Source organism: Mordavella massiliensis (assembly GCF_016901695.1).
In the GTDB taxonomy this organism is placed as follows: domain Bacteria; phylum Bacillota; class Clostridia; order Lachnospirales; family Lachnospiraceae; genus Claveliimonas; species Claveliimonas massiliensis_A.
In genome coordinates, this window is sequence record NZ_JACJKS010000006.1 from 114206 (window position 1) to 171876 (window position 57671).

The following is a 57671-nucleotide window of genomic DNA, read 5'->3' on the forward strand; positions in this document are numbered from 1 at the left end:
TTCATTCTTAGCATATTGTATCTTGCTGATCGCCAATTCTCCACGATACATAGCACTTATATAACCATGGGGATGCCCAGTCTGATAATTGGCAGTAACAATTCCTTGCTCCGTATCTTTGATTATTTGTTCCACCCGTTTTATATCACGTAAAATCAAGTCAACATGATACCCGTTTATAACTAACCATCCGCCGCCATTAATCCAATCACCCCACGCTCCGGGATGTACAACAAGGTCGTTTCTATTCTCATCATCCAACTCTGTAGCAATTTGGTTAATCGCTGTCAGGTCAAATGATTCTTGATTGTAATAAATTCCGATATCTATATCAGAATCCTCTGTATGGGTACCTCTTGCACGGGATCCCCCTAATACGATGCCTTCTATATAAGGCAAAGAGGATAATTTTTCTGTCACTGATTGAATAATATTATATATCATACGAACACACTCCTTTATTTTATTTTGCATCTAATTTTCTAATCTCAGTTATCATTGGGCAAACTATTGCAATGCAAATAATTAAAATACCTGATAGTAAAAACCAATGATTTACACCGATTCTATCAGCAAAGAATCCAGAAAGAATTAACCCAATTGGCATAGCAAGAGACATGATACTTCCAGTTAAAGAAAATACACGTCCTAAATATTCAGGCTTAATTTTCTCCTGAAAAAGAGCTGTTTGCACACCGCTGTAAAACGGAACCGAAAGCCCCATTATTGCACAGCAGACTACAAATATGAAAAATCCACTTTGGGGAAGTAATCCTGAAATGGTTAAGCTTATCCCCATCATAAAAATGGATGCCGTTATTAATAAGATTCGCTTTTGGTAATTCCCAAATAACCCTAATAATAGACCCCCTATCAACATCCCAGAGGCATAAGCAATCTCCGTAATAGAAATATGCATCGGTGTACCATTAAAATATTCCATAGTGATTAAAGGATATAAAGCATTTATGGGCATATAAACAAACATATATAATGTTCCAACGAGTAATAAAGCAAATAATCCTTTATTTTGCCGTAGTACAGCCATTCCTTCTTTCATTTCTCGTATGAAATTTGGTTTCAAACTTTGCACTTGATCACCCAGCTTAGGAATACGTACAATTGCTACCGTAATAGATGCAATCACAGCACCCAATACATCGATGGCAATAATAGCATTTAGTTCCCAAACGGAGTATAAGAGTGCTGCAACCGCCGGACTAACAATATAGCTTATAGACTGCAAAGACTGACTATAGCCTGCACATTTCGTAAGCTGTTCTTCTGGTACTAAAAGTGGCGTAACCGCATTGAGAGCCGGGGTGTGAAAAGCCGTTCCAATGCTACGGATAAACAATACTACCATAACCATCCAGATAGGTAGCTCCATATACAATGCAACAATAGCAAGCACTGCCCCAGCTGCTGCGATAATTAAATCAGCACCAATCATTATCTTCTTCCTATCATGACGATCCACTAATACACCAATAGCTGGTCCAAAGACCGCATAGGGTAAAAAACCTACTAGTGAAGCCATAGACAAGACCATCGCAGATCCTGTTTTCTCTGTAAGGTAAAAAATGATCGCCATTTGCAGGATGGCACTAGTGATTAATGATACTGCCTGCCCTGCCCATATTGTATAAAACTTAAGTTTCCAATTGTTGTATTTTTCCATTTATATTATCTCCTGCATATTATTTTGCTTGAATTTCTATTTTGAATAGCATTCTAGGCAATAAAAAATGCAGTCCTAAATCCACAATGTGGCTTTTGGTCTGCATACATACAATTTGGAAACATTCATATTAAAGACATAGTTAAATAAAGGTATAGTTAAATAACTTATATCTCACCGTAACTAATGAATGCTCAATATCGTATAAATAAGCACAACAAAAAAGCCTATCATCGGGGATAGATTCTGCTTTTTTATTGCCAGCTTATCTTAAACGCATTGAGGCTGTCATAGTTTCGGTTCCTCCTAAACTCTTATTTGTATCAGCATATATTTTAACACAATAAGTTGTTTTAAACAACGTTTAAAATTGAAAAAAGCCACGGACAGTACAACAAACATATACATCTCAGGAAGATAATATTGATTTAATTATAGATTACCTGAATATACCGATAAGCCATGCTTAATACAATAAACAAATAGTTTGCCACCGGTAGTTATAGGAAACCTACAAGTTGGACTTTGTTCTGGGTACAAGCGATTTAGAAATACTCTGTCACTTTTAACACAGGCCACAAAAGAAAGATAATGATCTTTGGTCATTGGATGGTCAAAAGTGACAAAGTAATCAGTATCTATTTCCTCTACCGTGATTTTTGGTGTAATAGTTGCAACAGTAGGCAAGATACGTTCTAACTTTCTTCCGCAGCAGAAGATAGAGGCACTTCCTGTGCTCACCAAAATATTTCCACAGGAAGGACAGACATAAAAACATACTTTATCAATATTTGAGTAATCTTATTCATCCCATGCAGGATAATATATTCCAGCCCTTTTATTGCGGCTTCCCGGATCAAAATTTTCCGTATTATCCTTGATTTCTAATGTTACCATTTTAACAGAATATAAGCCTTCCTTTTCTGGATCAATGGTGTTGCTTTCCCAATCATTAAAATAGAGAAAATATGTTTCTTCTGATGTTGTTATCTCATATTCACAATCAATTTCTCTGGCATGTTTTCCCGATTCATAATGGGTGTTACTTGAGTATCTTGTCCTTTTAATAGACTCAACCGTTCCGTGGTATTCTGAAAAAAGATAATCACATCCCTCGCTGAAATCGCTTGTTTCATGAAGAGCTGTTTCTGAAAAAAGTCCTTTTAATGCATCGGCGTCGTGATTTTCTATCGCCATTATTATTTGCTGGCATTTTTCATCATTTTTCTCTTCTTCAGTTTTGAATATGTTGTTTATATTACAGCCCGTCATACAAACAACAATTCCAAATAGAAGTAGAATACACAGTATGTTTCTTTTCATGGCGGTTACTCCCATATATTTCAACCTTTTATCTTTGTTTGCCCTCTCCTGACATTTCCTACCCTAATTATAATGAAGTGTAATACTTCATGCAATGAGACGGTTTGAAAAACATATCAACTCATAGGGAAAGCAAAAAGTCAACCGAAACAGAGGAAGAAATTCTTTATATAATTATTCTTGAATCCTTTTATAACATGTGTCCAGTCGTTGCTCAATCTCTTGCTGAGCCAAGTTTGCATCATCAAAAGAAAAAATCGCATTAGAAGCATTCTTACCTGCTTCACATCGGCACAAAAGCATTCCCCAGTTTGGGTAGGTATAATAATTTACTTCACCAGTTGAAAATCCTTGTTCTTCCGGCAATTTTACCTTTGGAACATTTACAGAATTTCCATTTTGTCAGCAAAAAGCCCTGGCAGTTTTACTATTAACTGTCAGGGCTTTCCGGACGTTTCCGCCCCTATTTCTCCTCGCACACCTGGAAGATATAAAACTTCAGATAGTACGAATCCCCGGCTCCCCACAGGATCGGATGATCCGGCGCCTGTGTGCGGAACTCCACCTGCCGCAGCCGCTTATGCACATTCTGCGCCGCCTGCCCGATGGTCTTGGCAAAGAGCTCCGGATCCATGAAATGTGAGCAGGAGCAGGTCGCCAGGTAACCGCCGTCTTTCACCAGCTTCATCCCACGCAGGTTGATCTCACGATAACCTTTTACCGCTTTCTTGATGGAGCTTCTGGACTTTGTAAAGGCCGGCGGGTCCAGGATGACCACGTCGAACTTCTCTCCCTGCTTCTCCAGCCGCGGGAGCAGCTCGAACACATCCTCGCAGAGAAATTCCACCCGGTCGGAAAGGCCGTTCAGTTCCGCGTTTTCTCTTGCCTGGGCCACGCCCAGCTCCGAGGCGTCCACGCCCAGCACATGCTCCGCCCCGGCCAGTCCCGCGTTGAGGGCGAAGGAGCCGGTGTGGGTAAAGCAGTCCAGCACCCGGGCGCCTCTGCACAGGTTCGCCGCTGCCCGGCGGTTGTATTTCTGATCCAGGAAGAATCCGGTCTTCTGCCCGTCTTTGACATCCACGTAGTAGCGCACGCCGTTCTCCAGGATCTCTACTTTCGTGTCGAAGGGTTCGCCGAGGAAACCCTTGATGCGCTCCATTCCTTCCTGTTCGCGCACCTTGGCGTCGCTCCGCTCATAGACGCCCCGGATGTGGATGCCGTCGGCCTCCATCAGTTCTTTCAGGATATCCACGATCATCCCCTTGAACCGGTCGATCCCCAGCGCCAGGGACTCCACCACCAGCACGTCGGCGAATTTATCGACCACCAGACCCGGCAGGAAGTCCGCTTCGCCGAAGATGACGCGGCAGCTGGAAATGTCGTCCATGACTTTCTTCCGGTACTCCCACGCATTCTGCACGCGCATCCGGATAAACGCCTCATCGATCTGTGCGTCCCGGTCTCTTGTCATCATGCGGACTGTCAGTTTGGAATGCCGGTTGATGAATCCTTTCCCCAGGGGATACCCGTCAAAATCATGGACGGCAACGATATCCCCGTCCGCGAAGCTCCCCATGATGCTCTCTATCTCATTATCATAGATCCAGGGACCGCCCTGCTTGAAGGTGCGCCCTGCGCCTTTCTTTAATGTAACCACTGCATTTGACATCGCTTTTCCTCCCGCTCTTTCTCCTGTTTTTTCTGTTTATTTCCTGTATAAATCATCCAGACTGAACGTCCTCACATCCTCAGGGGCCTCCTTCTCATACCATCCTGTAAATCCGCCTCTGGAAAACAGCAGGTACTGAACAATTCTGTAGTGTGATGGGATCGCTCTGCTCCTTCGCACCAGTGTTTCCAGCACGTCCCGGCCGGTCTTCTCATTCCTGAATTTACATTCTCCCACGATCATTGCCCTCTCAGATGGCGCCAGTCCGACTACATCCACATCTGCGCTCTGTATCTTTTTCTGACCTGCGTCATTTTCGATGATCTCCGTCCCCCACCAGGTCCCGACCTGCGTCACAAAACAGTTCAGGTTCCCGTCCAGTCCTTCCCGAAGTATATAATACCGGCACATTTCCTCAAATACGTTTCCCATGAAAGTATGAAGCTGCGGCCTGACAATTTTATTGTAATACACATCTCCCTTTCCTATCTCGACAGAGCTTGCCGCGGCAGGAACAAAGGCATACCAGAAACGGAACATCTGATCTTTCAGGATATATTGTGTTTTCTTCCGGTTCTTTTCTTCTGTAATACAATGTCTTTTTTCTACCAGTCCCACACTGATCAGTTTATTCAGTGAATAGAGAACCGTGGCTTCCTTTTCATGTATTTTATCTGCAATGATATTCAGCGCAGTTTCTCCTGATGCGATCTGCTCGATAATGTTATTTACGATCGCCGTATCCGAAAATTCCTGTGCGAGGAGATTCCGCGCCTCATCATACAGATATCCTGTTTTTGTAAAGAACTGTTCCGTGATATTTTCATCCAGGCTCCTGCTGTCATCCAGCATCGAAAGATATTTCGCCACTCCTCCTGTGATCCCGTAACAGACGGCCTTATCTTCATTCGAATATCCCGGGACGAACTCTGCCGACTCAAGATAGTCGAACGGCTCCAGCCGGATCTGTATCGTCCGCCGTCCAAACAACGGACTTTTTTCACTTAATACTTTATCTTCCATAAAGCTTAGCGAAGAACCGCATACTATAAACAACATATTTTTCTTTGCCCAGTCTCCGTCCGCATATTTCTGGAAAACAGAAAGTACACTTTCGTCTTTTTCAGCCCAATAAGGTATCTCATCAATAATAAACACGATCTTTTCGTCAGAGATCTGAGCGCTTACAAAAGAAAGAACGTCTTCCAGCTCATGAAATGACACTTGCGCCATAGCAGGTGCAAGAACAGCCATCACTTCTTTACTCAGAAGTTCTGTATTCCGCCTTGATCCGACTTTTGTCGCCACGTAATACACTGCCTTTTTATCCTGAATAAACTTCGTAAGCAGCGTAGATTTTCCAATCCGCCTTCTCCCGTAAATAACCGCCATATGAAATCCTTCTGTTTCATACAGTTCATTCAGTTTTTTCAACTCTTCTTTCCGCCCGATAAAGCGCTCCACAATATCCCTCCATTCACTGTTTCAGTTTCCCCGGAAATCGTTTTTATTAAAATACATTTTATTAAAATTAATTTTAACTAAATTATAACACATATTTCCGTTTTATAAAGAGTTTTTTTTGCATCTGTCAGCTTCATTAAAAAAAGGGACGACCGAAGTCGTCCCGCAAGATCCTTTTTACTGTGCCTGGCAGCTCACCGGCTCATATCCGGCGTCCTTCACCGCATCCAGGAGCACCTGGTCCGCCACGTCCTCTTTGAGGGAGACGGTGGCTGTCTTTGCCTCCAGGTCCACCTCGGCGCTCTCCACGCCCGCCACGCCCGCCAGGGCCTTCTCCACGTGCATCTTGCAGTGGTTGCACATCATACCTTCTACTGTCAGTACTTTCTTCATCGTTACCAGTCCTTTCCTGTTTTCATTTTCTTCTTTTCCATCCATCCCGTCCGGAGCCGCCCTGTTCTCTGTCCGTGCCTCCTCGTCCGCATCTGCTGTACCCGGAGCCTGAAAGAACCGCAGCCGCAGCGCGTTGGTCACCACGCACACGGAGGACAGGCTCATGGCTGCGGAGCCGATCATGGGGCTTAAGCGCAGACCGAAGGCCGGGAACAGGACGCCCGCCGCCACAGGGATGCCCAGGATGTTGTAGAAGAACGCCCAGAACAGGTTCATGTGGATGTTCCGGATGACAGCCCTGCTCAGCTCGATGGCCGTCACTACGTCCTGCAGGGAATCCTTCATGAGCACCACGTCCGCCGACTCGATGGCAATGTCCGTACCCGCCCCGATGGCGATGCCGATGTCGGCCCGGATGAGAGCCGGCGCGTCGTTGATGCCGTCCCCCACCATGGCCACCTTATGGCCTTTCTCCTGCCAGGAGCGGACGCAGGCCTCCTTCTGGGTGGGCAGCACGTCCGACACAGCCTCGGCGATGTCCAGCTCCTTCTGGATGGCCTCAGCCGTCACCTTGTTGTCGCCGGTCAGCATGACCACCGTAAGTCCCATTTCCTTCAATCTGCGTATGGCGTGCCGGCTCGTCTCCCGCACTGTGTCCGCCACGGCGATGATGCCCGCCGGGCGTCCGTCGCAGACGAAGAGGAGGGGGGTCTTTCCCTGGGAGGCGTACGTCCGCATGCGGGCGGCAACCCTCTCTTTCTCCGCCGCGTCTAGAAAGCCCTGCTCTTCCTCCACAAAGGCCAGGTTGCCGGCCAGCCAGTCACTTTCTTCCACCCGGGCCGTCACGCCCCGGCCGGGCCGGGCCTCAAAGAGACGGGCCTGCAGGTGCATGGCTCCGTCTTTCTTTGCCCGCTCTACCACGGCCTGGGCCAGGGGATGCTCGCTCCCCGCCTCCACAGCCGCACCGTGGGCGAGGAAGGACCGCTCGTCAAACCGCTCCCTGTCCAGGACCTCCAGATCCGTCACAGCGGGATGGCCCGTTGTGATGGTGCCCGTCTTATCCAGGATCACCGTGTCGATGGAGTGGAGATTCTCCAGGCTTTCGGCGGATTTGACAAGGATGCCCTGCTCCGCCGCGCGGCCGGTCCCCACCATGATGGCCACCGGGGTGGCAAGCCCCAGGGCGCAGGGGCAGGAGATCACGAGCACGGAGATGGCGTTGGAGAGGGCGAACTCAAAGGTCTGCCCTGCCAGGATCCACACGGCGGCCGTCACAATGGCAATGAGGATCACGACCGGGACGAAGACGCCGCTGACCCTGTCCGCCAGCCTGGCGATGGGCGCTTTGGAGTTGCCCGCCTCGTCCACGAGACGGATGATCTGGGAGAGGGTCGTGTCCTCCCCCACCCTGGACGCCCGGAACCGGAAGGAGCCGTTCCTGTTGATGGTCGCGGAGATCACGGTGTCTCCGGGAAGCTTCTCCACCGGGATGCTCTCCCCGGTGATGGCCGCCTGGTCCACGAAGCCGTTCCCCTCTGTCACGACGCCGTCCACCGGGATGCTCTCCCCGGGACGGATCACCACGATGTCCCCGGCTGCCACCTGCTCTGCAGGCACGGTCACTTCCTGCCCGTCCTTCAGGACGACCGCCGTTTTGGGCGCCAGATCCACCAGTTTGCCGAGGGCGTCGGACGTCTTTGCCTTAGACCTTGCCTCCAGATATTTCCCGACCGTCACAAGGGTCAGGATCATGGCCGACGACTCAAAGTACAGGGCGTGGGCGTACTCGTGCACCACCGCCATATCCTGGTGCCCGAACCCCCAGGCCATCCGGTACATGGCGAAGAGCCCGTATACAAGGGACGCCCCGGAGCCGATGGCCACCAGAGAATCCATGTTGGGAGCCCGGTGTGCCAGTGCCTTCAGCCCCACCTGATAGAACTTCCGGTTGAGCACCAGGACCGGCACCGTGAGGATGAGCTGTGTGAGGGCCGAGATCATGGCGTTCTCCATGCCGGTCAGGATGCCCGGGACGGGGAGGCCGAGCATGGCCCCCATGGCCACATACATAAGCGGGACAAGAAGAATGACCGATGAGATGAGACGCACCTTCATGCTGCGCCGCTCCTCATCAGCCCTGTCCTGGCGGGCCTGCCACTCGCTGCGGAAGCCCCCCTTTCTGCTCCCGGCCTCCGGGGCTTTGTCCGCCTCGGAAGCCCCGTAGCCGATGCCCTCCACTGCACGGATGATGGAGGCGGCGTCCAGCTTCGTCTCATCGTAGTCCACCGTCATCTGATTTGCCAGAAGGCTGACATTCACATCCGTCACGCCGTCCAGCTTCTGTACGCACCGGGTCACATTGGCCTGGCAGGCCGCGCAGGTCATGCCGGTCACGTTATATTTTTCTTTCTTCATATACCAGGGTCACCTTCCTTTTCTGCTCAGTTGTTTATACCCCCTGTTGGTATTTCAGTGCTATTATATACCCTGGCAGGGTGTTTTGCAATACCCTGGTCTGTTATTTTTGAAAATCATTTTCACTTCCGGAGACTTAAGACCCCGTCCGCCAGGATCTTTACATCGTCCAGAATGTAATCAAAGGCTCCCGCTTTGTACAGGTTTACAACAATGAGGCCGATGGGCACAGCCACGATCATGCCGAAGATGCCCTCCACCCGGTAGCCGGTGTAGAGGAGCACAAGGGTGAACAGAGGGGTCAGCCCGATGCTGTCCCCCACCAGCTTGGGCTGGATAAGCTGCCGCACAAGCTGGGTCACCCCGTAGAGGACGACGAGCGCCAGCACCCTCTTGTAGTCGCCGGTCAGGAACTCGTAGACCGCCCAGGGGATCAGGGCGGTCCCGGTGCCGAAGAAGGGCAGGAAGTCCAGGAACGCGATCGCCAGCGCCAGCAGGATGGAGAAGTGCACATCCAGGATCTCGAAGCCGACAAGGAGGATGAGGAACACCACGGCCATGATCTTGAACTGGGCCTTAAAATACCCGCCCACGGCATATTTTAAGTTGTCTGTCACCATGGTCATCCTGTGCACAATGGGATCCGGGAAGATCCGCTTGGCCCAGATGATGATGTTCTCCCTGTCCGCGATAAAAAAGTAGGCGGAAATGATCGTCACGATCACGGAGATCAGAATGGACGGGATCCGCTTCGCGATGCTGCCTGCCGCAGCCACCGTCGGCTCGCTGATGCTGCCGATGATGTCTGTCATCGTCTCATCCAGGTTGGCGATCACGGTGTCAAATCCCTCCTGCACGCCGTCCGGCAGAAGGGAGAAGATCTGTCCTGTGCTCTCCCCGATCTGCCGGAACCCGGCCTCCAGGTCCCGGTACATGGACGGGAAATCCCGGATCAGGGAACGCACCTCGATCCACAGCCTGCTTACCGCCAGATAAATGATCCCGACGCAGGCCGCCAGCACCAGGATGATGATGATGGCGGATCCGAGCTTTTTCACGATCTTAAGCCGCCTCTCCAGCCACACCACAAGAGGGCTGGCGATAAAAGACAGGAACCAGCCGATCACAAAGGGCATGAAGTAAAAGATGGCCTTTACTCCCACATAGATAAACAGGACCGTCCCCAGCAGGCTGAACGCCAGGCTGACGATCACTTTCCAGTACGGCCGCCCGTCCCGGACGCCTGCTCCTTCGTTTGTCTCCATCTGCTCCACCTCTTCCTACTGTTCTTCCTGCGCGGTATCCCTGTCCAGATACTCCCGCTCCACCAGGTCCCAGATGTCGTCCCTCCCCTGCTTTGTCACAGCGGAGAAGGGGATGACCTTCGTGCCAGGCAAAAGCCCCAGCCCCTGGCGCAGCATCTTTACATGTTTGTCCACCTGGCTCCTCTTGATCTTGTCCAGCTTGGTGGCGATGATGATGGGATTGTACCCCTGCTCCACCACCCAGTTGTACATGAGCCTGTCGTTGGCGGACGGCTCATGGCGGATATCGATGAGGAGGAAGACGGCCCGCAGCCTTCCGGATGTGTGCAGGTACCGCTCGATCATCCTGCCCCACTTCTCCTTCTCCTGCTGGGACACCTTCGCATAGCCGTAGCCCGGCAGGTCCACCAGGTACATCTCATCGTTGATGTTGTAGAAATTGATGGTCTGCGTCTTGCCCGGCGTGGCCGAGATGCGGGCGTAGGACTTCCGGTTCATGAGCGCGTTGATGAGGGAGGATTTGCCCACGTTGGACTTCCCCGCAAACGCGATCTCCGGCTTGTCGTTCTTGGGCAGCGTGCTTGTGATGCCGCACACTGTCTCCAGGTTGATGTTTCGTATGATCATAATGTCTGCCTCCTTAGTCTTCCTTCACAAAGGCTTCCAGGAGCACCTGCTCCATGTGGGATACAGGCACGATCCGCAGGCCCTTCGTGATCTCGGATGAAAGCTCCTCCACATCCTTCTCGTTCTCTTTCGGTATGAGGACCGTCTTCATGCCGGCGCTGCCGGCGGCCAGAAGCTTCTCCTTCAGCCCGCCGATGGGCAGGACCCTGCCCCGCAGGGTGATCTCCCCGGTCATGGCCACATCCGCGCGCACCCGGCGGCCCGTGACGGCCGAGAGCATGGCCGTGGCCATGGTGATGCCGGCGGAGGGGCCGTCCTTGGGCACCGCTCCCTCCGGGATATGGATATGTATATCGTGTGTCTCAAAGAAATCTTCCGCGATCCCATAGGTGCCGCTCACGGAGCGGATGTAGCTGATGCCGGTGCGGGCCGACTCTTTCATCACGTCCCCGAGCTGCCCGGTCAGGATGAGCTCCCCCTTGCCCGGCATGACGTTGACCTCGATCTGCAGGGTGTCCCCGCCCACGCTTGTCCAGGCAAGGCCCCGCACGATGCCCACTTCGTCGGTCAGGTTCGCCATCTGGTAGACGTACTTCTCCTTCCCCAGATACTTGTGGAGATTGGTCTCCGTGACGCGCACCTTTTTCCGCTTCTCCTCCAGGATCTCCCTGGCGGCCTTGCGGCAGATGTTGCCGATCTCCCGCTCCAACTGGCGCACGCCCGCCTCTTTCGTGTAGTTGCGGGCCATCTTCCAGACAGCCCCCCGGCTGATGGAGAGCTGCTCCGGCTTCAGGCCGTGTCTCTCCAACTGCTTGGGGATCAGGTGCTCCATGGCGATGTGGAGCTTCTCGTTCTCCGTGTAGCTGGACACCTCGATCACTTCCATCCGGTCCAGCAGGGGCCGGGGAATGGTCTGCAGCGTGTTGGCCGTGGTCACAAAGAGCACCTCCGACAGATCCAGCGGCACTTCCAGATAGTGATCCCGGAACCGGTAGTTCTGCTCGCTGTCCAGCACCTCCAGGAGCGCGGAGAAGGTATCGCCCTTGTAGTCATTGCTCACCTTGTCGATCTCGTCCAGCAGCATCAGGGGGTTCTTCACGCCTGCGCTGCGGATCCCCGCCGCGATGCGGCCCGGCATGGCCCCCACGTATGTCTTTCTGTGGCCCCGGATCTCCGCCTCGTCCCGCACGCCTCCCAGGGAAATGCGCACGTAGGGCTTCTTAAGCGCCCGGGCCAGGGATCTGGCAATGGAGGTCTTGCCGGTTCCCGGCGGGCCTACCAGGCACAGGATCGGGCTCTCGCCCCGGGTCGTCAGGGCGCGGACCGCCAGGAATTCCAGCACCCGCTCCTTCACCTGCTCCAGGCCGTAATGGTCCTCCTCCAGCACCTGCTTGGCGTAGGCGATGTCCCTGTGATCCTTCGCCGCCTTGTTCCAGGGCATCTCCAGCATGGTCTCGATGTAGGTGCGGATCACCCCGTTCTCGGCCGGGCTGTTCAGGGAGCTGCGGAAGCGGCCGATCTCCTTCTGGATCTTCTCTTTCACTTCATCGGATGCCTGAAGCTTTGCAAGGGCGGCTTCAAACTCCTCCGCGTCGGAGACCGTATTGTCCTCCCCCAGCTCCTCCCGGATCAGCTTCAGCTGCTCCCGCAGGATGTACTCCCTCTGGTTCTGATCCACGCGCTCCCGGACTTTCTTCTGGATCTCCTCCTTGATGTTCATGATCTGCATCTCGTTGACAAGCTTGAACGCCAGCAGCTGATAGCGGTTCATGAGATCCGTCTCCTCCAGCAGCTCCTGCAGGTCCTTCTGGTCCAGCGGCACGTTGGCGGCGATCCAGTCCACCACCTTCTTGAGATCCGTGTACTCCTGCACCTGCTTTGCCAGGTCCTTGGGGTACTTCGGGAGGCGGGAGACGTACTCCGCGTAGATCTCCTTCATGCCTCTTGCCATGGCCTCCAGGCCGGTCTGGTCCGCTGCCGCGTCCGGGGAGAGAGAAGGCTCCTCCTCCGTGTCCGGCAGCACTGTTACATTCGCCCGCATGTAGGGCGTCTCAAATTCCACTGTGTTGATGGAAGCCCTCTCCTCGCCGGAGATGAGCACCCGCAAAAGGTTCCTGGGCAGCTTGATCACCTGCCGGATGGAGGCGATGGTCCCCACCTGGCACAGATCCTGCGCCGACGGCTCCTCCACCTCGATATCCAGCTGCGCGGTCAGGAAGATCTTCTGCCCGTCCTCCTGCATGGCCTCCTTGATGGCCTCGATGGAGCGCTCCCGGCTCACGTCGAAATGGGTCACCATCTCGGGGAGCACTGTCATGCCCCGGAGCGCCACCATGGGAAGGCTTCTTACTTCTCTTTCTGTCATTTTATCTGCTCCTGTATCTAGATTTCCGTTTCGTGAAACAAGCGAAGCGGGCGCAATCTTACTTGCACCCGCCCCGTAAGCGCGTCTACGCGCTCTCAACCCTCAGATCATCATGTCCGCAGATCGGCTCTCCTTTGCCTTCCACCACGTCCTTCGTGATGCGGCATGTCCTGAGCGTCTCGTCAGATGGGGCATGATACATGGTATCCATCATGATATTTTCCATAATAGCCCGCAGGCCTCTCGCGCCGGTCTTCCGCTTCAGGGTCGTGTCGGCGATGGCCTCCAGCGCCTCCCTGTCAAAGGTCAGCTCCACGCCGTCCAGCTCCAGCATCTTCTGGAACTGCTTGACAATGGCGCTTTTTGGCTCCGTGAGGATGCGGATCAGGGCCTCCCGGTCCAGCATCTCCAGGGACACCGTCACCGGAAGACGTCCCACCAGCTCGGGGATCAGGCCGAACTTCACCAGATCCTGGGGCAGCACCTGCCTGAGGAGACGGTCGATGTCGTCCTCGTGCCCCTCCGCGATCTGCGCGTTAAAGCCGATGGATTTCTGGTCGATCCTCTTCTCCACGATCTTCTCCAGCCCCTCAAATGCGCCGCCGCAGATGAAGAGGATGTTGGTCGTGTCGATCTGGATCAGCTCCTGGTGCGGATGCTTCCTGCCTCCCTGGGGCGGCACGTTTGCAACCGTTCCCTCAATGATCTTGAGGAGGGCCTGCTGTACGCCCTCTCCGGAGACATCCCTCGTGATGGACGGGTTCTCCGATTTCCTCGTGATCTTGTCGATCTCATCAATGTAAATGATGCCGTACTCGGCTCTCTCGATATCCCCGTCCGCCGCCTGGATGATCTTGAGCAGGATGTTCTCCACATCCTCGCCCACGTACCCGGCTTCCGTCAGGGCCGTCGCATCCGCGATGGCAAAGGGCACGTTGAGGATCTTCGCCAGCGTCTGGGCCAGCAGCGTCTTGCCGCAGCCCGTGGGGCCCAGCATCAGGATGTTGCTCTTTTTGAGCTCCACGCCCAGATCCTGCTGGGACATGATCCGTTTATAATGGTTGTATACTGCAACAGACAATACCTTCTTGGCCTCCTCCTGGCCGATGACATACTCGTCGAGGAAATGCTTGATCTCCTCCGGCTTCAGAAGGTTGATATCGTCAAAGGGATTGATATTTCTGGGGTTTTCGTATTCCAGTTCCTCCTCCATGATCTCCGCGCACACGTCGATGCACTCGTCACAGATGTACACGCCCCCCGGCCCGGCGATCAGCTTGCGCACCTGGGACTGGGGCTTATTGCAGAATGAACACCTTACCTGGTCGTCATTTCTTCCTGCCATACTCTCACCTCATATATAGTTTGTTCTCGTAACACAAACGGAGGACCGGCATACCGGGAGGTTGCCTCCCTGGTACGCCCGCCCCCCGGTCTTATTTGCGGCTTACTATGATTTCATCCACTAATCCGTATGCCTTGGCCTCCTCGGCAGACATAAAGTTGTCGCGGTCTGTATCCGCGCAGATCACTTCCAGCGGCTGACCCGTGTTCTCGGCAAGGATCCTGTTCAGGGTATCCTTTGTCTTCTGGATGTGCTGTGCAGCGATCTGGATCTCAGTCGCCTGTCCCTGCGCGCCGCCGGAGGGCTGATGGATCATGATCTCTGCATGCGGGAGCGCAAATCTCTTGCCCTTCGCTCCCCCGGCCAGCAGGAAGGATCCCATGCTCGCCGCCATACCGATACAGTATGTGCAGACGTCGCATTTAATATACTGCATGGTGTCGTAGATCGCCATTCCCGCTGTGACAGAGCCGCCCGGGCTGTTGATGTACAGATGGATGTCCTTCTCCGGATCCTCCGCCTCCAGGAACATAAGCTGCGCCACCACAATGCTTGCGGAGACATCTGTCACTTCCTCTCCAAGGAAGATGATCCTGTCCTTCAGAAGTCTGGAATAAATGTCGTAGGAGCGCTCTCCACGGCTGGTCTGCTCAATGACATAAGGTACTAAACTCATGCAAATTCCTCCTGTCTATCTGCCACGGCTGTCGGTCTTACTCTGTAACTGCATTCTCCACAAGGAATGTCACAGCCTCCTGTACAGCCATGTCCTCTTTCATCTGCTTCTTCTCTTCCTCGCCCATGTACTCTTTCAGCTTGTCAGCTTCCATCTTGTACGCCTCGGCCATCTTCTGGATCTCCTCGTCCAGCTTCTCGTCGCTGATCTCAATGTTCTCAGCCTTCGCGATGGCCTCCAGGACAAGGCGTGTCTGGATGCGGTTCACTGCCTGGGGCTTCAGGTCCTCCAGCATCTTGTCTGTGGTCTGGCCCGTGAACTGGCAGTACTGCTCCATCGTCAGGCCCTGGGCCTGCATCCTTCTGGCGAAATCGTCCAGCATCTGTCTTGCCTGTGTGTCGATCATGGCGTCCGGGATCTCCATGGAAGCGTTGGCGATGGCCTGCTCTACGGCCTGGTTCTCCTGCTTCGTCTTGCCCTCGGACTCCTTCTGCTCTTTGATCTTGGCTTTGATGTCAGCCTTGTACTCCTCTAATGTGTCAAACTCGGACACTTCCGCTGCGAACTCGTCGTCGATCTGGGGCAGCTCCTTCGCCTTGATCTCGTGCACGGTGCACTTGAACACAGCGTCCTTGCCCTTCAGGTCCTCTGCGTGGTAATCCTCGGGGAAGGTAACTTTCACTTCCTTCTCCTCGCCGGAGTTCACGCCGATCAGCTGCTCCTCAAATCCCGGGATGAAGGAACCGGAACCGATGGTCAGCGGATAGTTCTCTCCTTTTCCGCCCTCGAAGGCCTCGCCGTCCACGAATCCCTCGAAGTCCAGGATGATCTCGTCGCCGTCCTGTACCGGGCGGTCCTCAACGGTGATCGTTCTCGCGTTCTTCTCCGCTTCCTCCTGCAGCTTCGCATCGATCTCCTTCTGCGTCACGCGGCTGGAGATCTTCTCAACCTTCAGTCCCTTGTACTCGCCAAGTGTCACTTCCGGCTTCACTGCAACTTCTGCTGTGAAGATGAAGGGCTTGCCCTTCTCGATCTGCACGATGTCGATCTTCGGCTGGGAAGCGATCTCCAGCTCGCACTCGTCGTAAGCGTCGGCATATGCCTTCGGGATGATCGCGTTGGCAGCGTCATCGTAGAATATCTCAGCGCCGTACATCTTCTCGATCATCTGGCGCGGTACTTTTCCCTTGCGGAAGCCCGGGATGCTGATCTTGGACTTCTGTCTGTTATACGCAGTCTGGAGCGCTTTCTCCAGTTCATCGGCGGAAACTTCGATGGTCAGCTTCGCCATGTTCTTCTCTAATTTCTCTACCTGTAAACTCATGAAAAAATTCCTCCTGTTTCTAACCTGCCGCGGCCCTTGCAAAGCCCTCTTCCGAATGTGTATGACAGGCAGGCGCTTTCGCATACACTCATTGTATGAGTATAACACAAACCCCTGAAAATAGCCAGCTTTATTTGAGATAAATGATAGACTGGGCGATCTCGTCCGCTTTTGCCTTGTCCGTGAGCACCTCCACCAGCTTCAGGCCGAACTCGATGGCTGTCCCCATCCCCCTGCTTGTGATGATATTGCCGTCCTGGACGACCGGCGCCTTCACCAGCACCGCGCCCGACATCCGGTCCTCAAAGGCGGGGAAGCAGGTGCCCCGCTTTCCCTTCAGAAGCCCCATGTTCCCGAGGATGCTGGGGGCCGCGCAGATGGCTCCCACATACTTCCCCTTCTCACAGAACTCCCGCACGACCCGGCGCACGCCGTCGTGGGCGTCCAGGTTCGCGGTCCCGGGCATGCCGCCCGGCAGCACGAGCATGTCAAACTCGCCGAAATCCACCTCGGCAAACAGATCCTCCGTCTGTACGTTGATGCCGTGGGATCCGTTCACCATGTAATCGTCCGATATGGAGATGGTGTCCACATATATCCTCGCGCGCCTGAGCAGATCCACTGCCGTGAGCGCCTCGATCTCTTCAAAACCGTCTGCAAGTAATACTGCCGCTTTCTTCATCCTGACTCCTCCTTCTGATCTGCCGGTACGGCCGGCAACCCATACGTTTATAGTAGCAGACTGCTTTCCAAAAAGCAATTTATTTACATTTTTCTCTTTTTACAGTATCCTTAGTGTGCAGGGCGCCGGCGCGGCCTGCGGAAAGGAGACGCATATGGAGATAGAACGCAAGTACCTGATCACCGAGATCCCGCCGGATCTGCCCATACAGAAGACCCGCTCCATCGAGCAGGGCTACCTGTGCACCTCCCCTGTGGTGCGCATCCGCCGGGACGATGACGACTATATCCTGACCTATAAATCCAGCGGCCTCATGGTGCGCGAGGAGTACAATCTCCCCCTCACCCGGGAGGCCTACGAGCACCTGAAGGCGAAGGCGGACGGGCGCATCATCGAGAAAGTGCGGCACGTCATCCCCCTCGCAGGCACCGGCCTCTTCATTGAGCTGGACGTCTTCGGGGGCGACCTGGCCCCCCTCATGCTGGCGGAGGTGGAGTTCCCCACCGAGGAGATGGCCCGCGCCTTTCAGCCGCCGGCCTGGTTCGGCGAGGACGTCACCTTCAGCCCGCTCTACCACAACAGCACCCTCAGCCGCATCTGAACGGCAAAACGGACCCGCAGGCAGCGGATCCGTTTTTCTTTCTTCTGTCTTTCCTACTCCACAAGCGCCAGTGCAAATCCTTCGTGCACTGCGTTCATGGCCTCGTCGATATCCTTCTCGTCGATCAGGACCGTAATCCGGATCTCTGAGGTGGAGATCATATTGATGTTGATGTGGGAGTTGTACAGGGACTCGAACATCTTCGCCGCCACGCCCGGATTGCTCATCATGCCGGCCCCCACGACAGAGATCTTGGCCACCTTGGCATTGTAGGTGATCTCCTTGATCGTCAGCGCCTCCTTGTGCTCCTCCAGCACCTCCAGGGCGCGTCCCAGCTCATCTTCGGCTACAGTGAAGGAGATGTCCTTCGTCCCCTCCCTGCCCACGGACTGCAGGATGATATCCACATTGATATTGTTGGCTGCCAGCGTGTTGAAGATCCGGAACGCGACTCCCGGCTTATCCTCAACTCCGATAACGGAGATCCTGGCTGTATTTTTGTCGGCGGCAACGCCTGTGATCAACATTTTTTCCATCTTTACTTTCTCCTTGATAATCGTTCCTTCGCTGCGGTTCAGGCTGGATCTCACGACCAGCTCGACCCCGTACTTCTTCGCCATCTCCACGGACCGGTTGTGGAGCACCTTCGCGCCCAGCGTGGCCAGCTCCAGCATCTCGTCGTACGTGATAGCCTCCAGCTTCCTCGCATTTTTCACCACCCGCGGGTCCGCCGTGTACACGCCGTCCACGTCTGTGAAGATCTCGCACTTGTCCGCGTGGAGCACCGCCGCCAGGGCCACGGCCGTGGTGTCGGAGCCGCCCCGCCCCAGTGTGGTGATGTCCTCGTACTTGTTCACGCCCTGGAAACCGGTGACAATGACGATCTTGCGGGAATCCAGCTCGTGGCGGATCCGCTTGGTGTCAATGGATTTGAAGCGGGCGTTCCCGTACCGGGACGTGGAGTTCATCTTCACCTGGAATGCGTTCAGGGACACCGCAGGCACGTGCATGGCGTCCATGGCCATGGCCATCAGGGCTACGGACACCTGCTCGCCGGTGGTCATCAGCATATCCAGCTCCCTCTTCTTCGGTTCCGGATTGACGGACTTCGCCAGGGAGATCAGGTCGTCCGTCGTGTCGCCCATGGCGGACAGCACAACGACTACATCATGCCCCTCCCTGTAATCCTCAATGCAGCGCTGCGCCACATTGTAGATCCTCTCCTTGTCAGCGACGGAACTGCCGCCGAATTTCTTTACAATCAGCATCTTCTCTTCTCTCTTTCCTTTATCTTTGATCCAGCTCCAGCAGGCAGTCTAAAAGCCGGTATCCGTCCGGCCACACATGGCTGCTCCCGGCAGCTGCGCTCTCCCCGTATGTGTGGACATCCCCCGGGTCGGCCCGGCGGCTGTCGTAAAGCAGGTACGGCACAGGGTCCTTCGTGTGGGTCCTGGCCCGGATGGGGGTCGGATGATCCGGCAGCACGAGGAGCCGGTACGCCTCCCCCGCCGCATCCAGCGCGTCCGCAAGACGTCCGATCACCCGGCCGTCCAGGTACTCGATGGCGCGGATCTTGTTCTCTATGCTCCCCTGGTGTCCCATCTCGTCCGGCGCCTCCACATGGATGTAGGCGAAGTCGTACCCGTCCTGCAGAAGCGCATGCGCGGCGGCGTCCGCCTTCCCTTCATAGTTCGTGTTGAGGCCGCCGTTGGCTCCCTCTACCAGGACCCGGTCCATGCCGGCCCCTGCGGCCAGCCCTTTCAGGAGATCCACAGCGGAGATCATGACGCCCCGCATCCCCGTCTTTTCAGAGAAGGAGGCCAGGCGCGGCCGCGTGCCGGCGCCCCAGAACCAGGCGGAATTGGCCGGATGGAGCCCCCGCCTCTTTCTCTCCAGGTTCAGGGGATGGGCGGACAGGATATCGTAGCTTCTCTCCATCATCTCCCGGAGCTGCGCGTCTTCCGGGAGATACGCCCCGATCCGCTTTGTCAGGATGTCGTGGGGCGGCACAAGCTCTGTCACCTGCCCTTTCTTCCACACAAGCAGGTGGCGGTAGCTGGTCCCCGCGTAAAAGGTGTATCCCTCCCGCTCAAGGTCCTTCTTCAGATCTGCAAGGAGGATGGCCGCATCCTCCGTGGAGATCTCGTCCGAGCTGTGATCCAGCATGTGCCTGTCCTCATACCGCTCTTCCTCCTCAGACAGCGTCACCAGGTTGCACCGGAAGGACACGTCGTCCGCCGCCATATCCACGCCGATGCTGAGCGCCTCCAGAGGGGAGCGCCCCGTGTAGTAGATCCGCGGGTCATATCCAAGGACAGACAGATTGGCCGTGTCGCTGCCCGGCGCCATCTCCTCCGGCACCATGGATGCCAGGCCGATCTGCGCCGTCCGGGCAAGCCGGTCCATGACAGGCGTGGACGCCGCCTCCAGCGTCGTCCTGCCCCCCAGTTCCTCCAGCGGCCAGCCCGCCATTCCGTCTCCGAGAACCACTGCGTATTTCATCCGTCTTCCTCTCCTGCCTCTATTCTTCCACCCGGATCATCGCGGCGATCTGCCCGCGGAAAGACTCCGCTTTGGCGTCGTACGCGCCCTCCGGCATCTTCTCTGTCACAAAGCCGAACTCATCCTCCAGCCCCTCTGCGCGGACATACTGCACCGCGCCGAAGGCATCGTCGACGGACCGGCGCATCGTTTCCAGGCTGCCCTTCATGCGCACGAAGAACCGTCTCTCCACTTCCTTCATATCCTCCAGGGCCAGTTTTTCCTGCGTCCACATCACGCCCAGGTTCCGGTCCAGGTTGCGGGCCTCCTCGATCACGTCGCCCACCACCGCGCTGGCGGTGGGGAGCTTGCCCGCGCCGCTGCCGTAGAACATGGCGTCCCCCAGCATGTTGCCGTGGACGAAGATGGAGTTAAACACGCCGTTCACCGCAAAGAGCGGATGCTCCGCCCGCAGAAGGCAGGGCGCCACCATGGCGTTCAGCTTCTCCCCGTCCCGCCTGCAGGTGGCCAGCAGCTTGATGGTCATGCCCATGGCCCGGGCGTACTTCATATCTTCCACCGTGATCTTCGTGATGCCCTCGCAGTAGATATCTTCAAAATCCACCTGTTTTCCCGAAATGATGGAAGAGAGGATGGCGATCTTGCGGCAGGCGTCGTATCCCTCCACGTCCGCCTCCGGATTGCGCTCCGCGAAGCCGTTTGCCTGAGCTTCCCGCAGCACCTCGTCGTAGTCGGCCCCCTCGTAGAACATCTTTGTCATCATGTAGTTGGTCGTCCCGTTGAGGATGCCGGCGATCTCCTCGATCACATCCCCTGTGAGGGAGGACCTTAAGGGGCGCAGGATCGGGATGCCGCCTCCCACGCTTGCCTCGAAGAGGAAGTTCACATTGTGCTCCCGGGCAATCTCCTGAAGCTGTGCCCCGTGCTTCGCCACAAGCGCCTTGTTGGATGTGGCCACGCTCTTTCCCGCTTCCAGGCAGCGCTTTACAAATGTATATGCAGGCTCGATGCCGCCCATCACCTCGACGACGATCTTCACCTCATCGTCGCTCACGATCTCCTCAAAGTCGTGGGTGATGATCTCCTGCACCGGATCCCCCGGAAACTCCTTCAGGTCCAGCACATACTTAATGCAAAGCTCCTCCCCCAGCCTCTCGCCGATGACGTCCTGGTTGGTCCGGATGACCTCCACTACGCCGGATCCCACTGTTCCATATCCAAGTACTGCTATCTTTACCATAGTTCCTCCCTTTCGGTGCTGTGTTTACTTCCTACTGCTGTGCTTTCAGGTACGCGTTCATGAACGGATCCAGATCCCCGTCCAGAACGGCGGTGACATTTGAGCTCTCCTCCCCGGTGCGGCGGTCTTTTACCATCGTGTAGGGCTGCATGACATAGGAGCGGATCTGGTTGCCGAACCCGATCTCCTTTACCTCGCCCCGGATGTCCGACACTTTCTCGGCCTGCTCCTGCTCCTGCAGAAGCTTCAGCTTGGCCTTCAGCATCTGCATGGCCTTCTCCTTGTTGTGATGCTGGGACCGCTCGTTCTGGCACTGCACCACGATCCCCGTGGGGAGATGGGTGATGCGGATGGCGGAGGACGTCTTGTTGACATGCTGGCCGCCGGCCCCGCTGGCCCGGTATGTGTCGATCTTCAGCTCGTCGTCCGAGATCTCGATGTCTCCCACCTGGTCCTCCAGGTCCGGGATCACATCGCAGGACGCAAAGGACGTCTGCCGCTTCCCGGCTGAATTGAAGGGGGAGATGCGCACGAGGCGGTGCACTCCCTTCTCGGATTTCAGATACCCGTAGGCGTTCATGCCGTTCACCTCGAAGGTGACGTTCTTGATGCCCGCGATATCCCCGTCCAGGTAGTCCAGCACCTGGATGCTGTAGCCCTTTTTCTCCGCCCACCGTGTGTACATCCGGTAGAGCATGGCGGTCCAGTCGCAGGACTCGGTCCCGCCCTCCCCCGGATGGAGGTTGACGATGGCGCTGCATCCGTCGTACTCGCCCGAGAGCAGCGTCTGGATGCGCAGGGACTCAAACTTCTCTGTGAAATCCCGCAGTTCTTCGCGGATCTCCGGGAGGACGGACTCGTCGTCCTCCTCCTGGGCCATCTCGATCAGCGTCTCAATGTCCTCGTAGGATTCCTGCAGGCCGTGGACCGACTCCAGGAAATCCTTCAGGTCCTTCAGCTCTTTCATCACATGCTGGGACCGCTCCGCGTCGTCCCAGAACCCGGGCTCCTCTATCTTTCTCTCCAGCTCCTCGACTCTCTTCTCTTTGCCGGGGATGTCAAAGTGAATCCCTCATTCCGGCAAGAGGTTCCTCGTAAGCGCCAAGTTCGCTTTTGTACTCGTCCAGTACAACCACTTTCCTTCACCTCTTTCTATCCTGTATAACCGTATGCCGCGCTGCAGCTAAGCGCTCTGTTTGCGCCCGCAGCACTGCTTGTATTTCTTTCCGCTTCCGCAGGGGCAGGGATCGTTGGGGTAGATCTTCTTCTCCGCCCGCTTCTTCGGCGCCCGGACGGCCGAATCGTCCTTGTTCGTTCCGGTCACCTTGGCCACCTGCTCCCTCTCCACCTTCTGCTCCAGCTTGATGTGGAACAGGGTGCGGATCGTGTCCGCCTCGATGGACTTCGTCATGTCGTCGAACATCTGGTAGCCGAGCATCTTGTACTCTACCTTCGGGTCACGCTGCCCGTACGCCTGCAGGCCGATGCCCTGCCGCAGCTGGTCCATATCGTCGATGTGGTCCATCCACTTGGCGTCGATCACCTTCAGAAGAACGACGCGCTCCACTTCCCGCAGATGCTCCGGCTCCGGGAACTCCGCCTCCTTCATCTCGTAGCATTTCACCGCCCGCTCTTTCAGGAGGTGCTTCAGCTTCTTCTGATCCAGCTTCTTCGTGTCGTCCGGCGTCACGGCCTCGATCATGGGGATCGTATTCTTCAGGGCCACGTTCAGCTCTGTCAGGTCCCAGTCCTCCGGATCCTGATCCGCGGAGATCTCCATATCCACCAGGTTCTCCACGTACTCGCTGATCATATGGTAGATGGAATCCCGCATGCTCTCGCCGTCCAGCACCTTGCGGCGCTCCCCGTAGATGATCTCCCTCTGCTCGTTCATGACCTGGTCGTACTCCAGCAGGTTCTTGCGGATGCCGAAGTTGTTGCTCTCGATCTTCTCCTGGGCCTTTTCGATGGCGCTGGAGAGCATCTTGTGCTCGATCTGCTCGCCGTCCTCCACGCCCAGCGCGTTGAACACGTTCATCAGGCGCTCGGATCCGAACAGGCGCATCAGGTCGTCCTCCAGGGAGATGTAGAACCTGGACTCACCCGGATCCCCCTGACGTCCGGAACGCCCGCGCAGCTGGTTGTCGATACGCCTGGACTCATGGCGCTCTGTGCCGATGATCTTCAGTCCGCCTGCGGCCCTGGCCTCGTCGTCCAGCTTGATATCCGTACCACGGCCGGCCATGTTGGTGGCGATGGTGACAGCGCCGTGCTGGCCTGCCTGGGCCACGATCTCGGCCTCCAGCTCATGGTACTTGGCATTCAGCACGTTGTGCCTGATGCCCCGCTTCTTCAGCATGCTGCTCAGATGCTCGGACACCTCGATGGTGATGGTGCCCACCAGCACCGGCTGGCCCTTGGCGTGGGCCCGCTCCACCTCGTCGCACACGGCCCGGAATTTCTCCTTCTGGGTCTTGTAGACGGCATCCTCCAGGTCCTCGCGGATCACCGGCATATTGGTGGGGATCTCCACCACGTCCATGCCGTAGATCTCACGGAACTCCTTCTCCTCTGTCAGGGCGGTACCGGTCATACCGCTCTTCTTTTCATATTTATTGAACAGGTTCTGGAATGTGATGGTGGCCAGCGTCTTGCTCTCCCGCTTCACCTTCACGTGCTCCTTCGCCTCGATCGCCTGGTGCAGGCCGTCGGAGTAGCGCCGGCCCGGCATGATGCGGCCGGTGAACTCGTCCACGATCAGGACCTCGTCGTCCTTCACCACATAGTCCTGGTCGCGGAACATCAGGTTGTGGGCCCGCAGGGCCAGGATGATGTTGTGCTGGATCTCCAGGTTCTCGGGATCCGCCAGGTTCTCGATGTGGAAAAACTTCTCCACCTTCTTCACGCCGTCCTCTGTGAGGTTGATGGCCTTCTCCTTCTCATTGACTATGAAATCGCCGGTCTCCTCGATCTCCTCCCCCATGAGGGCGTTGATCTTGGAGAACTCGCCGCTCGCCTCGCCCCGCTCCAGCTGGCGCGCCAGGATATCGCAGGCCTCGTATAGCTTCGTGGACTTGCCGCTCTGGCCGGAAATGATAAGAGGCGTCCTGGCCTCATCGATGAGGACCGAGTCCACCTCGTCAATGATAGCGAACTTCAGGCCTCTCTGCACCAGCTGCTCCTTGTAGATCACCATGTTGTCACGGAGGTAATCAAAGCCGAGCTCATTGTTTGTCACATACGTAATATCGCAGTTGTAGGCTTTCCGCCTCTCGTCGTTGTCCATGCTGTTGAGGACCACGCCCACCGTCAGGCCCAGGAACTCATGCACCTGTCCCATCCACTCGGCGTCACGCTTTGCCAGGTAGTCGTTGACTGTGACGATCTGCACGCCCTCGCCTGTCAGCGCGTTCAGGTAAGCCGGCAATGTGGACACGAGCGTCTTTCCTTCACCGGTCTTCATCTCGGCGATACGGCCCTGATGCAGGATGATGCCGCCGATGAGCTGCACCCTGTAGTGGCGCATGCCGAGCACCCTGGACGCCGCCTCGCGCACAACGGCGAATGCCTCCGGAAGGATGTCGTCCAGCGTCTCGCCCCTGCCCAGACGCTCCTTGAATTCCCGCGTCTTGTCCCGGAGCTCGCTGTCGGAAAGCTGCTTGATCTCCTCCTCCAGCGCCTCGATCTGATCCACGATGGGATAGATGCGCTTCAGCTCATTCTGGCTGTGCGTGCCGAATATTTTCTCTATCAGACCCATGATATATATTACTCCTTATCAAAAAAATTACTCTATTCCACATTTTATCACTATCAATTATCCAATTCAACAGCTTTTTACCACGTCGTAGGGCACGCTGCCCCCGTAGAGATCCAGGGCGCTCCCGATCGTAAAGTCCAGTTTTCCGCCGCTGATCCGGCGGAACCGCTCCAGCTCCTCAAGGCTGCTGATCCCGCCCGCATAGGTGATGGGAACCCCGGGGACGTCCGAGAGAAGCTCCACCAGAGCGTCCTCGATCCCGGACGCCTTCCCCTCCACGTCCACGCCGTGGACGAGGAATTCGTCGCAGTACTCCCGCATCCAGTACAGGATCTCCTCCGTTAGCTGCACCTTCGTGAATTTCTGCCAGCGGTCCGTCACGATATAGTACTTCCCGTCCTTTTTCCGGCAGCTCACGTCCAGCACCACGCGGGAACGCCCCACGGCCCCGGCCAGCTTTTCCAGGTTCTTCCACTGGACCTCCCCGTCCTTAAAGACGTAGGATGTGACCACCACATGGCTGGCGCCCGCATTAATATAGGAAGCGGCATTGTCCGCATTGACGCCGCCGCCGATCTGCAGTCCTCCCGGGTAGGCCGCGAGGGCCGCCGCGGCCTGCTGCCAGTCCTCCTCAAACCAGGGCGAGGACGCGGGGTTGAGGAGGACCACATGGCCCCCCTTCAGCCCGTCTTTTTGGAACAGCCGGGCGTAGTACGCCGCGCCCTTCTCCGACACGAAGTTCTCCTGCGCCTGGTCCCTGTCATCTTGCAGGCTCCCGCCCACGAGCTGTTTTACTTTTCCGTTGTGTATGTCGATACATGGCCTGAATTTCATGCTCTTCCTCCTGCCTCAGATCTTCTCCGGTATGAGACCGCTACTCCTTCCGGCCCGCGCTACATATGGATCACATCGGACATGTCGTAGCGGCCCGGTCCCTTTCCGGCAAGGAATTTGGCGGCCGCCACCGCCCCTTTTGCAAAGAGCGCCTTGGAGTAGGCTGTATGCTTAAATTCAATGACCTCGTCCTCGCCGGCGAAGATCACTTCGTGCTCGCCCACGATCGTGCCGCCCCGGACTGCCGAGATGCCGATCTCCTGCCGGTCCCTCTTCTTTCTCTCCCGGCTCCTGTCGTACACATAGCTGTAGTCCTCTGCAAGCGCCCCGTTCATGGCGTCCGCCAGGGCGATAGCCGTGCCGCTGGGCGCGTCCACCTTCTGGTTGTGGTGCCGCTCCACGATCTCCATGTCAAACCCTTCCGCCGCCAGCACCTTCGCCGCATCCTTAAGAATCTTCATGAGCAGGTTGATCCCGAGGGACATGTTGGCGGATTTAAGGACCGCCGTCCTCCCGGCCGTCTCCTCCACCCTGGCAAGCTGCGCCTCGGACAGGCCTGTGGTGCACAGCACGACCGGCATCTGCTTCCCGGCGCACCAGTCCAGCAGATGGTCCACCGCCGCCGCGTTGGAGAAGTCGATGACTACGTCCGCCTCCACATCGCAGTCCGCGATATCCGCAAACACGGGGTAATCGTTCCGCGCCTCGGCCCGCATGTCCACGCCGGCCACGATCGCAAGATCCGGGTCTTCCCCTGCCATCCGCGTGATAACCTGTCCCATCTTTCCATTGCATCCGTGCATGATCACTTTTACCATACTCTTTATCCTCCCTTGTCCTGTAACTGTCTGCTAAAACACAAAAAGCAGAAAGGCCTCCTGCCCGTCTTCGCAGGAAACAGCCCTTCTGCCCCTCCTCTTTCTTTTATGCAAGCCTGATCCCGAAGTCACGCATGGCCTGCGCCAGGCTCTTCTCGTGCTCCGGACTGATTTCTGTGAGCGGCATGCGCAGTCCGCCGCACTCCATGCCCATCAGGTTGACCGCCTTCTTCACCGGGATCGGGTTGACCTCGCAGAAGAGCTGGTCGATGAGCGGGATCGCCTTCAACTGCAGTTCGCAGGCGCCCTTCACGTCGCCGGCAAAGAACTTCGCGCAGATGTCGTGCGTCTCCCGCGGCGCCACGTTGGACAGGACGGAGATCACGCCCTTCCCTCCCAGGGAGAGGAGCGGGACGATCTGGTCGTCGTTGCCGGAGTAGAGATCGATGTTGCCGTCCGTGAGGCTCATGATCTTCGCCACCTGGCTGATATTGCCCGACGCCTCCTTCACGCCCACGATGTTCGGCACTTCCTTCACAAGCGTCGCCACCGTCTCCGGCGCGATGTTGAGCCCTGTGCGGCTCGCCACGCTGTACATGATGATGGGGGCTTTCGCCTCCGCAGCCACCGCCTTGTAGTGGGCGATGAGGCCGCTCTGCGTCGCCTTGTTGTAGTAGGGCGTCACGATCAGCAGGCCGTCCGCGCCGTCCTCCACGGCCTCCCTCGACATATCGATGGTCGTGTATGTAGCGTTGGAACCTGTGCCGGCGATCACGGGCAGGCGTCCCTTTGCCCGCTCCACCGCAAATTTGATGCATTCCATGTGCTCCTCTTCGGATAACGTGGACGACTCTCCGGTCGTACCGCAGATGATCAGACTGTCCGTCCCGTTCTCACAATGGAAATCGATCAGTTCATCCAGTTTATCAAAATTTACGCTGCCGTCTTCGCGAAACGGAGTAACAAGCGCTACTCCCGCGCCAGTAAAAATTGCCATTGTCTTCCTCCTGCCCTTCTGAAATTAAATCTTTCAAAAAGTGTATCATCATTCATTTGCAATGTCAATGCAGCGCCCTCAATCCTCCATACATTCCAGCTTGCTCACGGACACTTCATAGGCGGTCCGCTTCTCCGACTCCGTCTCCGAGAGCCTCTTGACATACTCCCTGCTCTGGATCCGCCCCAGGATCTGCACGTGCTCCCCCACCTGGAAGGAGGCCGCGAACCGGGCGTTCCTTCCCCAGCAGATGCAGGGGATGTAGTCCGACTTCCCGTAGGGCCGGTTGACAGCCAGCAGAAGATCCGCGATCTCCCTGCCAAGGGGCGTCTTCCGGTAGACCGGCAGCTTGCAGATGTAGCCGTCCAGCAGGATGCTGTTCGTCTTCGCCCCGTCCGGCTCCTCGTCGATGAAGGACACCTCCCGCACAAAGACGGACAGGATCAGCCTGTTCTTCTGCTCGTCGTGCCGGTTGTAGGAGCGGAACTGGCCGGTTGCCATGATGAACTCCCCGGTGTAGTCCTGTGTCACATCCAGAAGCCGCTCCGAGATCATGAGCGGGATCCGGTCCTTGGAGCTGCTCAGGCGTCTCACCAGCACATCCACCATATAGAACCCTTCCCCGAACACCGTGTGGCTGAACGTGAAGCCGGACGCGATCTGCCCCATAATCGTTACCTGGTTGTTTTCAATGATCTTATCTGACATGATCTTACAATCTCCCTTCCTCCGAATCGTATTTTTATGCCTTTGAAGTCACTACCTAATTTATGCGGGAAATCCATGGATTAGAACTAAATTCTTTGTTTTTTGCCGGAAATTATGATACACTATTAAAGTTACAGAAGAATGGAATATTAATAGGAAGAGAAAAGGAAGATTTCATATGAAGACGAAACGCGAAGATGTGCGTAATATTGCGATCATCGCCCATGTTGACCACGGCAAGACAACACTGGTCGATGAGCTTTTGAAACAGAGCGGCGTGTTCCGCGAGAACCAGGAAGTGGCCGAGCGCGTCATGGACTCCAACGATATCGAGAGGGAGCGCGGGATCACGATCCTCTCCAAGAATACGGCTGTCTTCTACAAGGGGACGAAGATCAACATCGTCGACACGCCGGGCCACGCCGACTTCGGCGGCGAGGTGGAGCGCGTCCTGAAGATGGTGAACGGCGTCATCCTCGTGGTGGACGCCTTTGAGGGGGCCATGCCCCAGACAAAGTTCGTGCTGCGCAAGGCGCTGGAGCTGAAGCTCCCCGTCATCGTGTGCATCAACAAGATCGACCGCCCGGAGGCGCGGCCGGCGGAGGTCATCGACGAGGTGCTGGAGCTCCTCATCGATCTGGACGCGCCGGAGGAGCTTCTGGACTGCCCCTTCGTCTTCGCCTCGGCGAAGGACGGGTACGCCCTGCTGGACCTGGAGGACAAGCCGGCGAACATGGTGCCCCTCTTTGAGACGATCCTGGACTACATCCCGGCTCCCGAGGGGGATCCGGAGGCGGACACCCAGGTCCTCATCAGCACCATCGACTACAACGAGTATGTGGGCCGCATCGGCATCGGCAAGGTGGACAACGGCACGATCCGCACGAACCAGGACGCGGTCGTGGTCAACCACCACGACCCGGACCGTCTGATGAAGGTGCGCATCAGCCGGCTCTACGAGTTCGACGGCCTGAACCGGGTGGAGGTAAAGGAGGCGTCCGTCGGATCCATCGTGGCCATCTCCGGCATCGCGGACCTGTCCATCGGCGATACCATCTGCTCGCCGGAGAACCCGCAGGCCATCCCCTTCCAGAAGATATCCGAGCCCACCATCGCCATGCAGTTCAAAGTCAACGACAGCCCCTTTGCGGGACAGGAGGGCAAGTACGTCACGTCCCGCCACATCCGCGACCGCCTGTTCCGGGAGCTGAACACGGACGTCAGCCTGCGGGTGGAGGAGACGGAGGACATGGATACCTTCAAGGTATCCGGCCGCGGGGAGCTGCACCTGTCCGTGCTCATCGAGAACATGCGCCGGGAGGGCTATGAATTCGCCGTCAGCAAGGCGGAAGTCCTCTACCACAAGGATGAGAAGGGCAGGCTGCTGGAGCCCATGGAGACCGCCTACATCGACGTGCCGGACGAGTTCACCGGCGTGGTCATCGAGAAGCTCGGCCAGCGCAAAGGCGAGCTTCGCAGCATGGGCCCCATCGGGAGCAGCTACACCCGGATGGAATTCTCCATCCCCTCCAGGGGGCTCATCGGCTACCGGGGCGATTTCCTGACAGACACAAAGGGAAACGGTATCATGAACACGGCCTTTGACGGCTACGCGCCCTACAAGGGGGATATCCAGTACCGCAAGCAGGGCTCCCTCATCGCCTTTGAGACGGGCGAGTCCGTCACCTACGGCCTCTACAGCGCCCAGGAGAGGGGCGCCCTCTTCATCGGCCCCGGCGAGAAGGTCTACGCCGGCATGGTCATCGGCGAGAACGGCAAGACGGACGACATCGAGGTGAATGTCTGCCGCACGAAGCACCTGACCAACACCCGCTCCTCCAGCGCGGACGAGGCGCTGCGCCTGACGCCGCCGCGGGTCCTGAGCCTGGAGCAGGCGCTGGACTTCATCGACACAGACGAGCTGCTGGAGGTCACCCCCAAATCCCTGCGCATCCGCAAGAAGATCCTGGATCCCAAGCTGCGCAGGAGAAGCAACTACAACAAATAGCAACCGCCCACAACAGGAGGAAATCCCATGGGAAAATATTTTTCTGCCTTTTTGACACGTCTGACCGTATTTCTGGAGTTCTTCATCTCCATCATGCTGGCCGTAGGCATCATACTCCTCTGCGCCCGGCTGGCCGGGTCCCTGATCCACATACCGGACCTGGACGTGTATCCGAACTATGACGATCTGCTGGCCGCCTGCTTCGAGCTGATCATCGGCGTGGAGCTGATCCGCATGATGTGCTACCACACCCCCGACACGGTGTTCGAGGTGCTTCTCTTTGCCATTGCCAGGCAGATCATCATCGACCACACATCCGCCCTCTCAAGCCTGATCGGCGTGGCGGCCATCGCCGTCCTGTTCGCCACAAGGAAGTATCTCTTCTTCGGCTACGACATGCTGGAGAAAAACATATTCCGGGGCTCCTCCCGGGTGCGGGTCGTCAACAAGGTCATGGGCTGCCATCTGCCCTGCACATCCGACTCCGACACCCTGGAATCCGCCTTCTGCGCCAAGGCTGAGGCCGAGGATATCACGCCCAGGGAGGACGCCTGCGTCTACTTTGAAGACGCGGGACTTCGGATCACAAAAATGCGCGACGGAAAAATCAAGAGAATTGAAGTAATACATGCTATACATTGACAGAAAAACATGTTATACTCGATATATCAGATAGAAGTTGGTTAATGATGATTTTTGTCAGACATTATTCCATCTGAAATCATATCGCAAAGGAGTTGGACAGTATGAAATTTATCATTAGTGGAAAGAACATTGAAGTTACGCCCGGCTTAAAAGACACGATCACACACAAGCTCGGCAAACTGGAGCGGTACTTTACTCCGGATACCGAGATCATCGTCACCCTGAGCGTGGAGAAGGAACGCCAGAAGATCGAGGTGACCATCCCGGTGAAGGGAAACATCATCCGCTCCGAGCAGGTCAGCAGCGACATGTACGTATCCATTGATCTTGTAGAGGAAGTCATCGAGAGACAGCTCCGCAAATATAAAACAAAACTGATCGCGAGACACCAGGACGGCGGCAATTTCCGTCAGGAGTTCTTCGACGAGGCGGACACGCCCGGAAGCGACGAGGAGATCCGCATCGTGCGGACCAAGCGCTTCGGCATCAAGCCCATGTACCCGGAGGACGCCTGCATCCAGATGGATCTTCTGGGACACGATTTCTTCGTATTCTGCAATGCGGAGACGGACGAAGTCAACGTGGTGTACAGAAGAAAGGACGGAACCTTCGGCCTGATCGAGCCCGAGTTCCAGTAAAAGATTTTATAAGGCGATAAAAAATACAGGTCCCGGCATCATGCCAGGACCTGTATTTTTCCGTCCTCCTTAGCGTAGAAGCAGGCTCCCCTCTCTGCAAGGATGGCCCTGCCTCCGGTTCCGTCCGTCAGCTCCTCCAGAAGCGCCTCCTTCTCCCCGGCGGGGACAAGCGCCTCCAGATCCACCTTCTCCGCGTAGGCGCTCGCAAGCACCGGTATCCCCCTCTCGCCCAGGAGATACTGGATCCTGCCCAGATCCGGGTACTCCGCCGTGATCCCCAGGCGCACGCCCTCTCTTCTTACAACGACCCGGGAGGCGGCAAGCCCCTCCTTCGCGGCCCCCTGGTAGGCGCGGACGAGGCCGCCCGTCCCGAGGAGGGTGCCGCCGAAATACCGGGTGACCACCACGGCCGTGTCGTGCAGGTTCTCCCCCAGCAGCACATCCAGCATGGGGCGCCCCGCCGTGCCGCCCGGCTCCCCGTCGTCGCTGTAGCGCTGGACCTCCTGGCGCTCCCCGATGACATAGGCATAGCAGTTATGCCTGGCGTCCCAGTATTGCTTGCGCACGGACTCTATGAAGGCCGCCGCCTCCTCCTCGCTCTTCACCGGGCGGACCGTGGCGATGAACCTCGATTTCTTCTCAGTGATCTCTCCCTCGCCGCCCTGCAGCACCATCCTGTATTCCACTTCCGCATTCTCCCCTTTCCGGCAGCCCCGCAAAATCCGGCAGATGCCGTCATTACCTACTACTATACTGCATTTCTTAAGTTTTTCCTACCGAAATGTGAAGTTTTCATTTTTTTCTTTATTTCAACAGGCAGATTTGCTATAATGTCTAAAGTATGAAGGAGGCTGAATACATGAATTATGGAAAGAAGAAGGCTTCTAAGAGACAAAAGCAGATCTCTTCCAAAGCGGCCATGCAGGGGAAGCGCGTCTCCGTGCGCCTGCTGAAGGGTTTCATCCTGTGCGTGCTGGCCATCTGCCTCATCGGGCTGATCGGCGGTCTGCTCTTTGCCAAGAGGATCCTTGACAATTCGCCGGAAGTCACGCCGGACGACGTCCGCCCCAAGGGGTACACGACCATCGTCTACGCGGACGACGGAGCCACGGAGCTGGAACGGTTCGTAGAGGCCGGATCCAACCGTGAATACAAATCCATCGACCAGATCCCCAAGGACCTGCAGCATGCGTTCGTGGCCATCGAGGACGAGCGCTTTTACGAGCACAACGGGATCGACCCCCAGGGCATCCTCCGCGCGGCTGTGCAGGGCATCTCCTCCGGGGGCAACTTCTCCCAGGGCGCCAGCACACTGACGCAGCAGCTCATCAAGAACAACGTCTTCCCGGATTTCGTGAACGAGGAGACTTTTTACGACCGGCTGGAGCGGAAGATCCAGGAGCAGTTCCTCGCCCTCGACATCGAGAAGCAGATGTCCAAAAACGAGATCATGGAGGCTTACCTGAACACCATCAACCTGGGACAGAACACGCTGGGCGTCCAGTCCGCTTCCAAGCGGTACTTCAACAAGGATGTGTCCGAGCTCACCCTGTCCGAGTGCGCGGTGCTGGCGGGCATCACCCAGAACCCGTCCCTGTACAACCCCATCACCAACCCGGAGGACAACGCGCGGCGCCGCACGGAAGTGCTGGATAAGATGCTGGATCAGGGATACATTAACCAGGCCGCCTACGATGAAGCGATAGCGGACGACGTCTACAGCCGCATCCAGGCTGTCGACGGCACCATCGGCGAGGATTCGCCCTATTCCTATTTTATAGACGCCCTCTCCGAGCAGGTCATCGACGACCTCATGTCCCGTCTCGGATACACGGAGAGCCAGGCCTACAACGCCCTCTACAGCGGCGGCCTGACCATCATCTCCACGCAGAATACTACCATGCAGCAGATCTGCGACGAGGAGATGAACAACGACGCCAATTTCCCGTGGCTGAAAGAATACGGCCTCTCCTACGCGCTGACTGTCACCCGCGCGGACGGCACCATCGAGAACTATGGTTCAGAGGCTGTGGAGGCATACCGGGAGAGCACCTACGGCATAGAGTCCGCGCTGACCTTCTCGTCTGAGGATCAGGCCAGAGCCATGGTGGAGGAGTGGAAGGCGACCATCGCCCGGGAGGGCGACACCTACGACGAGCGCATCACCATCACGCCTCAGCCCCAGGCTTCTGTCACCATCATGGACCAGGCCACCGGGCAGATCAAGGCTATGGTGGGCGGACGGGGCGCCAAGGAGACGAGCCAGAGCCTGAACCGGGCCTACCGGGGTTCCAAGCGCCAGCCCGGATCCTGCTTCAAGATCGTCGCCACCTACGCGCCGGCTCTCGATACAAACCAGGTGACGCTGGCCACTGTCTTCGACGACAAACCGTGGCATTACTCCAACGGAACCGAATTTAAAAACGTAGGCAACGCCTATTATGGGAACGTCACCGTGCGCGAGGCCATCGCCCAGTCCATGAACTCCGTAGCTGTACAGACGATTCAGCAGATCGGTCCCCAGCTTGGGTACGAATATGCGAAGGACAACTTCCGCATGAGTACGCTGGTAGAGGATGACATGTACGAGCCGATCGCTCTGGGAGGCGTCAACGGTGTGTACAACTATGAACTGTGCGCAGCCTTTGCATCCATCGCAAACAGCGGCACGTACAATACGCCGACGCTGTACACCAAGATCCTGGACCATGACGGCAATGTGCTGATCGAGAATCCCACAGAATCGCACCAGGCAGTCAAGGACAGCACCGCCGCACTGCTCACCAGCGCCATGGAGAGCGTTGTGCAGGAAGGAAGCGGCCGCGCGGCTGCCCTGGACAACATGCCGGTGGCCGGCAAGACCGGAACCGCTGACAACGACAAGGACATCTGGTTCTGCGGTTTCACCCCCTACTACACCTGCGCGGTGTGGGGCGGTTATGACGATCCTAAATCCATGACCAACATTGATACAACCTTCCGTTTCCGGATCTGGAAGTCTATCATGAGCCGCATTCACGCGGGACTGGAGACGAAAGACTTCTCTATGCCCGCCTCGGTAGAGCAGAAGACAGTCTGCACCCTCTCCGGCCAGCTTGCACGGCCGGGCTGTCCGGCTGTAACAGAATTTTTTGCAGCGGACAACTCGCCCACAGAAGCCTGCCCGGGACATGGTTCTTCCGGCGGCGGAAGCGGATCGGAAAGCTCCGGCGGCAATGCTGCTGCGGATCCCAATGCCGGCACCGGTTCCGCACCGGCGGCTGATCCAAACGCAGGCGGCAGCACCGGCGGCAATACCGGCGGCGGCACAGATCCCGGCACCGGCGGCGGCACGGATCCCGGCACCGGCGGCGGCACGGATCCCGGCACCGGCGGCGGTACGGATCCCGGCACCGGCGGCGGCACGGATCCCGGCACCGGCGGCGGCACGGATCCCGGCACCGGCGGCGGCACGGATCCCGGCACCGGCGGCGAAACAACCGGATAACAGCAAAAAAAGAGATGTACGCGATATGCGTACATCTCTTTTTTTGCTCCTGATTCGATCCGGGCCCTGTAAAGCCGGATCCGGTCAGATGATGAGCCTGGCCGCGCCGCAGATCCCCGCGTCGTTTCCGAGGGTCGCCAGCACGATCTGCGTGTCCATATTGGCGAAGAAGGCCTTCTCCCGGAAAGGCTTCTCGATAAACGGAAGAAGGGCTTCCCCCGCATGGGAGACGCCGCCGCCGATCACGATCCGCTCCGGATCCGCCACAACGGCAAGGTTGGCAAGGGCATAGCCGAGATAGCGCCCGAACTCCTCCGCGATCTCTGTCGCTGTCTCATCCCCTTGTTTCACCGCGTCAAAGACAGTCTTCGCGCTTATGTTCTTTCCCTCCAGGAGCGTCTTTCCGTGGGGTTTGGAAAGCCGGATCCTGGCCAGCCTGGCAATGCCGGTGGCCGAGGCATACTGCTCCAGACAGCCCTTCCTGCCGCAGCCGCACGCCTGCGTCTCCTCATAGTTCACACAGATGTGTCCGATCTCTCCGCCGGCCCCGTGGGCGCCGTCCAGGATGTTCCCGTGGCAGATCACGCCGCCGCCCACGCCTGTGCCCAGGGTCACCATGACCATGTCCTGGCAGCCCTTCCCGGCGCCGAGCCACATCTCACCCAGGGCCGCCACATTGGCGTCGTTCCCGATCCTGGCCCGGATCCCCGGCAGGAGTTCCTCCAGTTCCTTTTTCACGTTCTTGTATCCCCAGCCGAGGTTGGCTGTGTTTTTCACAATGCCGTCCTTCACCGGCGCGGGGACGCCCATGCCGACACCGACGGTATCGCTGGCGGATATGCCTCTCTCCTCCATCTTCGCCCGGATGGAAGCCGCGATATCCGGGAGCACATTCCTCCCCTCATCTTCCGTGCGGGTCCTGATCTCCCACTTCTCGAACAGCTCTCCCTTCGGCGAGAACAGTCCCATCTTCACCGTGGTGCCGCCCACGTCCACTCCGAAACAATACTTCATCTTCTCTATCCTTTCTCCCTTCCTCTTCTAGTCATCCGACTTTCTGGCAAGGTTGCGCTGCACCCGCTTGTACAGCTCCTCCGCCGCATTGTAGCCCATCTTCTTCTGCCTGTAGTTGATGGCGGCCGTCTCGACGATGATGGACAGGTTCCGGCCCGGCCGGATGGGCAGCTGGTGGCAGACAACCTTGTTGCCGAGGAACTCTGTGTATTCCTCCTCCATGCCCAGCCTGTCGTACTTCTTCTCCCGGTCCCAGTCCTCCAGGGTAATGACAAGCTCTATGTTCTGCGTCTCACGCACGCTCTGCACACCGTAGAGCATCCGCACGTCCACGATGCCGATGCCCCGCAGCTCGATGAGATGCTTGGTGATATCCGGGGCGGTTCCAACGAGCGTATCGTCGCTGACCTTCCGGATCTCCACCACATCGTCGCTGACGAGGCGGTGGCCCCTGCGCACCAGCTCCAGGGCAGCCTCGCTCTTGCCGATGCCGCTCTCTCCCATGATCAGCACGCCCACGCCGTACACATCCACAAGCACGCCGTGGATGGAGATGCAGGGCGCAAGCTGCACGTTCAGCCAGCGGATCAGCTCCGCGGTGAACACGGACGTCTTCATCTGCGTGGAGAAGATCGGCACATCCATCCGGGCGGCCTTCTCCAGCAGCTCATCGTCCGGTCTCAGGTCCCGGCAGAAGATGATGCAGGGGATCTTGTAGTCCAGCAGCGTGTCATACACCTTATGCTTCGTCTCCGGATCCATCTGTTCCAGGAATGTATACTCCACGTATCCGATGATCTGCACCCGCTCCGCGTCGAAGTGGTCGAAGAATCCTGTGAGCTGCAGGGCCGGGCGGTTGATGTCCGGCACTTCCACATACTTGTCGGCAAGACCCACATCGGGCGTCAGGTTTTTCAGATCCATCTTCTCAACGACTTTCTGAATAGCTATTTTCGACATGTCCTATCTCCTTTTTCCTAAAAATACTGTGTTAAGTATATCATATCAGTGAAAAAACTTATAGACTTCCTGCGCGGATTTTTCGTTCATGCTGGGCAGTTTTTTCAGGTCCTCCACCTCCGCGGCCCGGATCTCGTCCAGGCTTGCGAAATGCTTCATCAGGTCCTTCCTTCTGGCCGGCCCCACGCCCGGGATGTCGTCCAGGATGGAGTGCACCTGCTCCCTGCTGCGCAGCTTGCGGTGGAACTCAATGGCGAAGCGGTGGGCCTCGTCCTGGATCCGGGTGATCAGCTTAAACCCCTCCGAGTTCCGGTCGATCGGGATCTCCTCATTGCGATAGTAGAGCCCCCTCGTGCGGTGGTTGTCGTCCTTCACCATACCGCAGACCGGGATGTCAAGATGCAGATCAGCGAGCACCTGAAGGGCGATATTCACCTGGCCCTTTCCACCGTCCATGAGGATGAGATCCGGAAATACGTGAAAGCTCCCGTTCTCCTTCCCTGCCTCCTGCTCTTCCATGCCGTGGCGGAACCTCCGCGTCAGCACTTCCTCCATGCTGGCGTAATCGTCCGGCCCCTGGACGCTCCTGATGCGGAACTTCCGGTAGTCGCTGCGCTTTGGCTTTCCCTTTTCGTAGACCACCATGGATCCGACGGAGGCGAACCCGCTTATGTTGGATATGTCGTAGGCCTCCATCCGGTCCAGCTTCGCAAGCCCGAGAAGGCGTGCGATCTCCTTCACGGCCCCGATGGTGCGCCCCTCCTCCCGCTTCAGCCTCTCCCGGTCCGTGGAGAGGACAAGGGCCGCGTTCTTCTGCGCCAGCTCCACCAGTTTCTCCTTGCTTCCCTTTCTGGGCACCCGGATGCGGACCCTGTGTCCCCGCCTCTGGGTGAGCCACTCCTCCAGCACCTCCCCGTCCTCGATCTCCTCCTGGAGCATCAGCTCGGCAGGGATATAGGGCGTGCCCGCGTAGAACTGCTTGACAAAGCTGGACAGGATCTCCCCTGTCGTCTCAGCGCCGCTGCGCCGCAGGTAGAAGTGGTCCCGCCCGATCAGGCGGCCGCCCCGGATAAAGAACACCTGCACCACCGCGTCCTCCCCGTCCACGGCGGCTGCCAGCACATCCCGGTCGCTGCCGGCCGTGTCCGTGATCTTCTGCTTCTGGGCGATCTTCTTCACACTCCCCAGCAGCTCCCTGTACTCGATGGCCTTCTCGAACTCCATGTCCTCCGACGCCTGCATCATCTTCTCTTCCAGCTCCCCAAGGACGCTGTCGTAGTTCCCGCTCAGGAACCGGAGCACCTCATCGATGGACTTTCTGTACTCCTCCTGGGAGACATAGCCCTGGCAGGGCGCGTTGCACTGGTGGATGTGGTAGTTCAGGCAGGGCCGCTCCTTCCCTGTGTCCCTGGGAAGACGGCGGCTGCAGCTGCGGACTTTGTAGATCTTGCGGATCAGCTCGATGGTGTCCCGGACGGCCCCGGCGCTTGTGTAGGGGCCGAAGTATTTCGCCCGGTCCTTTGCCATCCGCCTGGCCAGGAGCACCCGGGGGAACGGCTCGTCCACCGTCACCTTGATAAAGGGATAGGCCTTGTCGTCCATGAGCATGGTGTTGTATTTGGGCCTGTGCTCCTTGATGAGATTGCACTCCAGCACAAGGGCCTCCAGCTCCGAGTCGGTCACGATGTACTCGAACCGGGTGATGTGGGTGACCATCTGGTCTATCTTCACCCCTTTGCTCCGGCTCGCCTGGAAATACTGGCGCACCCGGTTCTTGAGGCTGACGGCCTTCCCCACATAGATGATCTCGTCTTTCTCGCCGTGCATCAGGTAGACGCCGGGCTTCCCAGGCAGTTTCTTCAGTTCTTCCTGTATGTTGAAATCCGTATTTTCCATGCTACTCATTATACTGTGCCGCACAAAAAAGGACAAGGGATTTCTCCCCTGTCCTGCTCTTTTCTGTTATGCCTGCGCGTCGGATGTCTCCTCTCCGCCCCCGGCCGCCGCGTCCGCCTCCTTCATGGCGATGCGCGACTCCGGCTGGGTCTCCCCGTCCTTCTGCGGGATGCCCTCCACCTGGTGGAGGATCTCCATGAACTCCTTGCCGGTGATGGTCTCCTTCTCGATCAGGAAGGCTGCGATCTGATCCAGCGCGTTCCGGTGCTCGCCAAGAAGCCGCTTGGCCTCCTCGTAGGCGTTTTTAAGCATCTTCATCACTTCCTTGTCGATCTCGGAAGCTGTCTCCTGCCCGCAGTTCATGACCGGGCGGCCGTCCAGGTAGCGGCTCTGGATGGACTCCAGGCCGATCAGCCCGAACTTCTCGCTCATGCCGTACTGGGTGATCATGGCGCGGGCGATGCTGGTCGCCTTCTCGATGTCATTGGAAGCGCCTGTGGTCACCGTGTCAAACACGATCTCCTCGGCGGCGCGGCCGCCCAGCATGCCGACAAGCATCGCTTCCAGCTCCTTCTTTGTATTGAGGAATTTCTCCTCCTCCGGCGTCTGCATCACGTAGCCCAGGGCGCCCATCGTCCTGGGAACAATGGTGATCTTCTGCACCGGCTCCGCATCCTTCTGCAGGGCGCTCACAAGGGCGTGTCCCACCTCGTGGTAGGAGACGATCCTTCTCTCCTCCTGGCTCATGATGCGGTCCTTCTTCTCCTTGCCTACCAGCACCACCTCCACGGCCTCAAAAAGGTCGCTCTGGGACACGGCGTTCCTGCCGTGTTTGACCGCGTTGATGGCCGCCTCGTTGATCATGTTGGCGAGATCCGAGCCCACGGCGCCGGACGTGGCCAGCGCAATGGCCTCCAGATCCACCGTCTCGTCCATCCGCACGTCTTTGGAGTGCACCTTCAGCACGTCGATGCGCCCCTTCAGGTCCGGCTTCTCGACGATGATCCGCCGGTCGAAGCGCCCCGGGCGGAGCAGCGCGGGATCCAGGATCTCCGGCCGGTTGGTGGCGGCCAGGAGCACAAGCCCCTTGTTGCTCTCGAAGCCGTCCATCTCCGCCAGGAGCTGGTTCAGCGTCTGCTCGCGCTCATCGTTGCCTCCCAGCTGGGTGTCGCGGCTCTTGCCGATGGCGTCGATCTCATCGATAAAGATAATGCAGGGCGCCATCTGCTGGGCCTGCTTGAACAGATCCCTGACCCTGGAAGCGCCGACGCCCACGTACATCTCCACAAAGGCGGAACCCGAGAGGGAGAAGAAAGGCACCCTGGCCTCCCCGGCCACCGCCTTGGCAAGGAGCGTCTTACCGGTTCCCGGCGGCCCCACAAGGAGGGCGCCCTTGGGCAGCTTCGCGCCTACGCTCGTGTATTTTCCCGGATTGTGGAGGAAGTCAACGACCTCCTGCAGGGACTCCTTGGCCTCGTCCTGTCCGGCCACATCCCGGAAGGTGACGCCCGTCTCCTTCTCCACATACATCTTGGCATTGCTCTTGCCGATCCCCATCATGCCGCCGCCCTTGGACATCTTCCGCGTAAACCACACGAAGAGCCCCACGATGCAGGCGATGGGCACGAAGGTAAAGATGATATTGAGCAGCATGGCCGACGTGGTGTCCGGAATGTCCTGGTTGACCTCCACCCCCGCCTCCAGCAGCCTGTCCACAAGCTTGTCGTCGTTGACGATGCCTGTATAGTATTCCTTCTGGATGTTCGTGTCCTTGTCTTTCTTGGTCGTGATATTGATCTGGCTGCTTCCGATGTCAACCTTCTCGATATCCCCGTCCTCCACCATCTTCAGGAATTTATTGTACGAGATCTCCTCCGCGCTCTCCATATTCTGGAACTGAAAAAGGAACAGCACCAGTACGGACGTGATGAGCGTCACCAGAAGGACGAACGAGACGCCCTGCCGGTTGTTCCGGTTCGGATCCTGGTTGTTGTTTCGGTTCTGGTTATTCTGGTTATCCATATATCTCCTCCTGTACGTATGTACCATCTTATTATAAGTATCCCTTTTTTTAAAATCAATAAAAACATTATGAAAAGATTGTAAACTCAGGCGTTCCTGTAGTATACTTGTGAAGGAAATGTTTATTTATATTTACATAAACCTCAGAAAGGAACCTGCTAATGAAAATCGGATTCGACAACGACAAATATCTGAGTATGCAGTCCTCCCACATCCGTGAGAGGATTGACAAATTCGGGGGAAAACTGTATCTGGAGTTCGGCGGAAAGCTGTTTGACGACTATCACGCCTCCCGCGTCCTGCCCGGCTTCCAGCCGGACAGCAAGCTGCGCCTCTTAAAGCAGCTTGCCGACCAGGCCGAGATCGTCATCGTCATCAGCGCCGGCGACATCGAGAACAACAAGGTCCGGGGCGACCTGGGGATCACCTACGATTCGGATGTGCTGCGCCTGCGGGATGAATTCATCCGCGCCGGCCTCCACGTAGGAAGCGTTGTGATCACCCAGTACAGCGGCCAGAACAGCGCGGACCTCTTCAAGGCCAGGCTGGAGCGGCTCGGCATCCGCGTCTACCTCCACTATCTCATCCCCGGCTACCCGGGCAACGTCCCCCTCATCGTCAGCGACGAGGGCTACGGGAAAAACGACTACATTGAGACGACCCGCCCCCTCGTGGTCATCACAGCCCCCGGCCCGGGGAGCGGGAAGATGGCCACCTGCCTCTCCCAGCTCTACCACGAGCACAAGCGTGGCGTCCAGGCCGGGTACGCCAAGTTCGAGACCTTCCCGATCTGGAACATCCCGCTGAAGCACCCGGTAAACCTAGCCTACGAGGCGGCCACGGCGGACTTAAACGACGTGAACATGATCGACCCCTTCCACCTGGAAGCCTACGGGGAGACGACCGTCAACTACAACCGGGACATCGAGATCTTCCCCGTTCTGAAGGCGACCTTTGAGCGCATCTACGGGGAGAGCCCCTACAAGTCCCCCACGGACATGGGTGTGAACATGGCCGGCAACTGCATCTGCGACGACGATGTGTGCCGGCAGGCCTCCCTGCAGGAGATCATCCGCCGCTACTACGACACGATGGACCGGTTCATCTCCGGCGCCTGCTCGGAGCAGGAGGTGTTCAAGATCGAGATGCTCATGAACCAGACCGGCATCACCGTCCACGACCGTCCTGTTGTGGACGCGGCCATGAAGCGGGCGCAGGAGACCGGCGCTCCCGCCGCGGCCCTGGAGCTGGACGACGGGCGGATCATCACCGGCAAGACGAGCGACCTGCTCGGCGCCTCCGCGGCCCTTCTCCTCAATGTACTCAAGGAGCTGGCCGGCATTGACCACGAGCTCCACGTGATCTCCCCGGAGGCCATCGAGCCCATCCAGAAGCTAAAGGTCAACTACCTGGGAAGCCGCAACCCGCGGCTCCACACGGACGAGGTGCTCATCGCCCTCTCTGTCAGCGCCGCCACGGACCGGAACGCCCAGCTCGCCCTGGAACAGCTCCCGAAGCTGAAGGGCTGCCAGGTCCACACTTCCGTCATGCTCAGCTCCGTGGATGTGAAAGTTTTCAAAAAATTGTTTGTCCAGGCGACTTTTGAGCCAAAATATGAAAAAAAGGCTGGTCATCTGGAAGAGAAAGAGTTATAATATGTTTTTAAAATACCGCGGGGTCTTCCGGCGCTTCATCGGCCGGAGGACCCCCGGCCGTTTTAAGGGTAGCCAGCAGACACAGCAGACAGACAGGAGGAAAAGTTATGGCAGTCAAGTACGTATTTGTAACCGGCGGCGTTGTATCCGGACTCGGGAAAGGCATCACGGCCGCGTCCCTCGGACGTCTCCTAAAAGCCCGGGGCTACACGGTGACCATGCAGAAGTTCGACCCCTACATCAACATCGACCCGGGCACCATGAACCCGGTGCAGCACGGGGAGGTCTTTGTCACGGACGACGGGGCGGAGACAGACCTGGATCTGGGGCACTACGAGCGCTTCATCGACGAGAGCCTCACGAAGAATTCCAATGTGACGACAGGCAAGATCTACTGGTCCGTGCTCCAGAAAGAGCGCAGGGGTGATTTCGGCGGCGGCACCGTGCAGGTGATCCCCCACATCACAAACGAGATCAAGAGCCGTTTCTACCGGAATCCCGGGGCAAAGGACACCGAGATCGCCATCATCGAGGTGGGCGGCACGGTGGGCGACATCGAGAGCCAGCCGTTCCTGGAAGCCATCCGGCAGTTCCAGCACGAGAAAGGACACGAAAATGTCGTCCTCATCCACGTGACCCTGATCCCCTACCTGAAGGCGTCCCAGGAGATGAAGACAAAGCCGACTCAGGCCAGCGTCAAGGACCTGCAGGGCATGGGCATCTGGCCGGATGTGATCGTGTGCCGGTCCGAGCACCCGCTCACCCGGGAGATCCGGGAAAAGATTTCCCTGTTCTGCAACGTGCCGGCTGACCATGTGCTCCAGAACCTGGATGTGGACTACCTCTACGAGGCGCCCCTGGCCATGGAAAAAGAGCATCTGGCGGATGTGGTGTGCCAGTCCCTCCATCTCCCCTGCCCCGAACCGGACCTGAAGGAGTGGGCCGAGATGGTGGAGTACCTGAGGAGCCCCAACACGGAGGTCACGGTGGCCCTCGTGGGAAAATATATCCAGCTCCACGACGCCTACATCAGTGTGGTGGAAGCCCTGAAGCACGGGGGCATCTTCTCCCGGGCCACAGTCAACATCAGGTGGGTTGACTCGGAGACTGTCACTGCCGGCAATGTGGGTGAACTCCTGGGCGGCGTCAGCGGCATCCTCGTGCCCGGCGGCTTCGGCAGCCGGGGGATAGACGGAAAGATCGAGGCCATCCGGTACGCCCGGGAGCACGGCGTCCCCTTCCTCGGCCTCTGTCTCGGCATGCAGCTTGCCATCGTGGAGTTTGCCCGGGACGTAGTTGGCTTCCACGACGCCCACAGTGCAGAGCTCAACCCGGACACCACCCACCCGGTGATCCACATCATGCCGGACCAGATCGGCATCGAGGACATCGGCGGCACCCTGCGGCTGGGCTCCTACCCCTGCGTGCTGGATAAGAGCTCCAAGGCCTACGCTCTCTACGGCGCGGAAGAGATCCACGAGCGCCACCGCCACCGCTACGAGGTGAACAACGATTACCGCGATGATCTCACCTCCCACGGCATGCTCCTCTCCGGCCTGTCCCCGGACGGCCGCATCGTGGAGATGGTGGAGATCCCGTCCCACCCCTGGTTCATCGCCACCCAGGCCCATCCGGAGCTGAAATCCAGGCCCAACCGGCCCCATCCGCTCTTCAAAGGGTTCGTGGAGGCCGCGCTGCGATACCAGGCAGAACATAAGAAATAGAGTAAAAAAAAAGTGCTCCTGTCTGGTAAACCGGAGCACTATTTTTATTGCTTACAGCTTTGCCGGCGGTCAGGTGTAGGCTGACTGACGGCTCCCTTGTTAAATATATTATAGCCGGCGCTTTCTCATGTGTCAAATCCTATCTTATCGATCTTTCTCCCCGCTGTCCCCCTTCTCCTCATCCAGCAGAAATTCGCTCATCACCAGGTTGCTGACATCGATCCCCCGCTTTGTCAGCCGCACCCTATCTTCCTCCTTCACAAGAAGACCCTCCCGGCACAGGGTTTCGATCTCTTTTCCGTAGACATCTTCCATCTTTGTCTGAAACTGCTCCCGGAAGCGGCGGCGGGACACGCCTTCCATCTTCCGCAGTCCCAAGAACATGAACTCCTCCATGGCGTCCTTCTCAGTGAGAACGACCGGCTCCTCTCCTTCTGTCCACCGTTTCCCGTCCAGGAGGGAGGCGGCTCCCACGCCGATGCCCAGGTACTCCCTTCTGTCCCAATATCCCAGATTGTGCCTGCACTCGCAGCCGGGCAGGGCGTAGTTGGAGATCTCATAGCGGTGGTAGCCGTACCCGGACAGGATTTCCTCCGTCCTCTCATACATGCGCCGCTCGGTATCCTCATCCGGCAGCTCCTCCCCGTGCTCCCCGCTCCCGTATCTCTCATAGAAGGGCGTTCCCTCCTCGATGATGAGGCTGTAGGCGGAGATGTGGGTGGGCGGCGGGGTAAGCCCCGCCGCCGCGTGCAGGGTCCGCTCCCAGCTCTTCTCACTCTGGAAGGGGATGGCGGACATGAGGTCCACATTCAGGTTGGAAAACCCGGCCTCCGCGACCGCCTGCCATGTCTCCAGGAAGTCCCGGAAGGTGTGGATCCGCCCCAGGGCTTTCAGCTCCCGGTCCTCCGCCGACTGCAGGCCGATGCTCAGCCGGTTGACCCCCGCCTGCCTCCAGGCTTCCAGCTTCTCCCGCGAAAGGTTCTCAGGCCCGGACTTTCCGCCCTGCGCCCCGGCCACGGTGGCCGGGTTTACCTCCAGGGTGATCTCCGCATCCGCGTCCACGGCGAAGGTCTCCCGGACCGCCCGGAAGATGGCGAGGACCTGCTGCCCGGTCAGGATGGAGGGGGTGCCCCCACCTACGAAAATGCTGACAACGTGATAAGCCTTCGCGGTGTCCCGGTAAGACCGGATCTTTCCGCAAAGGCTGTCCACATAGGCCTGCCGCTCCCCCTCTCCGGCGGGAGCGGACAGGAAATCGCAGTATTTGCATTTCTGTACGCAGAACGGAATGTGCAGGTACAATTCCAGTTCTCTCATAGCGCTTCTCCTTATTTGTCGTCCAGTTTCAGCACGCTCATAAAGGCTTTCTGCGGGATCTCCACATTGCCCACCTGGCGCATCCGCTTCTTGCCTTCCTTCTGTTTCTCCAGAAGCTTTCTCTTCCGGCTGATATCGCCGCCGTAACACTTGGCGAGCACGTCCTTGCGCAGCGCCTTCACTGTCTCGCGGGCGATGATCTTGCTGCCGATGGCGGCCTGGATCGGGATCTCGAAGAGCTGGCGCGGGATCTCCTCCTTCAGCTTCTCGCACATTTTCCTTCCCCTCTCGTAAGCGGTGCCGGCATGCACGATAAAGGACAGGGCGTCCACTTCCTCCTTGTTGATCAGGATGTCCAGCTTTACCAGCTCGGACCTCTGGTATCCCAGCATCTCGTAGTCAAAGGATGCGTAGCCCCTGGACCGGGACTTGAGGGCGTCAAAGAAATCGTAGATGATCTCGTTGAGGGGCAGATGGTAGTGGAGCACGGCCCTTGTCGCCTCGATATACTCCATGCCCTGGTACTCGCCCCGCCTCTCCTGGCAGAGCTCCATGATGGAACCAATGTACTCCGAGGTGACCATGATCTCCGCCTTCACCATGGGCTCCTCCATGTACTCGATCTCAGAGGGATCCGGCAGGTTGGACGGGTTGGTCAGCTCGATCACCTCGCCGTTCGTCTTGTACACCTTGTAGATAACGCCGGGCGCTGTCGTCACCAGGTCCAGCCCGTACTCCCGCTCCAGCCTCTCCTGTATGATCTCCAGGTGGAGAAGTCCCAGGAAGCCGCAGCGGAACCCAAAGCCGAGGGCCACCGACGTCTCCGGCTCAAACTGGAGGGAGGCGTCGTTGAGCTGGAGCTTTTCCAGCGCGTCCCGAAGATCCGGGTACTTGGCCCCGTCCGCCGGGTACATGCCGCAGTATACCATGGGCTGCACCTTCTTGTAGCCGGGCAGGGGCTCCGCGCAGGGGCGCTGCGCGCTCGTCACGGTGTCGCCCACCCGGGTATCCTTCACGTTCTTTAAGCTGGCGGTAAAATACCCGACCATGCCCGCTTCCAGCTCCTCGCAGGGGATGAACTGCCCTGCGCCGAAGTATCCCACTTCCACCACGTCGGCCGTCGTGCCCGTGGCCATCATGTGGATCGGCATCCCCTTGCGGATGGTCCCCTCCATGATGCGGCAGAATACGATCACGCCCTTGTAGGAGTCATAGACAGAGTCGAAGATCAGCGCCTTGAGGGGCGCCTCCGGGTCCCCGGTGGGCGCCGGGATCTTCTCGATCACCTGCTCCAGCACCTGCTCCACGTTGAGGCCTGTCTTGGCGGAGATAAGAGGCGCATCCTGGGCCTCGATGCCGATCACGTCCTCGATCTCCTCGATGACCCGCTCCGGCTCCGCGCTCGGCAGGTCCACTTTGTTGATGACCGGCATCACGTCCAGGTCGTGGTCCAGCGCAAGGTACACGTTGGCCAGCGTCTGGGCCTCCACGCCCTGGGCCGCGTCCACCACCAGGATGGCGCCGTCGCAGGCCGCCAGGCTCCTGGACACCTCGTAGTTGAAATCCACATGGCCCGGCGTGTCGATCAGGTTGAAGATGTACTCCTGGCCGTCCTTCGCCTTGTAGACCGTGCGGACCGCCTGGGATTTGATGGTGATGCCCCTCTCCCGCTCCAGATCCATGTTGTCCAGCACCTGGGACTGCATCTCCCGGCTTGTGAGAAGCCCGGTCATCTCAATGATCCGGTCCGCCAGGGTGGATTTCCCGTGGTCGATGTGGGCGATGATACAAAAATTTCGGATTCTGCTCTGCTCGATTGCTCCCAATTCTATCGTTCCTTCCATTTATATTCCATGTATGTTCCTGCGAAATTACCGCCTGTAATCATAGCATGCCGCGGCCTCTTTGGCAAGCGCCGTCACGCCCGGGCGCTGTATTTTACGATAAAGATCTCCACGCTCATGACCGGATCCAGCCGGCCTGACTTGGCCGCCTCCTCCAGATCCGCCCCGTCTTCCAGGATCTCCCGGAGCTGCTGCCCCGAAAATCCGCGGCTCTGCTGCATGCACTTCCCAGCCACGTAGGGGTGAATGCCCGCGCCCTTTGCGATCTGCGCCTTCCCCTGTCCCTGCCGCATCAGGTCCTTCACCTCCAGAAGAAGCCGGAACTGCCGCGTGAGCAGGGCGAGGATCTTAAGAGGCGGCTCCCGGAGCGCGACCAGGTCGTAGTAGTAGTCAAGCGCCTTCTTCTGCTCTTTTTGCGCCACCGCGTCCACCATCTCAAAGATCCGGTTCTCCAGCCGGGTCGTACAGATCTCCTCCACATCCTGCGAGGTGATCTCCTCCCGGGAGGCCGTGTAGGAGAAAAGCTTCTCCAGCTCCTGCTCCAGGTTCTCCATATCCGTTCCGGCCCGGGAGAGGAGAAGGTGCACCGTATCCTCCCGGATCTTCTTGTTCTCCCGCTTCACCGCGGAGGCGATCCAGAGGGTGAGCGTCCGCTCATCCTGGTACCCAAGCTCCACGACGCTGCCTCTGTCCTTCACCGCCTTGTAGAGCCTGCCTCTCTTATCCACTTCCGACTCCACAAAAAGGAGGAGCACCGTATCCGGCATGACCCGGATGTAGTCCGCCAGCTCCTGGGAGGCTGTCTTGAAAAAGCCGGAGTTCTCTATCACGATGAGCCGGCGCTCGGCAAAGAAGGGCATGGTCTCCGCCAGGTCGATGATCTCAGGCACAGGGATGTTTTTCCCCTCGTAGTAGGCGTAGTTCATCGTGTCCCCTTCCGGGATGGCCGCCCTGCGGATCCGGTTCCTGTACTGCCTCTTCAGGTAAGCCTCCTCCCCGCAGAGGAGGTACACGTTCTTCAGTTTTCCTGTCTTCAGATCTTCATTTAACTGCTTCATGAGGATTATTATAAGCGATAACGCCCTTCTTTGACAAGAGCGCGCCGCACACCTGGCGCCCCGGCAGATGAATTTGTATTGCGCCGCCCCGGCCCGGATGGTATGATTATAGACAGTGAGATTTGCTAATTCTATAGAAGAAGGTGGTTCGAGATGACAATACAGGAAAAAGCACTGGAAATGCACAGAGAATGGAACGGAAAACTGGAGACCACGGCCAAGGCGCACGTGAACTCCCGGGAGGATCTCTCCATCGCCTACACCCCCGGCGTAGCCGAGCCCTGCAAGGTGATCGCGAAGGATCCGGAGGCCGCCTACACCTACACCATGAAGGCCAACACCGTGGCCGTCGTATCCGACGGCAGCGCGGTCCTCGGGCTTGGCAACATCGGCGCCCTGGCGGCTATGCCGGTGATGGAGGGCAAGGCCGTCCTCTTCAAGGAGTTCGGCGGCGTCAACGCGGTCCCCATCTGCCTGGACACCCAGGATACAGAGGAGATCATCCGGACAGTCGTGAACATCGCGCCTGCCTTCGGCGGCATCAACCTGGAGGACATCAGCGCCCCCCGGTGCTTTGAGATCGAAGCCCGCTTAAAAGAACTGCTGGACATCCCCGTCTTCCACGACGACCAGCACGGCACGGCCATCGTCGTCCTGGCCGGCATCATCAACGCCATGAAAGTCACCGGCAAAAAGAAGGAGGAGGCGCGCGTGGTCGTAAACGGGGCGGGCAGCGCCGGCGTGGCCATCACAAAACTGCTCCTCACCTACGGCTTTTCCCATGTGACCATGTGCGATATAAACGGCATCATCACCGAGGGCGCTGAGCACCTGAACTGGATGCAGCAGGAGATGGCGAAGGTCACCAACCTGGAGCACCAGACCGGCTCTTTAGCGGACGCGCTCCGGGGCGCAGACATCTTTGTCGGGGTGTCTGCCCCCGGTATTGTGACGGAGGAGATGGTGGCCTCCATGAACCGGGACGCCATCCTCTTTGCCATGGCAAACCCGGTGCCGGAGATCATGCCTGACCTGGCCAAAAAGGCGGGCGCCAGAGTGGTCGGCACCGGCCGCTCCGACTTCCCCAACCAGGTCAACAACGTGGTGGCCTTCCCCGGCATCTTCCGGGGCGCCCTGGAAGGGCGGGCCACGCAGATCACAGAGGAGATGAAGCTGGCCGCCGCCCACGCCATCGCCGGCCTTGTGCCGGACGGGGAACTTGGTGAGGACAACATTCTCCCCGAGGCCTTTGATCCCCGGGTGGCGGACGCGGTGAGCCGCGCCGTAAAGGAGCTGATCTGATCCCCATGGAGCAGCTTGAAGCAAGAAGCGCCCCGCGGCGCTGGGGGGAGAAGCCCTACCGCTCCCTGGATTATCACATCCGCAGCACCTTCGGTGAGAAACTCTACAAGATCTCCCTGGACGCAGGCATGTCCTGCCCCAACCGGGACGGGACGCTGGGAACGGGCGGCTGCATCTTCTGCAGCCGGGGCGGGTCCGGCGACTTTGCCGCAGACCGTTCCCTGTCCGTCACAGAGCAGATCCGGACCGGCAAGCGCCAGGCGGCCGGGAAGTTTAAGGGCACGGGCTATATCGCCTACTTTCAGGCCTACACCAACACCTACGCCCCGCCGGAGACGCTCCGCAGCATCTTCCTGGAAGCGGCAGAACACCCGGATATCCGGGCTCTCTCCATCGCCACGAGGCCGGACTGCCTGGGCCCGGAAGTGCTGGAAGTGCTGGCGCAGGTGCGCCGGGTCAGACCTGTGTGGGTGGAGCTGGGCCTGCAGACGGTCCATCCCGGGACCGCAGCCTTCATCCGCAGGGGCTATGAGCTCCCCGTCTTTGAGAGGGCGATCCGGGATCTCCGGAGCCTTGGCCTTGACGTCATCGTCCATGTGATCCTCTTTCTTCCGGGTGAGACGCCGGAAGATATGTACGCCACCGTAGGCTATTTAAACCGCATGGATATCCAGGGCATCAAACTGCAGCTTCTCCATGTTTTAAGAGGGACGGATCTGGCCGCATACTATGAGGCACACCCGTTTCACATCCCCGCAATGGAGGAATACTTTCACGTACTGGGGGAGTGCCTCCTCAGGCTGCGCCCGGACATCACCGTGCACCGGCTCACCGGGGACGGCCCGAAGCAGCTGCTTGTCGCCCCGCTGTGGACCGGGAACAAGCGGGAGGTGCTGAACCGGCTCCACGCATATCTGAAACGCCAGGACATCTGGCAGGGAAGGAGTTATATACATGGCTGAACCATTTACACTTTACAAGCTGATCGTACTGTACATGCTGGACAAGGTGGATTTCCCCCTGACAAACGCCCAGATCTCTGACTTCATCCTGGACAAGGGCTACACCACCTACTTCAAACTGCAGCAGGCGCTGAGCGAGCTGGCCCAGTCCGGCTTCATCCGGGAGGAAGCCACCCACAGCAGGACGTTCTACCACCTGACCGAGGAGGGGGAGGAGACGATCCGCTTCTTCAGCGGCAAGATCTCCGAGGCCATCCGCGGGGACATCGACGCATTCCTCAAAGAGAAGCACTACGAGCTGAAGAACGAGGTCGCTGTGAAAGCCGACTATTTCCCGGGAACCGGCGCGGAGTATGTGGTCCGCTGCCAGGTGATCGAGGGCGGCCAGCCCCTCATCGATCTGGCCCTCACGGTCCCCTCCGAGGCGGAGGCGCAGACCATCGCCAACAACTGGAACAAAAAAAATCAGGAGGTCTATGCACTCATCATGCAAAACCTCCTGTAAAGGGATACCCCGCAGGGCTACCGCAGCTCCTGCGTGTGGTACAGGCGGGCGTACTGCCCGTCTTTTTTTATGAGTTCTTCGTGGGTGCCGCTCTCCTGGATCCGGCCCTCGTCTATGAGGATGATCCGGTCCGCGTCCCGCACCGTGGCAAGCCGGTGGGCGATGATGAGGGTTGTCCGCCCCTCCCGCAGCTCGTCAAAACTTTTCTGGATGTAGCTCTCCGTCACCGTATCCAGGGCGGAGGTGGCCTCGTCCAGGATCAGGATCTTCGGATCCTTCAGGAAAATGCGGGCAATGGCGATCCTCTGCTTCTGCCCGCCCGAGAGCATGGTGCCCCGCTCGCCGATGTACGTGTCAAATCCCTTCGGCATCTCCATAATGTCGTCAAAGATCTCCGCCTTCTTCGCCGCGCGCACGACCTCCTCGTAGGAGGCGTCCGGCTTTCCGTAGCGGATGTTCTCATAGACCGTGTCCGCAAACATGAACACATCCTGCTGCACGATGCCGATGTTGTCGCGCAGGGACCGCTTCCTCACATCCCGCACGTCGGTGCCGTCGATGCGGATGCTTCCCTCCGTCACGTCGTAAAAACGGGGGATCAACTGGCACAGCGTCGTCTTGCCGCCGCCGGAATGGCCCACCACCGCCACGGTCTGTCCGGGCGTGATGTGCAGATCCACGTGGGTGAGCACCTCCGCGCTCCCGTCGTAGGAGAAGCTGACATCCTCCATGTCAATGCGCCCCTCCGTCACCGTCAGCTCCGCCGCGTCCTCCTTCTCCTGTACCGCCGGCTGTATGGCCATCAGCTCCATGAAGCGGCGAAGGCCCGCCGTGCCGTTGGTGAAGATCTCCGCGAAGTTGGACAGCTTCCGCACCGGCGTGATGAAGGCGCTGATATACAGGTTAAAGGTGATGAGGTCCACATAGTTCATCTCCCCCTGCATGATGAGCCAGCCGCCGTAGGCGATGACCGTCACCGGCATGATGCACATGAAGAACTCCAGGGATGCATTGAAGCGCCCCATGGCTTTGTAGTACCCGCTCTTGGAGTTCTTGAACACGTCGTTGGAGTGATCAAACCGGGCCTGGTCCACATCCTCGTTTGCAAACGCCTTGGACGTGCGGATGCCGGAGATGCAGGACTCAATGTCCGCGTTGATGGACGCCATCTTCTGCTTGACCTGCAGGGAGGCGTCCGCCATGCTCCGGCGGCACACCATAACCACCACAAGAAAGATGGGGATGATCACAGCCACCACCAGGGCCAGCCGCCACTCCATGGAGAACATGACGCCCAGCGCCCCCACGATGGTGAGGACGGAGATCAGCAGATCCTCCGGCCCGTGGTGGGACAGCTCCGTGATCTCAAAGAGGTCCCCCGTGAGGCGGTTCATCAGTTTTCCGGTGCGGTTGGCGTCATAGAACTCAAAGTCCAGCTCCTGCAGATGGCGGAACAGGTCCCGCCGGATATCCGCCTCCACCCGCACGCCGAATGTGTGGCCCCAGTAGGTCATGACATAGTTGCACACAGAGCGCAGCACGTAGCTGACCGCCACGATGCCCATCACTGTGAAAAATGCGCCGTACAGTTTATCCGGCAGCATCTCGTACATGGCGTGCCGGGACACGAGGGGGAACGCAAGGTCCACCGCCGCCACAAAGACCGCGCAGCACATGTCGAGGATGAAGATGCCCATATGGGGCTTAAAATAAGAAATCAAAGTCCGGAACATGCCGTTTTCTCCTTCTCTTACTCATCAAACAGTTCGGTGGAAAAATACCGCTCCGCCGTGTCGGCCAGGATCGTCACCACCGTCTTCCCTTTCCCGAGCTCCCGGGCCATCCGGCGGGCCACCGCCACATTGGTGCCGCTGGAGATGCCGCACATAAGGCCTTCCCTGGAGGCGAGCTCCCGGGCCGTCTCTATGGCCTCCTCATCGGTCACGATCTCGATGCGGTTGTAGATCTTCTGGTCCAGGATGTCGGGGATCACACCGTCCCCGATGCCCATCTGGATGTGGGTGCCCACAGCGCCGCCGGAGAGGATGGCCGCATGCTCCGGCTCCGCCGCCCAGACTTCCATATCCGGATTGGCCGCCCGGAGGGCCTGCCCCACGCCGGTGATGGTGCCGCCTGTGCCGATGCCCGAGCAGAATCCGTGGATGGGAATGCCTGCCTGCTCCAGGATCTCCCGCCCGGTCTGCTCCCTGTGGGCCCATGTGTTTGCCTCGTTGGCAAACTGCTGGGGCACATACACCTTCGGGTCGGCAGCCGCCATGGCGAGGGCGGTCTGCATGCACTCGTCAATGCACTTGCCGATGTTGCCCGCGTCGTGGATCAGCTTCACTTCCGCCCCGTAGTGCTTTACAAGCTTCCTTCTCTCCTCACTGACAGAGTCCGGCATGATGATGATGGTCCTGTACCCTTTCACCGCGCCGATCAGCGCCAGGCCGATGCCCTGGTTGCCGCTCGTGGGCTCCACGATGGTGTTCTCCCCGGGCCGGATCCGTCCCTGTTTCTCCGCCGTCTCGATCATGGCAAGGGCAGTCCTCGTCTTGATGGACCCGCCCGCGTTCATGGCCTCGAATTTCACAAGAATCTGGGCGTCCTGCGGCCCTGTCATATGGTTCAGGCGGATGAGGGGAGTCTGTCCCGTCGCTTCCAGTATGTTGCCGTATATCATATCTCTCGTCTCCTCTTCTTTTCTGTCTTCTGTATACTATCTTATGCGTGGCGGCTTTCCCTGTTCCGCAAATCACCGGAAGTTCCGAAAGGCACATTCCGGGATTGTAGGCGGTCGCCAAGGTCTCGGGCAAGCCCGGACTTTGGCTCGTCGCCAGTACAAGAAATAGGAGCCTCTACTGCTCCTGCTTCTTCGGGCGCGCGATGTGGAAGGGGATATTGACCCCCATGGGATTGACCAGCACGCCCTTCGCCTCCGGGGCCAGGATCTCCGGGATCTTCGCGTACTCGATCAGCGCTGTCCTGTATGTGTTCTTCCGGTTGAACTTGCGGAACTCGTCCGGATCCGTGAAGATGGGCTGGAACACGGAGCCGTCCTTCTGCTTCAGGACAGGCAGTCCCTTGCCGTCCTCCACGGCGATCAGGAATTTCCCCTTCTGGAGATCCACCAGCATCTCCTCCTGCATCTCCCTGAGCTCCTCCGTCATCTCCTGCTTCGGATCCTTGCGCATCTGCTGCATGAAATAGAGGGCCGTGAGATGGAACTGGGGGTTCTCCACCCATTTCTTCCCGTCCGGCAGGTGGTCCATATCCGGCCGTTTCACCAGGTCTCCCAACTGGATGTGGATCTCGTCCTCCAGCCCCTTGTTGACCGCCAGGGCATTGACGCCCATGGGGAAAAGGCTCGCGTAGAAGGAGAGCAGGTGCCGCTTCTCCACCTTGACGATGCGCACCGGATCCTTCTGCACAAGGAGCAGCTTCCCGCCCTTCTGGGCATCCTCCTCTGTCCGGTAGAGGAGGACTTCATCGTCGAATGTCCCCGGATCGCAGAATACAAAAGGCATCCTTGTGTGCCCGGAGAGGAGGACGAACACGGCCTGTGCCTCCCGCAGGAATGCCAGGGTCTTCTGCTTCTCCCCGGCTGCCTGTGTATGTTTTTCTTCTTTCATCGGAATTAGTCCTTTCTCTGTTATCTGGCTTGTAACCCGCCTTTTATCATACATCATCCGGCGGGGAAATTCAACTGCGCACGCGCCCTACAGTGCGTTGAAATCATATCGGTCCGGCACCGGCACGGGCCGTCCCGTCACTTTCTCCTGCAGGGACGTATAGAGCTGCCCGATGGAGTCCTCCCCCTCCCGGATGTCGTCCATCACAAGGCCCCCGTCCGCCTCCAGAAGCGCCAGCGCCTCTTTCCACTCTCCCAGGTCACGGAGTGCGGATATATAGTAGAACCTGAGCCGGCCGTCTCCTGCGAGGGCGCCATCCAGGCACGCATAGCACCTCCGGATCTCCTCCGCCTTATCAAGAAGGTGCAGCATCTTAAAGCCCTCCTTCATGTAGGAGAGTCTGTCCGCCCGGTCCGGCAGCTCCATGGCAAGCTCCATGCCGCGGCAGATGGCGCGCACGGCGTCCTCATATCTCTCCTCCCCGAGATGTGCGCAGGCCAGGGCGTGGAGCGTCCACGGGCTCTCCGCAAGCGCCAGGGATCTCTCCAGCGCCTGCACGGCCCCGGCATACCGGCCGGCCGCCGCAAGGCAGGCCCCCGCCTGGTAGAAGGCGTACCAGTTATCCCGGTTCTTCTCCTCCAGGGAGGCGAGAAGGAAGGGCAGGTTCTCCTCGTCGATCAGGAATTCATCGGGCCTGTCCTTCACATCCGGGCAGTGCAGGATCCCTGTCTCAAAGAACTTCCGCCACCTCGCAAAGGCGTCCCCTTCCGCCTGGAACGCAAGATGTCCGGTCCATCTGCCGGCGTTCCGGAACGCGCCGTACCCGCTGCCCGGCAGGACCAGCCGCGCCGGCTCCTTCGCCATCCCCCTCGTCTGCGCCAGGATCTCCTCCATGCGGGCGGGGATGCCTGCTTCCTGTATCCTCCCTGTGAGCGCCGCCGCCCGGCTCTCGTGGCCCGCCGCCATCTCCTCCGGCTCCATGCGGACAGCCCCGTAGCGCTCCAGCCACTCCCAGGCGGTGTGGGGCGCCATGGGAATGCAGCCGTACTGGGTCTTCCCGAGGCCGGCCTGGATCTCGATGTAGCGGCCCGCCCTGTCTGTGAGAAACGCCTGCCATCTGTCGGAACCGCCCTGATGCCCCCAGGAAAACAGCTTCCGGCTGCGCAGCCGGGCCGTGGACATCTGCAGGAGCCCGAACCCGTCCCGGTCCACATCCGCCACAAACTTAGGCGCCTCCCGGGGGATGTCGAAGAAGTAATCCACCGAGCGGGGGATCTCCTGATACGCCGTCACATCCACTCCGTCCACCACAGGGATATCCACCTTGTACACCGCGCCGTCCCGGTATGTAAACGCACTGCCGGCCGGCACGATGATGCGGCCGTCCTCATACTCCGGCACCGCCATGTTGCTCCACCAGTACATGGGGAGCACGTCCCCGCTCTCATTGACGATCCGCATCCGGCAGTTGAGGAAACGGTCCGTCTGCCCCAGCCAGAAGTCCATCTGGTACGTCACCTTCCGGATCCGCTCGTACTCGTACATCCGCAGCACCGGCTCCCCGCTCTCAAGCTGCGTCCGGGCCGTGTAGAGAGGCTCTGTGGTCAGGGGCGTGTGGCCGATGACGCCGATGTTCCACTCCACGCCGCCGCTGAACCAGGCGTTCCGGACGGCCAGGTTGCTGAACCGCAGCACATCGTTCGTGTACAGCAGGTTCCGGCCGCTCTCCTTATCCCACAGCTCCCAGAGGCGTCCGCCGTACTGCGGCAGGAACACAGCGGTCAGATAGTCGTTTTCCAGAACGGCCGTCTGCACGTCCCGCTCCTTCAGCTTCCTCGTGTAGCAGTTGTACTGCCGGTAGGGGTAGGCATTTTGCCTGCGCCCGTACCCTTCATATATCTCATCGTCCTCGTCCAGGCGGAACACGAGGTCGTTCTGCAGGATCCTCTCCCCGAGAAGGTCCGGCAGGCAGGACTCCCTGCCCAGGTCCGCCGCGCGCATGGTCTTTGTCTCAAATCGAAGTTCTGGTCTCATAATGTAAGTCTCCTTTGTCCGGCCGCCGGTCCGGGCGGCCATAGTTCTCCTGCTATCGTACCGCATTTTGGCAGTCCGGGCAATCCCCCTCTACCTTGTTTCCGGAATGCTGTCCCCGGCGCACAGGGCGCCGTACCCCACCAGGTTGTTCGGGTAGGCGCCGGACCCCGTAAGCTGCCGGGCGCCGCTTCGCAGGTACGCCTTCATCTTCTCCCCGTACAGATAGGGGTCGTTCCCCCGGACAATGCCCCACTCCATGAGAAGGGCCGCCGCTCCCGT

46 protein-coding genes (2 of these 46 running past the window's edge) are annotated in these 57671 nt (G+C 58.1%); 10 read left to right on the plus strand and 36 right to left on the minus strand.

The window, feature by feature from the left end; all coding sequences use genetic code 11:
- The 14 genes from H6A20_RS06100 to H6A20_RS06165 all read right to left on the minus strand — a co-directional run.
- A protein-coding gene (locus H6A20_RS06100) for a nucleotidyltransferase domain-containing protein (RefSeq protein ID WP_204906247.1) crosses the window boundary here: on the minus strand, nucleotides 1-444 show its 5' portion. Its footprint begins 426 nt before the window's first position; only the first 444 of its 870 coding nucleotides appear in the window; its start codon is at nucleotides 442-444; its stop codon lies beyond the left edge, outside the window.
- Between the two features lie 19 nt (nucleotides 445-463).
- Complete coding sequence (mef(A), locus tag H6A20_RS06105) at nucleotides 464-1681, minus strand: macrolide efflux MFS transporter Mef(A) (RefSeq protein ID WP_027625762.1); 1218 nt, start codon at nucleotides 1679-1681, stop codon at nucleotides 464-466.
- Between the two features lie 801 nt (nucleotides 1682-2482).
- A complete protein-coding gene (locus H6A20_RS06110; RefSeq protein WP_243426149.1) occupies nucleotides 2483-3019 on the minus strand; it encodes a DUF5104 domain-containing protein in 537 nt (178 codons plus the stop codon).
- Nucleotides 3020-3178: 159 nt separating this feature from the next.
- On the minus strand, nucleotides 3179-3370 hold the full coding sequence (locus H6A20_RS06115; RefSeq protein WP_204906249.1) for a hypothetical protein: 192 nt from the start codon (nucleotides 3368-3370) through the stop codon (nucleotides 3179-3181).
- 97 nt (nucleotides 3371-3467) lie between these two features.
- Nucleotides 3468-4673, minus strand: a complete 1206-nt coding sequence (locus H6A20_RS06120) for a class I SAM-dependent rRNA methyltransferase (RefSeq protein WP_204906250.1) — start codon at nucleotides 4671-4673, stop codon at nucleotides 3468-3470.
- A gap of 36 nt (nucleotides 4674-4709) precedes the next feature.
- Nucleotides 4710-6137, minus strand: coding sequence for an ATP-binding protein (locus H6A20_RS13885; RefSeq protein WP_338106608.1), 1428 nt, complete (start codon nucleotides 6135-6137; stop codon nucleotides 4710-4712).
- 177 nt (nucleotides 6138-6314) lie between these two features.
- On the minus strand, nucleotides 6315-8945 hold the full coding sequence (locus tag H6A20_RS06130) for a heavy metal translocating P-type ATPase (protein WP_204906251.1): 2631 nt from the start codon (nucleotides 8943-8945) through the stop codon (nucleotides 6315-6317).
- A 122-nt stretch (nucleotides 8946-9067) separates the two neighbouring features.
- Nucleotides 9068-10210: a sporulation integral membrane protein YtvI gene (gene ytvI / locus H6A20_RS06135; RefSeq protein WP_204906252.1), complete on the minus strand. Its 1143-nt coding sequence runs from the start codon at nucleotides 10208-10210 to the stop codon at nucleotides 9068-9070.
- A 15-nt stretch (nucleotides 10211-10225) separates the two neighbouring features.
- Nucleotides 10226-10837 (minus strand): ribosome biogenesis GTP-binding protein YihA/YsxC, encoded by a 612-nt coding sequence (yihA, locus tag H6A20_RS06140; protein ID WP_204906253.1) that lies wholly within the window; start codon nucleotides 10835-10837, stop codon nucleotides 10226-10228.
- 13 nt (nucleotides 10838-10850) lie between these two features.
- A complete protein-coding gene (lon, locus tag H6A20_RS06145; protein WP_204906254.1) occupies nucleotides 10851-13202 on the minus strand; it encodes an endopeptidase La in 2352 nt (783 codons plus the stop codon).
- Nucleotides 13203-13287: 85 nt separating this feature from the next.
- Nucleotides 13288-14547 carry an ATP-dependent Clp protease ATP-binding subunit ClpX gene (gene clpX / locus H6A20_RS06150; protein ID WP_204906255.1) on the minus strand — a complete coding sequence of 420 codons (1260 nt, stop codon included), beginning with the start codon at nucleotides 14545-14547 and terminating at the stop codon, nucleotides 13288-13290.
- A gap of 91 nt (nucleotides 14548-14638) precedes the next feature.
- On the minus strand, nucleotides 14639-15223 hold the full coding sequence (clpP, locus tag H6A20_RS06155) for an ATP-dependent Clp endopeptidase proteolytic subunit ClpP (RefSeq protein WP_204906256.1): 585 nt from the start codon (nucleotides 15221-15223) through the stop codon (nucleotides 14639-14641).
- A 37-nt stretch (nucleotides 15224-15260) separates the two neighbouring features.
- Nucleotides 15261-16547: a trigger factor gene (gene tig, locus H6A20_RS06160; RefSeq protein ID WP_204906257.1), complete on the minus strand. Its 1287-nt coding sequence runs from the start codon at nucleotides 16545-16547 to the stop codon at nucleotides 15261-15263.
- Between the two features lie 130 nt (nucleotides 16548-16677).
- Nucleotides 16678-17229: a DJ-1 family glyoxalase III gene (locus tag H6A20_RS06165; protein ID WP_204906258.1), complete on the minus strand. Its 552-nt coding sequence runs from the start codon at nucleotides 17227-17229 to the stop codon at nucleotides 16678-16680.
- A 154-nt stretch (nucleotides 17230-17383) separates the two neighbouring features.
- Between H6A20_RS06165 and H6A20_RS06170 the strand changes: the two genes are divergently transcribed.
- The gene (locus H6A20_RS06170) at nucleotides 17384-17830 is read left to right on the plus strand and encodes a CYTH domain-containing protein (RefSeq protein WP_204906259.1); all 447 of its coding nucleotides are present in this window, start codon (nucleotides 17384-17386) and stop codon (nucleotides 17828-17830) included.
- A 53-nt stretch (nucleotides 17831-17883) separates the two neighbouring features.
- On the opposite strand, the gene H6A20_RS06175 is transcribed toward H6A20_RS06170, so the two are convergent.
- The 9 genes from H6A20_RS06175 to H6A20_RS06215 all read right to left on the minus strand — a co-directional run bounded on the left by H6A20_RS06175 (nucleotide 17884) and on the right by H6A20_RS06215 (nucleotide 28689).
- A complete protein-coding gene (locus tag H6A20_RS06175) occupies nucleotides 17884-19098 on the minus strand; it encodes an aspartate kinase (protein ID WP_204906260.1) in 1215 nt (404 codons plus the stop codon).
- A gap of 19 nt (nucleotides 19099-19117) precedes the next feature.
- Nucleotides 19118-20332, minus strand: a complete 1215-nt coding sequence (locus tag H6A20_RS06180) for a cofactor-independent phosphoglycerate mutase (protein WP_204906261.1) — start codon at nucleotides 20330-20332, stop codon at nucleotides 19118-19120.
- Nucleotides 20333-20351: 19 nt separating this feature from the next.
- The gene (locus H6A20_RS06185; protein WP_204906262.1) at nucleotides 20352-21572 is read right to left on the minus strand and encodes a homoserine dehydrogenase; all 1221 of its coding nucleotides are present in this window, start codon (nucleotides 21570-21572) and stop codon (nucleotides 20352-20354) included.
- 31 nt (nucleotides 21573-21603) lie between these two features.
- A protein-coding gene (gene prfB, locus H6A20_RS06190; RefSeq protein WP_204906263.1) for a peptide chain release factor 2 occupies nucleotides 21604-22708 on the minus strand; the annotation gives its coding sequence in 2 pieces (ribosomal slippage) (nucleotides 21604-22632 and nucleotides 22634-22708; 1104 coding nt in all).
- A gap of 47 nt (nucleotides 22709-22755) precedes the next feature.
- On the minus strand, nucleotides 22756-25332 hold the full coding sequence (gene secA / locus H6A20_RS06195) for a preprotein translocase subunit SecA (RefSeq protein ID WP_204906264.1): 2577 nt from the start codon (nucleotides 25330-25332) through the stop codon (nucleotides 22756-22758).
- 66 nt (nucleotides 25333-25398) lie between these two features.
- Nucleotides 25399-26166, minus strand: a complete 768-nt coding sequence (gene hisA, locus H6A20_RS06200; RefSeq protein ID WP_204906265.1) for a phosphoribosylformimino-5-aminoimidazole carboxamide ribotide isomerase — start codon at nucleotides 26164-26166, stop codon at nucleotides 25399-25401.
- Nucleotides 26167-26225: 59 nt separating this feature from the next.
- Nucleotides 26226-26984 carry a 4-hydroxy-tetrahydrodipicolinate reductase gene (dapB, locus tag H6A20_RS06205; protein ID WP_204906266.1) on the minus strand — a complete coding sequence of 253 codons (759 nt, stop codon included), beginning with the start codon at nucleotides 26982-26984 and terminating at the stop codon, nucleotides 26226-26228.
- A gap of 106 nt (nucleotides 26985-27090) precedes the next feature.
- Nucleotides 27091-27981, minus strand: a complete 891-nt coding sequence (gene dapA, locus H6A20_RS06210; RefSeq protein ID WP_204906267.1) for a 4-hydroxy-tetrahydrodipicolinate synthase — start codon at nucleotides 27979-27981, stop codon at nucleotides 27091-27093.
- A 78-nt stretch (nucleotides 27982-28059) separates the two neighbouring features.
- Complete coding sequence (locus H6A20_RS06215) at nucleotides 28060-28689, minus strand: single-stranded DNA-binding protein (RefSeq protein WP_204906268.1); 630 nt, start codon at nucleotides 28687-28689, stop codon at nucleotides 28060-28062.
- 178 nt (nucleotides 28690-28867) lie between these two features.
- Here H6A20_RS06215 and typA point away from each other — a divergent pair, with 178 nt between their 5' ends.
- The 3 genes from typA to hpf all read left to right on the plus strand — a co-directional run bounded on the left by typA (nucleotide 28868) and on the right by hpf (nucleotide 31980).
- Nucleotides 28868-30697, plus strand: a complete 1830-nt coding sequence (gene typA / locus H6A20_RS06220; RefSeq protein ID WP_204906269.1) for a translational GTPase TypA — start codon at nucleotides 28868-28870, stop codon at nucleotides 30695-30697.
- A 27-nt stretch (nucleotides 30698-30724) separates the two neighbouring features.
- Nucleotides 30725-31339, plus strand: a complete 615-nt coding sequence (locus H6A20_RS06225; protein ID WP_204906270.1) for a transporter — start codon at nucleotides 30725-30727, stop codon at nucleotides 31337-31339.
- 104 nt (nucleotides 31340-31443) lie between these two features.
- Entirely contained in the window at nucleotides 31444-31980 is a 537-nt protein-coding gene (hpf, locus tag H6A20_RS06230) for a ribosome hibernation-promoting factor, HPF/YfiA family (RefSeq protein WP_204906271.1), read from the plus strand.
- 38 nt (nucleotides 31981-32018) lie between these two features.
- On the opposite strand, the gene H6A20_RS06235 is transcribed toward hpf, so the two are convergent.
- Nucleotides 32019-32666, minus strand: coding sequence for a YigZ family protein (locus tag H6A20_RS06235; protein WP_338106610.1), 648 nt, complete (start codon nucleotides 32664-32666; stop codon nucleotides 32019-32021).
- Between the two features lie 173 nt (nucleotides 32667-32839).
- Here H6A20_RS06235 and H6A20_RS06240 point away from each other — a divergent pair, with 173 nt between their 5' ends.
- Nucleotides 32840-35467: a transglycosylase domain-containing protein gene (locus H6A20_RS06240; RefSeq protein WP_204906272.1), complete on the plus strand. Its 2628-nt coding sequence runs from the start codon at nucleotides 32840-32842 to the stop codon at nucleotides 35465-35467.
- Between the two features lie 84 nt (nucleotides 35468-35551).
- Here H6A20_RS06240 and H6A20_RS06245 read toward each other — a convergent pair whose 3' ends face one another.
- The 4 genes from H6A20_RS06245 to ftsH form a co-directional block, all read right to left on the minus strand.
- Complete coding sequence (locus H6A20_RS06245) at nucleotides 35552-36481, minus strand: ROK family glucokinase (protein WP_204906273.1); 930 nt, start codon at nucleotides 36479-36481, stop codon at nucleotides 35552-35554.
- A 27-nt stretch (nucleotides 36482-36508) separates the two neighbouring features.
- A complete protein-coding gene (gene hprK, locus H6A20_RS06250; protein ID WP_204906274.1) occupies nucleotides 36509-37441 on the minus strand; it encodes an HPr(Ser) kinase/phosphatase in 933 nt (310 codons plus the stop codon).
- Nucleotides 37442-37486: 45 nt separating this feature from the next.
- Nucleotides 37487-39337: an excinuclease ABC subunit UvrC gene (gene uvrC, locus H6A20_RS06255; RefSeq protein WP_204906302.1), complete on the minus strand. Its 1851-nt coding sequence runs from the start codon at nucleotides 39335-39337 to the stop codon at nucleotides 37487-37489.
- Nucleotides 39338-39403: 66 nt separating this feature from the next.
- On the minus strand, nucleotides 39404-41359 hold the full coding sequence (ftsH, locus tag H6A20_RS06260; protein ID WP_204906275.1) for an ATP-dependent zinc metalloprotease FtsH: 1956 nt from the start codon (nucleotides 41357-41359) through the stop codon (nucleotides 39404-39406).
- Nucleotides 41360-41520: 161 nt separating this feature from the next.
- Between ftsH and H6A20_RS06265 the strand changes: the two genes are divergently transcribed.
- Complete coding sequence (locus tag H6A20_RS06265) at nucleotides 41521-43014, plus strand: DUF1846 domain-containing protein (protein WP_204906276.1); 1494 nt, start codon at nucleotides 41521-41523, stop codon at nucleotides 43012-43014.
- Between the two features lie 107 nt (nucleotides 43015-43121).
- The gene (locus H6A20_RS06270) at nucleotides 43122-44738 is read left to right on the plus strand and encodes a CTP synthase (protein ID WP_204906277.1); all 1617 of its coding nucleotides are present in this window, start codon (nucleotides 43122-43124) and stop codon (nucleotides 44736-44738) included.
- A gap of 144 nt (nucleotides 44739-44882) precedes the next feature.
- On the opposite strand, the gene hemW is transcribed toward H6A20_RS06270, so the two are convergent.
- The 3 genes from hemW to holA all read right to left on the minus strand — a co-directional run bounded on the left by hemW (nucleotide 44883) and on the right by holA (nucleotide 48957).
- A complete protein-coding gene (gene hemW, locus H6A20_RS06275) occupies nucleotides 44883-46055 on the minus strand; it encodes a radical SAM family heme chaperone HemW (protein ID WP_204906278.1) in 1173 nt (390 codons plus the stop codon).
- A gap of 11 nt (nucleotides 46056-46066) precedes the next feature.
- Nucleotides 46067-47899, minus strand: a complete 1833-nt coding sequence (lepA, locus tag H6A20_RS06280; protein ID WP_204906279.1) for a translation elongation factor 4 — start codon at nucleotides 47897-47899, stop codon at nucleotides 46067-46069.
- Between the two features lie 74 nt (nucleotides 47900-47973).
- Nucleotides 47974-48957, minus strand: coding sequence for a DNA polymerase III subunit delta (gene holA, locus H6A20_RS06285; RefSeq protein ID WP_204906280.1), 984 nt, complete (start codon nucleotides 48955-48957; stop codon nucleotides 47974-47976).
- A 153-nt stretch (nucleotides 48958-49110) separates the two neighbouring features.
- Between holA and H6A20_RS06290 the strand changes: the two genes are divergently transcribed.
- From H6A20_RS06290 to H6A20_RS06300, 3 genes are read left to right on the plus strand one after another with little or no spacing between them, the layout of a single operon-like run.
- On the plus strand, nucleotides 49111-50259 hold the full coding sequence (locus H6A20_RS06290; protein ID WP_204906281.1) for an NAD(P)-dependent malic enzyme: 1149 nt from the start codon (nucleotides 49111-49113) through the stop codon (nucleotides 50257-50259).
- Nucleotides 50260-50264: 5 nt separating this feature from the next.
- Nucleotides 50265-51221 carry a tRNA modification radical SAM protein MnmL/YtqA gene (gene mnmL / locus H6A20_RS06295; protein ID WP_204906282.1) on the plus strand — a complete coding sequence of 319 codons (957 nt, stop codon included), beginning with the start codon at nucleotides 50265-50267 and terminating at the stop codon, nucleotides 51219-51221.
- Nucleotides 51214-51726 carry a DUF4364 family protein gene (locus H6A20_RS06300; RefSeq protein WP_204906283.1) on the plus strand — a complete coding sequence of 171 codons (513 nt, stop codon included), beginning with the start codon at nucleotides 51214-51216 and terminating at the stop codon, nucleotides 51724-51726. Before mnmL ends, H6A20_RS06300 begins: the two co-directional genes overlap by 8 nt.
- Before the next feature lie 17 nt (nucleotides 51727-51743).
- Here the strand turns inward: H6A20_RS06300 and H6A20_RS06305 are convergent, their stop codons facing one another.
- From H6A20_RS06305 to H6A20_RS06325, 5 genes are all read right to left on the minus strand, one after another.
- Nucleotides 51744-53459 (minus strand): ABC transporter ATP-binding protein, encoded by a 1716-nt coding sequence (locus tag H6A20_RS06305; protein ID WP_204906284.1) that lies wholly within the window; start codon nucleotides 53457-53459, stop codon nucleotides 51744-51746.
- A 17-nt stretch (nucleotides 53460-53476) separates the two neighbouring features.
- A complete protein-coding gene (locus H6A20_RS06310; protein ID WP_204906285.1) occupies nucleotides 53477-54409 on the minus strand; it encodes a PLP-dependent cysteine synthase family protein in 933 nt (310 codons plus the stop codon).
- Nucleotides 54410-54584: 175 nt separating this feature from the next.
- Nucleotides 54585-55358, minus strand: coding sequence for an SseB family protein (locus tag H6A20_RS06315; RefSeq protein WP_204906286.1), 774 nt, complete (start codon nucleotides 55356-55358; stop codon nucleotides 54585-54587).
- Between the two features lie 87 nt (nucleotides 55359-55445).
- On the minus strand, nucleotides 55446-57392 hold the full coding sequence (locus tag H6A20_RS06320; RefSeq protein ID WP_204906287.1) for a DUF5107 domain-containing protein: 1947 nt from the start codon (nucleotides 57390-57392) through the stop codon (nucleotides 55446-55448).
- Between the two features lie 90 nt (nucleotides 57393-57482).
- On the minus strand, nucleotides 57483-57671 hold the final stretch of the coding sequence (locus H6A20_RS06325) for a S8 family serine peptidase (RefSeq protein ID WP_204906288.1). It continues 1518 nt past the right edge of the window; 189 of the gene's 1707 nt are visible here — the last part of the coding sequence; the start codon falls outside the window, past its right edge — the gene reads right to left on this strand; it ends in the stop codon at nucleotides 57483-57485.

Bases quoted from the DNA above. Each gene is read 5' to 3' on its own strand.
- H6A20_RS06320 (WP_204906287.1), bottom strand. From the start codon at position 57,392: ATGAGACCAGAACTTCGATTTGAGACAAAGACCATGCGCGCGGCGGAC.
- H6A20_RS06130 (WP_204906251.1), bottom strand. From the start codon at position 8,945: ATGAAGAAAGAAAAATATAACGTGACCGGCATGACCTGCGCGGCCTGC.
- H6A20_RS06175 (WP_204906260.1), bottom strand. From the start codon at position 19,098: ATGCTGATTGTAAAGAAATTCGGCGGCAGTTCCGTCGCTGACAAGGAG.
- H6A20_RS06180 (WP_204906261.1), bottom strand. From the start codon at position 20,332: ATGAAATACGCAGTGGTTCTCGGAGACGGAATGGCGGGCTGGCCGCTG.
- dapA (WP_204906267.1), bottom strand. From the start codon at position 27,981: ATGGCAATTTTTACTGGCGCGGGAGTAGCGCTTGTTACTCCGTTTCGC.
- H6A20_RS06310 (WP_204906285.1), bottom strand. From the start codon at position 54,409: ATGATATACGGCAACATACTGGAAGCGACGGGACAGACTCCCCTCATC.
- hisA (WP_204906265.1), bottom strand. From the start codon at position 26,166: ATGAAATTCAGGCCATGTATCGACATACACAACGGAAAAGTAAAACAG.
- H6A20_RS06315 (WP_204906286.1), bottom strand. From the start codon at position 55,358: ATGAAAGAAGAAAAACATACACAGGCAGCCGGGGAGAAGCAGAAGACC.
- yihA (WP_204906253.1), bottom strand. From the start codon at position 10,837: ATGATCATACGAAACATCAACCTGGAGACAGTGTGCGGCATCACAAGC.
- H6A20_RS06165 (WP_204906258.1), bottom strand. From the start codon at position 17,229: ATGAAGAAAGCGGCAGTATTACTTGCAGACGGTTTTGAAGAGATCGAG.
- H6A20_RS06265 (WP_204906276.1), top strand. From the start codon at position 41,521: ATGAAAATCGGATTCGACAACGACAAATATCTGAGTATGCAGTCCTCC.
- H6A20_RS06305 (WP_204906284.1), bottom strand. From the start codon at position 53,459: ATGTTCCGGACTTTGATTTCTTATTTTAAGCCCCATATGGGCATCTTC.
- hemW (WP_204906278.1), bottom strand. From the start codon at position 46,055: ATGAGAGAACTGGAATTGTACCTGCACATTCCGTTCTGCGTACAGAAA.
- lepA (WP_204906279.1), bottom strand. From the start codon at position 47,899: ATGGAAGGAACGATAGAATTGGGAGCAATCGAGCAGAGCAGAATCCGA.
- uvrC (WP_204906302.1), bottom strand. From the start codon at position 39,337: ATGGAAAATACGGATTTCAACATACAGGAAGAACTGAAGAAACTGCCT.
- H6A20_RS06300 (WP_204906283.1), top strand. From the start codon at position 51,214: ATGGCTGAACCATTTACACTTTACAAGCTGATCGTACTGTACATGCTG.
- H6A20_RS06225 (WP_204906270.1), top strand. From the start codon at position 30,725: ATGGGAAAATATTTTTCTGCCTTTTTGACACGTCTGACCGTATTTCTG.
- clpP (WP_204906256.1), bottom strand. From the start codon at position 15,223: ATGAGTTTAGTACCTTATGTCATTGAGCAGACCAGCCGTGGAGAGCGC.
- holA (WP_204906280.1), bottom strand. From the start codon at position 48,957: ATGAAGCAGTTAAATGAAGATCTGAAGACAGGAAAACTGAAGAACGTG.
- H6A20_RS06290 (WP_204906281.1), top strand. From the start codon at position 49,111: ATGACAATACAGGAAAAAGCACTGGAAATGCACAGAGAATGGAACGGA.
- H6A20_RS06245 (WP_204906273.1), bottom strand. From the start codon at position 36,481: ATGAAGTATTGTTTCGGAGTGGACGTGGGCGGCACCACGGTGAAGATG.
- H6A20_RS06185 (WP_204906262.1), bottom strand. From the start codon at position 21,572: ATGGTAAAGATAGCAGTACTTGGATATGGAACAGTGGGATCCGGCGTA.
- H6A20_RS06215 (WP_204906268.1), bottom strand. From the start codon at position 28,689: ATGTCAGATAAGATCATTGAAAACAACCAGGTAACGATTATGGGGCAG.
- typA (WP_204906269.1), top strand. From the start codon at position 28,868: ATGAAGACGAAACGCGAAGATGTGCGTAATATTGCGATCATCGCCCAT.
- hpf (WP_204906271.1), top strand. From the start codon at position 31,444: ATGAAATTTATCATTAGTGGAAAGAACATTGAAGTTACGCCCGGCTTA.
- lon (WP_204906254.1), bottom strand. From the start codon at position 13,202: ATGACAGAAAGAGAAGTAAGAAGCCTTCCCATGGTGGCGCTCCGGGGC.
- secA (WP_204906264.1), bottom strand. From the start codon at position 25,332: ATGGGTCTGATAGAGAAAATATTCGGCACGCACAGCCAGAATGAGCTG.
- tig (WP_204906257.1), bottom strand. From the start codon at position 16,547: ATGAGTTTACAGGTAGAGAAATTAGAGAAGAACATGGCGAAGCTGACC.
- ftsH (WP_204906275.1), bottom strand. From the start codon at position 41,359: ATGGATAACCAGAATAACCAGAACCGAAACAACAACCAGGATCCGAAC.
- ytvI (WP_204906252.1), bottom strand. From the start codon at position 10,210: ATGGAGACAAACGAAGGAGCAGGCGTCCGGGACGGGCGGCCGTACTGG.
- H6A20_RS06170 (WP_204906259.1), top strand. From the start codon at position 17,384: ATGGAGATAGAACGCAAGTACCTGATCACCGAGATCCCGCCGGATCTG.
- hprK (WP_204906274.1), bottom strand. From the start codon at position 37,441: ATGTCGAAAATAGCTATTCAGAAAGTCGTTGAGAAGATGGATCTGAAA.
- H6A20_RS06240 (WP_204906272.1), top strand. From the start codon at position 32,840: ATGAATTATGGAAAGAAGAAGGCTTCTAAGAGACAAAAGCAGATCTCT.
- clpX (WP_204906255.1), bottom strand. From the start codon at position 14,547: ATGGCAGGAAGAAATGACGACCAGGTAAGGTGTTCATTCTGCAATAAG.
- H6A20_RS06110 (WP_243426149.1), bottom strand. From the start codon at position 3,019: ATGGGAGTAACCGCCATGAAAAGAAACATACTGTGTATTCTACTTCTA.
- dapB (WP_204906266.1), bottom strand. From the start codon at position 26,984: ATGGTAAAAGTGATCATGCACGGATGCAATGGAAAGATGGGACAGGTT.
- H6A20_RS06120 (WP_204906250.1), bottom strand. From the start codon at position 4,673: ATGTCAAATGCAGTGGTTACATTAAAGAAAGGCGCAGGGCGCACCTTC.
- mnmL (WP_204906282.1), top strand. From the start codon at position 50,265: ATGGAGCAGCTTGAAGCAAGAAGCGCCCCGCGGCGCTGGGGGGAGAAG.
- H6A20_RS06270 (WP_204906277.1), top strand. From the start codon at position 43,122: ATGGCAGTCAAGTACGTATTTGTAACCGGCGGCGTTGTATCCGGACTC.